Genomic DNA, 54,750 nt, shown 5'->3' with positions numbered 1-54,750 from the left:
GCAGAGGTCGGGGACCCCGACCGATCCGGTGGCGCAGACCCGGCCCAGGTCGTTGCGGACCAGGTCGACGATCATCACATTCTCGGCGTGGTCCTTCTCCAGCAGATCGGCCTCCGTGCGCCCGGTGCCCTTGATCGGTCCGGACTCGACGGTGCGGCCGTCCCTGCTCAGGAACAGCTCCGGCGACGCGGTGGCGATCTCCACCCCGTGGCCGGGAAGCCGAATCGTTCCTGCGTACGGGGCCGGGTTGCCACGCGCCAGCAGTGCGGTGAGGGCGTCCACGTCCGCCGCGGACGGGTCGGGCAGCGGCGCGGTCATCACACGGCAGAGGTTGGCCTGGTAGACCTCGCCCGTCGCGATGTACGCGCGAATGCGCCGTACGCCCTCCGTGTAGGCGGCGCGGTCGAGGGACGAGGTCCAGTCGCCGGCGGCCGGGCCGCGCCACGCGCCCCGCACGGGTGCGGGCACGGCCGCAGTACGCACGGTGGCGAAGCGGGCACAGACGAGCCTGCCCTCGAAATCGGCTGATACCGCCCAGAATCCGGACGAGTCGAGGGCTGCGGGATCACTGGTCACATCCTGCAGATCGGAGGCGACGAGGCCGCCGAAGCGGGCCATTGGAGCAAGGTCGTGCACGTCGGTGAGTCTAGGACGGTGCGCGGTGACCTGCGCCGGGGCGAGCGCACCTCAGCACGCTGCACAAACGCGTTTTTGTACTGGCCCCGGAATCCGCTAGAGTTCAACACGTCGCCGGGACGCGCAAGCGAAACGGAACCGACAAGCGGACGTAGCTCAGTTGGTAGAGCGCAACCTTGCCAAGGTTGAGGTCGCCAGTTCGAACCTGGTCGTCCGCTCGCAGAAGGTGGGGGATCTTTCCCGAACCCCCACCCCTGGTGGAGTGGCCGAGAGGCGAGGCAACGGCCTGCAAAGCCGTCTACACGGGTTCAAATCCCGTCTCCACCTCCAAGGACGATTAGCTCAGCGGGAGAGCACTTCCCTGACACGGAAGGGGTCACTGGTTCAATCCCAGTATCGTCCACCGGTCCGCAAGGATCCCCGCGCGATTAGCTCAGCGGGAGAGCGCTTCCCTGACACGGAAGAGGTCACTGGTTCAATCCCAGTATCGCGCACGCAGTACACGCAGGTTCACCCTGCGCGATTAGCTCAGCGGGAGAGCGCTTCCCTGACACGGAAGAGGTCACTGGTTCAATCCCAGTATCGCGCACCGTCCGAAGCCCCGGTCGTCTCGACGACCGGGGCTTCGCCGTTGTCCCGCAGGCCGTCCCCGCGGCCCGGACGTATTCCGTGCGGGCCGCGGGGACGGGAGTGCCGGGTCAGGACGAGAACAGCATCCGGCCGAAGCTCTTCTGCCGGTAGTGGCCCTGGTGGTGTCCACCGTGGTGCTGCGGGGCGCCCCAGGCGGGTGCCGGGGCCGCCGGGTAGGCCTGCGGGGCGGGCGGCGCCGGCGGAGCCTGCTGCGTCCACTGCGCCTCCACGCGCGTCAGGGACTCCAGCTCGCCGTAGTCCAGGAATATCCCCCGGCAGCCGCTGCACTGCTCGATCTGAATGCCGTTGCGGTTGTACGTCTGCATCTGTGCGTGGCACTTGGGACACTGCATCTGCGGGCTCACTCCTCGCCGTCGGTTAGCCGTCGCCGGAATGCGTGCCCGGCGGCGGTCGGTTCACCCTACGACGAGTGTTCGGCGGTCAACTCGGGCGGGAGAGCGGCAATTCGGGCACAGGCGTCGATCATCACCTGTTCCACCTCATCCGGAGCCCTGTGCTCCGCAGCGGACTTGGCGAGAGCCAGCGCCGCCGTCTGCACGGTCAGCGCGCGGGCCGCGACGTCCAACTCGGGCCACGGGTCGCCTTCGGCGCGTACCGCGGGGCCGCCCGCGGCCCGGTAGGCGTCCAGGAAGCGGAACCACACCTCGGGGGGCAGCAGGCCGGCCGCGTACCAGGCGGCGGGCCGTGCGAGGTCCCACGCGGGATCGCCCGGTCCGGCGTCGTCGACGTCGATGAGCAGCCACGGGCCGTGCGGCGCGGGGTGCCGGACCAGCTGCCCCAGGTGCAGGTCTCCGTGGCAGAGAAGGTGTGCACGGTGCCCGGGAGCGGGGGCCTCGTCCCGCGCCCAGGGCGGCAGCCCGCGCCAGGCCGCGAGCACGGGTGCGGTGGTCCGTTCGCCGGGCCGGGCCGCGCGCATCCGGGCCACGGCCAGCGCGGCCTTCGCCGGGCCGCGCATGGCGGGCACCGCGGCCGGCCCGGACGGTCCCCCCGGCGTGGAGCGGCCCGTCCGGATCCCCGTGCGGTGGAGACGGGCCAGGAGGACGGCTGTCGCCTCCCAGGGCGCCTCGTCCGGGTTCCCAGGGTCCACGGGCTCCCCGTACGGCCACAGGGTGACCGGGCGGCCGTGCGACTCCGCGAGGTACGGCGAGGCGTCACCGTGCCCTGCCCGGTCCTCGGGGGACCGTATGGGAAGGGGCGCGAGCAGGACACCCGCGAGAGCGGGGCCGGCGGCCAGGCCGAGGCGGGCGGAGAGCGCGGCGGTGTCCGTACCGGCGGCGTGGGCCTTGGCGACGACGGGGCCGCAGCGGACGACGGTGCCGTCCGCCCGGTCCGCGAGGACGGCCGGCTCCGGACAGACGCAGCGGGGCCCGGGACGGGCGTGGGCCGTTTCGTGGGCGAGGGCGCCCAGAGCACGTACAACTGCGGTGGTCACGGACTCCCCCGGGTGGTGCAGGACCGGCGGGCCCGGCCGGCGCCGCGCCCGCCGGAGAGCGTACGCGGATCGTGCCGGCCGGCCGGTGCGAGGGGCGCGCACGGCCCCGGACAGCGCGATGTCCGGTCAGCTCCCCAGCTGACCGGACAAACGCTGCCGTCCGCCGCACCCCCGTCCCCACGGGGTTGTTGGCCGGATGTCCCGGTCCGGACCGCTCTTCCGGACCCGGGGCGCCGCTCAGCGCCCCAGCATCACGCCCACGGACGACGCCTGTGTGACCACCGCTTCCCAGCCGCCGAAGACGACTACGAGCAGGGCCGCCAGAGGAAGAACCATGGCCGTCGCCACCAACGGGTGGCGTGTGCCGGACGACGGGCGGCTGCCGAACGAGGCATAGGCCTTGCGTCCCTGCGTACGGACCATCGTCCGCGCTGCCGTGTCCGCCATGGTTCCTCTCCTGACCTGATGTGGGGCGGCGGGCGTTTGACCTCGGGGGACGAGTGCGACGCCCGCCGCTTGACTTCAACATTAGGGATCCGGGAGGCGGGCGGCGTCATGCCCGCGTACCGAATGCCGGGCCTCCCGGAGGATGAGCCGTGGGTGGTCGGCGTACTCCCCTGGGTGGAGACGGGTCTACCGGACGTTGGGGTCATCCCGGAGGGGACGCTCGGAGGCGTCCTCTCTGGGGACCGGTTGTTCGACCAGGGCGAGGACCCTGGTCGCCATGAAGCGGGCGGTGCGCACCACGGAGCCGTTCCTCGTGACTTCACTCACTTCGACCACCCCTCGGCGGACCGCCGTCTCCACCCTGCGCCCTGCTCTGGAGGCCACCATTTCGTAGGTTCGGGTCGTGTCTCCGGCGTCCACGACTATCTCGACTCGATCGCCCTTCATTGATCCAATCCCCCTTCTGCGACGGACCTTTGAGATCTCGCACGGGCCGGGGAGCGTGGATCCGCGGCTCCCTGACCACTCCTCAAGTTTCCCACCCGGCACTGACAATCGATTCTCCGGCGAGGGCGCGGCCTCTGAGCACCCCGGGCGGCGGGTACGTAAGCTGTGCCTCGTCAGGCGGACCAGGCAGCGGGGATGGGCAGACATGGCGATGATGCGGCTCCGGCGCGAGGACCCGCGTGTCGTCGGCTCGTTCAGGCTGCACCGGCGGCTCGGGGCGGGCGGCATGGGCGTCGTCTATCTGGGCTCGGACCGGCGGGGCCAGCGGGTGGCGCTGAAGGTGATCCGCCCCGACCTGGCGGAGGATCAGGAGTTCCGCTCGCGGTTCGCCCGCGAGGTGTCCGCCGCGCGGCGCATCCGCGGCGGCTGCACGGCACGCCTGGTCGCCGCCGACCTTGAGGCGGACCGTCCGTGGTTCGCCACGCAGTACGTTCCCGGCCCCTCGCTGCACGACAAGGTGGCCGAGGAGGGCCCGTTGTCGGCTGCCGAGGTGGCCTCGATCGGCGCCGCGCTCTCCGAGGGCCTGGTGGCGGTGCACGAGGCCGGTGTCGTCCACCGGGACCTGAAGCCCTCCAACATCCTGCTGTCCCCCAAGGGCCCGCGGATCATCGACTTCGGGATCGCCTGGGCGACCGGCGCCTCCACCCTCACGCACGTGGGCACGGCGGTCGGTTCGCCCGGCTTCCTCGCGCCCGAGCAGGTGCGGGGCGCGGCGGTGACGCCCGCGACGGACGTCTTCTCGCTCGGGGCCACGCTGGCGTACGCGGCCATGGCCGACTCACCCTTCGGGCACGGCAGTTCCGAGGTGATGCTGTACCGCGTGGTGCACGAGGAGCCCCAGCTGTACGACGTGCACGACGCCCTCGCTCCGTTGGTGAGCGCCTGTCTGGCGAAGGACCCGGAGGAGCGCCCCAGCACCCTGCAACTCTCCATGCGGCTCAAGGAGATCGCGGCGCGGGAGGCACAGGGGCTGCACGAGAGCCGTCCGCCCGCCCAGCGTTCGGCACAGGAGGCGGACCGGCCGACCGGACGTCTGGACGGCCCGTACACCGAGCAGCAGACGCGTCGCGCGCCCGGGCCCGCTCCGGCGTCGCGGCCGCAGAGCCGGCCGGCGGCGTCGCCGCGGCCTGCGTCGCCCCGCACCGGGGGCTCGCGCCCCGCGCAGCAGCAGCCGCGCAATACGACGCGCTCGGGCAAGCGGCCGCAGGGCGCGGCAGGGACGAAGGGCCGGCCGGGTACCCGGCCCGGCACGCGCTCGACCTCGACCGGCCGGCGTCCCGCCAATCCGCGGCTGCTGCGCCAGCGGCTGGTGGTCTTCGTCGTGGTGACCCTGCTGGTGGCGCTGGGCATCGCGGCGGCTCAGGGCTGCCAGGGTCCGGCCCGCGGTCTCGGCGCGGGCCAGAGCCAGGGGCAGGGCGAGCAGTAGGCCGGCGAGGCCCCTCGCTAGCTCTCCGGGCGGCCGGTCGCGACCGCGTAGAAGGCGACCGCTGCGGCGGCGCCGACATTCAGCGAGTCGACTCCGTGGGCCATCGGGATGCGCACCCATTCGTCGGCGGCGACGAGGGCCTGCGTGGACAGCCCGTCCCCCTCGGCTCCGAGCATCAGGGCCACCTGGTCCATCCGGTGCGGCGCGGCCTCCTCGATGCTGCTCGCCTTTTCGTCGGGCGTCAGCGCGAGCAGCTTGAAGCCCGCTTCGCGTACGGTCTCCAGCGCCTTGGGCCAGGTGTCGAGGCGGGCGTAGGGAACGGAGAAGACGGCGCCCATCGAGACCTTGACGGAGCGCCGGTAGAGCGGATCCGCGCAGTCCGGGGAGAGCAGCACGGCGTCCATGCCGAGCGCGGCGGCGCTGCGGAAGATCGCGCCGATGTTCGTGTGGTCGTTGACGGCCTCCATGACGACCACACGGCGGGTCGTACGGAGCAGTTCGTCGGCCGTCGGCAGCGGCTTGCGCTGCATGGAGGCGAGCGCGCCGCGGTGCACGTGGTAGCCGGTGACGCGTTCGGCGAGCTCGGGGCTGACCGCGTAGACGGGCGCCGGGACCTCGTCGATGACGTCGCGCATCAGGTCGACCCACTTCGCCGAGAGCAGCATGGAACGCATCTCGTACCCGGCGTGCCTGGCGCGTCTGATCACCTTCTCCCCCTCGGCGATGAAGAGGCCCTCCGCGGGCTCTCGCCTGCGCCGGAGCTCGACGTCGGTCAGACCGATGTAGTCGCTCAGGCGGGGGTCGTCGGGGTCGTCGACGGTGATGAGATCAGCCACAGGTTGATACTGCCTTGTCCGGTGTGTGGTGCCAACGGTCTGGAGGAAGATCCGTTACCGCTGGTTACTCGGCGTTGCGCCCGGCTGCTTCCGGGCCGACCGCGACGACGTCGCCGATGACGATGACGGCGGGCGGTCGGACGTCCTCGGCCACGGCCCGCTCACCGACCGTGGCGAGCGTCGCGTCGACGCGGCGCTGGGCGGCCGTGGTCCCTTCCTGGACCAGTGCGACCGGGGTCTCGGGGGACTTGCCGTGGGCGATGAGCGTACGGGCGATGGCGCCGATCTTGTCGACGGCCATCAGGAGCACGAGGGTGCCGCGCAGCCGGGCGAGGGCCTCCCAGTCGACCAGCGAGCGCTCGTCGTCGGGGGCGACATGACCGCTGACCACGGTGAACTCGTGGGCGACACCGCGGTGGGTGACGGGGATGCCGGCCGCGCCGGGGACCGAGATCGAGCTGGAGATGCCGGGCACGACGGTGCAGGGGATGCCTTCGGCGGCGAGCGCCTGGGCCTCTTCCATGCCCCGCCCGAAGACGAACGGGTCGCCGCCCTTGAGCCGGACCACGGCCTTGCCCGCCTTGGCGTGCTCGATCAGCGCGTTGTTGATCGCCTCCTGCGCCATGTAGCGGCCGTACGGGATCTTGGCGGCGTCGATCACCTCGACGTGCGGCGGCAGTTCGTCCAGCAGGTCGCGCGGGCCGAGCCGGTCCGCGATGACGACGTCGGCCTCGGCGAGGAGACGACGGCCGCGGACGGTGATCAGGTCGGGGTCGCCGGGACCGCCGCCGACCAGGGCGACGCCCGGGGCGCGGGTGCGGTGGTGGGGGGCGGCGAGGGTGCCGTCGCGCAGGCCCTCGACGATCGCGTCGCGGACGGCGGCGGAGTGGCGCGGGTCGCGGCCTTGCGCGTCGGTGGTGAGGACGGCGACCGTCACACCCTCGCTGCGGCCGGTGGCGGGGGTCCAGGCGGTGGCGGCGTCCGCGTTGTCGCTGCGGACACACCAGGTCCGGGTGCGCTCGGCCTCGGCGGAGGCGGCGTCGTTGGCCGCCGTGTCGTCGGACGCCACGAGGGCGTACCAGGTGTCGGCCAGGTCGCCGTCCGCGTACGGGCGGCGCTCCCAGCGGATCTCGCCGGCGTCCGCCATCGCCTCGACGGACGGGGTGGCGGCGGGCGACACGAGGACGATGTCGGCGCCGGCCGCGATGAGGGCGGGCAGTCGGCGCTGCGCGACCTGGCCGCCGCCGACGACGACTGCACGGCGCCCGCTCAGGCGCAGTCCGACGGGGTAGGCAGGGTGATCGGCGTGCTCGGCCATGGCGGTGCGGGCTCCTCGTGCGATGCGGGGGCTGCGGGCCGCTGCGGCGGTGGAGCGGCTGTGACGTGCGGTGTTCACGATACGGGGTGGGGAAAGGCTCAAGCCCCTCCGGCCATTGAGGAGCGGGGGCCCGGGGGCAGCGCCCCCGGACCCCCGCTCGGCTGCGGACTACTTCTCCGTGACGCCCGCCGAGTCGAACGTGGCCACCTCGTGCATCGCGCGGGCCGCGCTCTGCACGATCGGCAGTGCCAGCAGCGCGCCCGTGCCCTCGCCGAGGCGGAGGTCCAGGTCGACCAGCGGGCGCAGCCCCAGCTTGTTGAGCGCGGCGACGTGGCCGGGCTCGGCGCTGCGGTGGCCGGCGATGCAGGCTGCCAGGGCCTCCGGGGCGATGGCGCGTGCGACCAGGGCCGCGGCGCCCGCGCTCACGCCGTCGAGGATGACCGGCGTGCGGAGCGACGCCCCGCCGAGGAGGAAGCCGGCCATCGCGGCGTGCTCCAGGCCGCCCACGGCCGCCAGCACACCGATCGGGTCGGCCGGGTCCGGCTGGTGCAGGTCGAGGGCGCGGCGCACCACGTCGACCTTGCGGGCGTGCATCTCGTCGTTGATACCGGTGCCGCGGCCGGTGACCTCGGCCGGGTCCATCCCCGTGTACACGCAGATCAGGGCGGCCGACGCCGTGGTGTTGGCGATGCCCATCTCGCCGGTGAGCAGGCCCTTGTTGCCTGCGGCCACCAGGTCGCGGGCGGTCTCGATGCCGACCTCGATCGCGGCGAGGACCTCCTCGCGGGTGAGCGCGGGGCCGGTCGTGAAGTCCGCGGTTCCGGCGCGCACCTTGCGGGGCAGCAGACCGGGCTGCGCGGGCAGTTCCATGGCCACGCCGACGTCGACGACACAGACCTCGGCACCGACCTGGGCCGCGAAGGCGTTGCAGACCGCGCCGCCGCCGAGGAAGTTGGCGACCATCTGGCCGGTGACCTCCTGGGGCCACGCCGTGACGCCCTGGGCGTGCACCCCGTGGTCACCGGCGAAGATCGCGACGGCCGCGGGCTCCGGGATCGGCGGCGGGCACATCCGGGAGAGCCCGGAGAGCTGCGCCGAGATGATCTCCAGCATGCCGAGCGCACCGGCCGGCTTGGTCATCCGCTTCTGGCGCTCCCACGCCTCGCCGAGCGCCTTGGCGTCCAGCGGCCGGATGCTGGAGATGGTCTCCTGGAGCAGGTCGTGCGGCTCCTCGCCGGGCAGGGCGCGACGGCCGTAGGTCTCCTCGTGGACGACCCAGGACAGCGGGCGGCGCTTGGACCAGCCCGCCTGCATCAGTTCGGGCTCCTCCGGGAACTCGTCGACGTAACCGACACACAGGTACGCCACGACTTCGAGGTGCTCGGGCAGGCCCAGGGCACGGACCATCTCGCGCTCGTCGAAGAAGCTGACCCAGCCGACGCCAAGGCCTTCGGCCCGCGCGGCGAGCCACAGGTTCTCGACGGCGAGCGCCGAGGAGTACGGGGCCATCTGCGGCTGGGTGTGCCGGCCGAGCGTGTGGCGGCCGCCGCGTGTGGGGTCGGCGGTGACGACGATGTTGACGGGGGTGTCGACGATCGCCTCGATCTTCAGTTCCTTGAACTGCTTCGCCCGCGCCTTGGGGAGCGACTTCGCGTACGCCTCACGCTGGCGCTGCGCCAGTTCGTGCATGGAACGGCGGGTCTCCGCGGAACGGATGACGACGAAGTCCCAGGGCTGGGAGTGCCCGACGCTGGGCGCCGTGTGGGCGGCCTCCAGGACCCGCAGGAGCACCTCGTGCGGGATGGGGTCGCTGCGGAAGCCGTTGCGGATGTCGCGGCGCTCACGCATGACGCGCAGCACGGCCTCGCGCTCGGCGTCGTCGTAGCCGGGGGCGGGAGGCGAGACGGGCCGCACCTCTTCGGCCTCCGGGGCCGGGACGTCCGTGTCCTGCGGGGCTTCGGGCTCGTCGGGCACCGCGGGAGCGGGAGCCTCGGCGGTCACCGCGGGCTCGGCGGCCGGGGCGGCCGGCTCGGGCTCGGTGGCCTGCGTCGCCGGTTCCGGCTCGGCGGCCCGAGGGCTGACGGGCTCCGGCTCGGTGGCCTCGGCCCGTACGGGCTCCGGCCGGCCGTCCGTCAGGTCCGGGGTCTCGATGACCTCGGGACCCGTCCCGGGCTCGGGCGCCGGTTCGACGGCAGGTTCCGGTGCGACGGCCTCGATGACCGGCGCGGCTTCCACCGGCGCGGCTTCCACCGTCTCGGCCGGTCCGGACTCCGCGACGACGGCGGCAGACTCTGCCACCGCCTCCGGAGCAGCCTCCACCGGCTGCTCGGCCACAGGAAGCGTGCCCACCACGGGTACGAACCGGCCCAGGGCCGATCCGTCGGGAACCGGCTCGACAGGCGGCCGCACAGCTTCCGCGGCCTCCTCCGGAAGTTCTTCCACCCGGACGTCCGCGCCGGGTACGGCCTGGGCCGGCGGCGCTTCGACGGCTACGGCATCGGCAGCCCGCTGTTCGGCGGGTGCGGCCTCGGTCTCGACGGGGGCGACGGCCTCGGCCGGTGCGACAGGTTCCGCGGGCGCGACGGCTTCTGCGGGCACGGCCTCGACCGGTACCGCTGCCGCGTGCGCGGGTTCTGCCGGCGCCCCGGGCTGAGCGGCCTCCTCGGCCGGCACCTCGACCGCCGCGGGCGCGGGCATCGGCACGAAGGGCTGCGCGAGCGGCGCGGGGGTCTCCGCCTCGGGCTGCGCCTCGGCCACAGGTTCGGCCGCAGGTTCGGCCACAGGTTCGGCCGCAGGTTCGGCCACGGGCTCTTCGGTGACCGGCTCCGGAACAACTGTCTCCGGAACGGCGGCGTCCGGGACGACCGTTTCTGCGGCCGGCGCCTGCGGGGCTGCGGGCTCCGGCTCCGCCGCGGCCTGCGGGGCGGAGGGCTGCGGCGACTGGGCCGCCCACTGGCCCGCACCCTGCGGCGGGATCTCGCCGAGCTGGGGGCCCGGGAGTGCGGCCACCTCGTCGGCGGGCAGCTCGAAGTACTCGGGTTCGGCGGTGGCCGGGCCGGCATGTCGTGCCGAGGTCTGCGCGGCTGCCTGCATCTGCGGCTGGACCTGCGGCTGCGGCGTACCCGCCGGACCGCGGTCGGCCAGGGAACGGACCACGCCGCCGCCGGACGTACCGCCGTAGGTGGGGCCGGAATCCGGGGAGGCCGGGCCGCGGTGCAGCGGGCGGCGCACCGGCGTCTGGGCCACCGGAACCTGGGCCTGCGCCGGTGCCGCGACGGGCGACGGGATACGCACGCCGCTGAGGTCGACATGGCCGGAGTCCCGGCCGCCGCTCTCATGGGTGCCCTGGCCGGACCCCTGGAGCGCGGCGGAGGCCTGCTGCATGGCGTACGCCGGGACCTGCTCCTGGAACTGGACGGGGCCCTGCGCGCCACCGTCGCCCTGGGGCGCGGTCTGCGGCTGCGGAGCCGGGGCGGTGCGGTACCCGCCCTGCTCGGGCAGCGGTGCCTGGCCCGTCTGAGGTTCGCTCCAGGCGCCCTGGGGGCTCGGCATCAGCAGGAGATCGTCGTCCTCGGACGCGTGCTCGGAGGGGTCGAGGAAGGTGTAGGCGGCCGGGGCGGGGGCGCCCGGCTGCTCCACCATGCCTGCGTTCTCCGGCAGTCCCTCGCCCGGGATCTGGCCGGTGTCACTCATGCGTACCCCTCGCCCATCGTCAGTGCTCCTTCGGCCCTTCGCCCGGGACGCCCCGACACGGCACGCCGGTGCTCGTCCCATGGAACGAGCGGGCGCGCCGCGCGGCACGAGTCGGTCGCGGACATACTGCATTCTCGCGGCCGTTCGCCGCCGCGGCAGTTCATTTCGCCACGGCTCGCTGTGGACTGCGCCACGTTGCGCGTCCCCCGGTTCTGCCGTACCACAACGGGGGCCAAAACGGTCCCCTTTTCCGGACATTGACGAACGAAGCGACGAACGTCCGGGCGCGGTGCAACAATCGGCCAGCCTACCTCGCACCGTAAGCCGACCGGGTCAGGGGGCAAGGTCCGAACGCAGTGCGGAAAGCAGAAAGACGACCGTGCGTTCGCGCTCCGCCCATGCGGCCGTGTCCAGTTCGACGGACTGGAGGAGCGAGCAGGAGACCGTGTATCCGTTCTCGGTGAGGGCCGCGCCCAGTGCCTCGGCCTCGTCCCGGGTCGACGCGTGCGTCACGATCCGCTCGGGCCTGCGGTCGGCGACGGCGGTGACGACGGGGGCTCCGCCGCCCCCGATCCGTACGACATCGGGCTCGGGCAGCCGTTCCAGCACGTGCGGAGCCCGGCCCTCGACGACCTGGAGCTGGACTCCGAAGGCCCGGGCCGCCGCGGTCGTGCGGGCGCAGGCGTCGGGGTCGCTGTCGACGGCCAGGACGGCGGCGCCGAAGCGGGCCGCCTCCACGGCCAGGGCGCCGCTGCCGGAACCGATGTCCCAGACCAGGTCGCCGGTCCGGGGGCCGAGGTGGGCGAGTTGGGCGGCGCGCAGTCCGGGGCCCTCGCCCTCGCCGCTCCCGCCGCGGGCGTCCGTTCCCCCGCCGCGGTAGGCGTCGGCGGGCAGCGCCCAGCCTCGTACGCCCTGGGGACAGGCGGGGTGCCGGCCCGCGATCCAGGTTCCTTCGGCCCGCTGTTCGGGGCCTCCCCCGACGACGATGACGACGTTGGGGTCGCGCCAGACGTGGTCGGCGGCGGCGTCCGAGGTGAGGACGGTGACCTGTTCGCGATCGGTGCCGAGTTCCTCGCAGATGACGAAGGTGCGGTGGACGCCTTCGAGCAGCAGGGCGAGTTCGGCGGGGCCCGCACCGGGCGAGGTGAGGACGGCGACCTTGTGGTGGGCGCGGCACACGTTCACCGCGCGGCGCAGCGTGCGCGGGTGGGCGACGACGATCCGGGCGTCCTCCCACGGCATGCCGGCGCGGGCAAAAGCGGTGGCGACGGAGGAGACGGCGGGCACCACTTCGACTTCGAGGCCGTGCTCGGGGGCGCGCAGGGTGCGGACGACGCCGAAGAATCCGGGATCTCCGTCGGCGAGGACGACGGCGCTGCCGCGGTGGCCGGCGATGCGGCGGGCCGCGAGGTCGACGGAGCCGAGGCGGATCCGCTCCGCGCCGTGCGGGACTTCGGGCAGGGCGAGGTGGTGGGCGGCTCCGGCGACGAGGGTGGCGGCCGAGAGCGCGGCCGTGGCCGCTCTGGTAAGTGGCGAGCCGTCCCAGCCGATCACTGTGACCCGGTCGGCCATCTGTCGTCAGTCTCCTGGAGTTGTCGCAGGTGGGGCAGGTCGCCCGGGGTGGGGGCAGGGTGAGGCTACCTGGTCCGGATGGGTACGGCGTCGGTTGCCCCGGGAATGCCGCAGCGTCTGGCCGGCCGCTCTCAGTTCCAGTCGTTGTAGGTGCCGTAGCCACCCGCGTCGGCGAGTTCTTCGGCCACCCCTTCGAGGTCCTCGGGGAGCAGGCCCCAGACGATCAGATCGGTCCTGATATCGGTCCATCCTCCGTCCTCGGTCTGTGAGCGGGCTATGCGGGCGTTGCGCAGGACTCCCTCGCTGATGCAGCCGAGTTTCTGCGCGACCTGCTGGGAGGCGGTGTTGTCGGCGGCGGTACGCAGTTCGATGCGCTCGAAGGCCTGGTCGCGGAAGACCCACTGGGCCAGGGCCAGGACCGACTCGGTGGCGTAGCCCTCACCGCGCGCCCACGGGGCGGTGATGTAGGCGGCCTCGGTGGCGCGGGTGCGCCAGTCGGTGTTGCGCAGCCGGACCGAGCCGACGAGGCGCTGGGTGAGGAACTCGGTGACGGCGAGCACGATGCCGTCGCCCTTGGTGCGCTGTGAAGGAGCGATCCTGCGGACCCAGCGTTCGGCGTCGACCTGGGTGTAGGGGTAGGGCGCCTCGGTCCAGGCGACGACGAGTTCGTCGTTCATCATCTCGATGTACGCGGGGATGTCCGCCATGTCGAACGGGCGCAGCACCAACCGGTCCGTGCTGATGGAGATGTCCGGAAAGGTGGAAGTCATGCGCAGCTCCATGCCGAAGACCGTGTAAAGGCACAGCATGCAGCATCGGGCGGACCTTGTGCATGGCCGGGTCGGCACGGCGGAGCCCCGCACACCCGGGCGGGGTGTGCGGGGCTCCGTGGGCAAGTGCCCTACCGGCGTCAGGACTTGGCTGCGGTCCCGAAGGCCGGGATGACCGAGCCCTGGTAGGTGTCCTCGATGAACTTCTTGACCTCGTCGGAGTGGAGGAGCTTCACGAGCTTCTCGACGCGGGCGTCCTTCTCGTTGCCCTTCTTCACGGCGATGATGTTGGCGTACGGGTTGCCGTCGGCCTTCTCCAGCACCAGGGCGTCCGTGGCGGGCTTGAGGTCGGCCTCGATGGCGTAGTTGCCGTTGATGACGGCGGCGTCCACGTCGTTCAGGGCGCGGGGGACGGTTGCGGCCTCCAGCTCCTTGAACTCCAGGCCCTTCTTGTCGGTGATGTCGCTCAGCTTGGCGCTGGTGCCGACGCCGTCCTTGAGGGTGATCAGGCCGTTCTCGGCGAGGAGCTGGAGCGCACGGCCCTCGTTGGTGGTGTCGTTGGGCACGGCGATGGTCTGGCCGGACTTGATGTCGCCCAGGTCCTTGACCTTCTTGGAGTAGAGGCCGAGGGGCTCCAGGTGCACGGTGCCGACGGAGACCAGGTGGGTGTCGTTCTTCTTGTTGAAGTCGTCCAGGTAGGGCTGGTGCTGGAAGAAGTTGGCGTCTACCTGGCCGGTCTCGGTGGCGGTGTTCGGCAGGACGTAGTCCGTGAACTCCTTGACCTCCAGCTTGAGGCCGGCCTTCTCTGCCAGGTTCTTCTTGACGAAGCCCAGGATGTCGGCGTGCGGCGTCGGGGACGCGGCGACGACGAGGGCCTTGGAGGTGTCCGCGTTGGCACCGGTACCGGACTTGGACGCCGGGTCGGAGTCCGTGCCGCAGGCGGTGAGGCCGAAGGCGAGGGCGGCGGTGGCGGCGGCAGCAGCGGTGATCTTGATGTTCTTACGCACGAAGAGTGCCTCTTTCAGGTGGTGATGGTGGTACGCCCGGACAAGGAGTGCGGGCTCGTGGGGAGAGAAGTCTCAGTAGGTGGTGCGGCCTCGGCGGGCCAGCAGGCGTACGGCTCCGTCGCCGATCAGCTGGATCACGGTCACGATGACGACCAGCAGCACGACGGTGATGAGCATGAACTGGTTGTCGAAGCGCTGGAATCCGTACGTGACGGCCTTGGAGCCGAGCCCTTCGCCGCCGACCGCTCCGGCCATCGCGGAGTAGCCGATGAGCACGATGACGGTGGTGGTGACGCCGGAGACGAGGGACGGCAGGGCCTGCGGGAGGAGGACCTTGCGGACGATCGTCGGAATGGAGCCGCCCATGGACTGGACCGCTTCGACGAGCCCGTGGTCGACCTCGCGGACCGCCGTCTCGACGAGCCGGGCGAAGAACGGGATGGCACCCACGGCGAGCGGCACGATCATCGCGGTCGGGCCGATGAAGGTGCCGACGACCCAGGTGGTGAAGGGGATCAGGGCGATCAGCAGGATGATGAACGGCAGCGAGCGGCCGATGTTCACGATCACGCCGATGACCTTGTTCACCGGGGTGTTCTGCAGCAGTCCGCCCTTGTCGGTGAGGACCAGCAGAACCCCGAGCGGCAGTCCGGCCAGGACGGTGACGACGGCGGACCAGAGGACCATGTAGAGGGTGTCGACGGTGCCCTGCGTCAGCAGCGGCTGCATTTCGGACCAGGTCACTTCGCCACCTCCTTGGTGAGCGGTGCGGGGATGATGACGGGTTCGGTCTCGGGGCCGTCGACGACCTCGGCCTGCAGTCCCTGCTCGCGCAGGAAGCCGATCGGGACGACGTTCTCCTCGAACCGGCCGGGCAGTTCGATGCGCATCCGTCCGATCTGCTTGCCGCCGACGGTGTCCATCGCGGCACCCAGGATCGAGATGTCGATGTTGTACGTACGCGAGAGCTGCGAGATCACCGGCCGGCCGGCCGCGTCGCCGTGGAAGGTGACGTCGACGACCGTGCGGTCGGGGCCGGAGGCACTGCCGCCGACCGGGAACAGCTCGTGGGCGAGTGCGGAGCCGGGGGTGGCGAGCAGGTCGCCGACGGTTCCTGACTCGACGATGCGCCCCTTCTGCATCAGCGCGGCGGAGTCGCAGATCGTCTTGACGACGTCCATCTCGTGCGTGATGAGCAGGACGGTGAGGCCGAGCTGCTGGTTGAGGTCGCGCAGCAGCTGGAGGATGGAGCGGGTGGTCTCGGGGTCGAGCGCCGAGGTCGCCTCGTCGGAGAGCAGCACCTTGGGGTCGCCGGCGAGTGCGCGGGCGATGCCGACGCGCTGCTTCTGGCCGCCGGAGAGCTGGCCCGGGTAGGCCTTGGCCTTGTCGGCGAGGCCGACCAGGTCGAGGAGTTCGAGCGCCTTGCGGGACCGTTCCCGGCCGGTGACTCCGAGGATCTCCAGCGGGAGCTCCACATTGCCCTGGACGGTGCGGGAGGCCAGCAGGTTGAAGTGCTGGAAGACCATGCCGATGCGGCTGCGCGCCTCGCGCAGTTCCTTGCCGGCCCGGCGGCCGCGGCCGGCGAGCGCGGTGAGGTCCTGGCCCGCGACGGTCACGGTACCGGCGGTGGGGCGCTCCAGCAGGTTGACGCAGCGGATGAGGGAGGATTTCCCGGCGCCGCTCTGCCCGATGACGCCGTACACCTCGCCCTCGCGGACGTGCAGGTCGACGCCGTCCAGGGCGGTGACCTCACGGCCGCGCGACTGGTAGACCTTCGTGAGGCCCGTAGTGGTGATCACAGGGTTTCCGTCACTGTCGAGTGCGCGGCGCGGTGTCCGCCGGGCACGGGGAAGTCGTCCGATGAGGCTGTCCGGACGTTTCGATCGGACGTGGCGAGCGGGATCCCGGCACGGCCGGGCGCGGCGGTGGCCGCGGGGCAACGTGCTGGAAGGGCGCGTTCCGCTGGGTGCGGACGGCTCCGGCTCGGTCTCGCTTCGGGGCGCGAGGCTCAGTCGTGGGCCCTCAGAAGGCGCGCATTCGACACATACAACGAGCACCGGGCGTCGTGATCGCCTCGGTCGCAAGGATGCGGCTGCTCGTCGTGGTCATGGGCCAAGTAAAACAGACGTGAGGTTCACGCCGAACCCGCTGTCCGGATAGCGGACGGCCGTGGATGGTGCGGCGCCATCGCCCGGCGGGCCCGGACCGCCTCCGCCACCAGAGCTGTGACCTGCACAGATGCCAGGGATGGGCTTGGACCGGGACCGGCCCTCTACGGCCCGGCCCGCACGGCTGTGTGGCCAAGGCCACGACCTCCACCCCGGCCGTCCGCACCTGCACGCGGGCCGGCAGGGCTCCGCGCAGGGCCCGGTGCGGCCCCGCGGGGGCCCGGCACGGCGCCGCGCGGGGCTCGGTACACCGCCGCGCGAGGGCCCGGTACATCTCTGCGCGGGGCCCGGTACACGTCTGCGCCGGGCTCGACGCCCCTCCGCCCGGGAGCGCGGCACACCTCTCCCCCTCGGTCGGCAGCGGCGTACGGGCACGGGGGCGCACGCAACGGCACCGGCGGCCCGTAATACCCTCGGCTCATGCTTGACGCCCTGACGATCGCGGTCGGCGTGGCCGCCCTCGCCCTCGCCGCCTGGTGCGGATTCGCCGCCTACCGGGACCAGCCGACCAAGGACTGGCACTTCATCGGGATGGCCGTGGTCACCCTGCTGGCGCTGTCCCAGCTGGTGGTGGGGATCGTGCAGCTGGCCCGCGGTGAGCGGCCGGAGCAGGGCATGACCATCTTCATCGCGTATCTGATCGGGGCCTTCCTCGCCGTGCCTGCGGCGGGCTTCCTGTCGCTGAGCGAGCGGACCCGGTGGGGTTCGGTGACGGTGGCGGCGGGCGCGGTCGTGCTGGCCGTTCTCGAAGTACGGCTCTACGACATCTGGGGAAACTGACCGTGACCGACACCGATCGCACCCCCGCAGCGGCAGCCGGAGAGAAGCAGCCCTTCGACCTGGGCACGGGCCCCGGGCGCGTACTGGTCTGGTTCTACGGCGTGTTCACCGTGGCGGCGGCGTCCCGGGCGGTCGTGCAGATGATCCTGGACTTCGGGAAGGCGCCGCTGTCCTACGTACTGTCGGCCGCCGCCGCGGCGGTCTACGGCTTCATCACCTACTCGCTGGTGCGCGGGGGTGAGAAGGCGCGGCGGACGGCACTGGTGTGCTGTGCCGCCGAGCTCGCCGGAGTGCTGATCGTGGGTACGTGGACGCTGGTCGAGCCTTCGGCGTTCTCGGACGCCACGGTCTGGTCGTACTTCGGCCGGGACTACCTGTTCATCCCGGTGATCCTTCCGGTCACCGGGATGATGTGGCTGCGCCGCGCCCGGACCGCGTAACTCCTGGGGAGTGTCCGCAAAGTCTCGTCCGCCCGCGGACCGGACGAGACTTTGCGGACATGACCTAGGCGCTCGTCACATAGGCGGGCGCCGATGCCTCCTTCTCCAGGAGGATCATCCGGACGCCGTCCTGACCGGTGGCGTCGCCGACGGTGGCATAGCCCGCGCGCCGGTAGAGCCGCAGATTGCCTTCGCTCCGGTGCCCGGTGTGCAGCCGGAAGCGGGTGGCCGACCGCTGGTCTGCCAGTCCGGCCTCCGCGGCGCCCAGCAGACGGGCGCCGAGACCGTGCCCCCGGAGCCGGGGGTGGACGCAGAGCCTGCCGATCTGCCCGGTACCTTCCTGGTCCGCCGATCCGCGTACCGAACCGACGACTTCCTCGCCGAGCCGCGCCACGAACACGAGGTTCGTGGCGATTTCGGCGCGTACCGAGTCGAGGGTCTGGACGAGCGGGTCGATCCGGTAGTTCCCGTACAGCTCCGCCTCGCTCTGAAAACAGAGGTACTGGAGTTTCAAGACCTGTTCGGCGTCCTGTGCCTTCGCCGCCGAGATGATCACGCTCATGCCCATCTGCGCATGCCTCTCGCTCACCTGATCCGCCGGTTGTCTACCGCTCCTTTCCCCGCAGTTCAGGAGCTACAACCTCCGCCGCCAGCATTCTGCGCAGACATCCAAGGCATCGGGAACGGATCGGACCCAAACTCCCCTGTGACATACCCAACTCCCCTGCGATTTCCCGGTAGGTGGGATCGCCAGGGGCGAGAAGTGCGCGCAGTAAGCGGGCGCAGGGGCCGGGGAGCCGGTCGACCGCGGCGTGCAGAATCCGGCGTTGGTCCGCTCCGAGGGCGGCTCGCTCCGGGCCGCCGGAGAGGTCCGCGGTCCTCTCGTCACGGTAGGGGCGCTCGCGCCGGGCGGTGCGGCGGGCCCGGCGGGCCTCCGCCCTGACGGTGTCCCGTACCCAGCGGGCGGTGTCCGCGGGCGGTCCCTGACCGGCCGGACGCTCCAGCAGCCGCAGCCAGACGGCCTGTTCGAGGTCGGCGGGGTCGACGGCCGCGCCGGTGGCGGAGGCAGCGGCTTCCGCCCTCGCCTCGGCTCTGACCAGGGGATACAGAGTGCGGACGAGGATCGCTGCGCCCTGGGCGGGCAGGGCGTGCGGAAGATCGACAAGCGTCATGCCCCCACCCGATCCGCAATCCCGTCCGCCGGCCGCCGAACCTGCCGGGACCACCCGACCGGGGCACGCCCCGGCCGGGTGCTGACGACTCGGCTCCCCGGGGGCCGCTACTCGCCGGCGAAGTCCGCCGCCGCGAGCAGAGCCGTGTCCGGGTTGTCGGAGAAGATCCCGTCGATTCCCGTGGCGAAGTACGCCGCGAAGGCCCCGAAGGCGTCCCCGTAGGCGTTGGGGTCCGTGCCCCGGCGGAAGTCGGCGGGCAGGAAGGTGTTCTCGTTGCGCATCGTGTACGGGTGCAGGATCAGGCCCTGCGCGTGCGCGTCCCGCACCAGGGTGGTGGGCGTGGTGAGCCGGCCCGAGCCGTCCTTGGGGATGATCAGGTCCAGGGTGGGGCCGATGCCCTGCGCGAAGGACGCCATCCACTTGAGGCCGGCCGGCTTCACCAGGTCGTCGGTGGTGCGCGGGTCACCGGACGCCACGAAGTCCCAGGGCTTGGAGCCGGCGCCGGACAGCAGTACGACGCGCGGAGTGGCCACGAGCTTCGACAGCCGCTGGATGCTGCCGGGTTCGAAGGACTGGAGGATGAGCGGCGACTGGGCGCGGTGCCGGCCGTAGCGGCGCAGCAGCTTGGCGAGCGGCTCCTCCAGGCCGAGGCCCAGGCCGCGGAAGTAGGTGGGGTGCTTGGTCTCGACGTACAGCCAGACGGGCTTTCCGCGCCGCCGGCCCTCACGGTCGGCCCAGCGCAGGACCTCCTCGAAGGTGGGGACCTCCCAGCGGCCGTCGTACAGCGTGTTCTTCTGGCGGTTGCCGGGGATGCGCTCCTTGGCCCGCAGCGTCTTCAGCTCGGCGAGGGTGAAGTCCTCGGTGAACCAGCCGGTCAGGGAGACGCCGTCGACCTTCTTCGTCGTCCGGCGGCTCGCGAACTCGGGGTGGGCGGCGACATCGGTCGTGGCGGTGATGTCGTTCTCGTGACGGCATACGAGATGGCCGTCCCTGGTCGGTACCAGGTCCTGCTCGATGACGTGCGCGCCCATGTCGAGGGCCAGCTGGTAGGAGCCGAGCGTGTGCTCGGGGCGGTATCCGCTGGTGCCGCGGTGTCCGATGACGGTGATGTCCGGCACCCTCGCATGTGATGTCCGGCACCTGTCGGGCGAGGACCGAGCGTAGGCAGCGGTGCGGTCCGGATGGCGCCATCCGGGCGAACATGGCGCAAACACACGTCAACACTGCGTATCCACTGAGTGAACCCGATGTGCGATCAGCGAGTACCCGCGAGTATCGTCCTCACCTGCATGGACCCTCACCATCCGTCGCCTCGGCCGGCCCGGCCACTACACCGGAGGAACCGTTGTCCCGACTCGCACTCATCAAGGCAGTGCTCGGACCGATCCTGCGTCTGATGTTCCGTCCGCGGATGGAGGGCATCGAGAACATTCCGGGCTCCGGGCCGGTGATCCTGGCGGGCAACCACCTGACGTTCATCGACTCGATGATCATGCCGATCTGCTGCGACCGTCCGGTGTTCTTCATCGGCAAGGACGAGTACGTCACGGGCAAGGGGTTCAAGGGCCGGCTGATGGCCTGGTTCTTCACGGGCGTCGGCATGATCCCGGTGGACCGGGACGGCGGCCGCGGTGGTGTCGCGGCGCTGATGACGGGCCGCCGGATCCTGGAGGAGGGCAACGCCTTCGCGATCTACCCGGAGGGCACCCGCTCCCCCGACGGCCGCCTCTACCGGGGCCGTACGGGCATCGCGCGCCTGACGCTGATGACGGGGGCTCCGGTGGTGCCCTTCGCGATGATCGGTACGGACAAGCTGCAGCCGGGCGGCTCCGGTCTGCCGCGGCCGGGCAAGGTCACGGTCCGCTTCGGTGAGCCGATGGAGTTCTCGCGTTACGAGGGCATGGACCGCGACCGCTATGTGCTGCGGGCGGTGACGGACTCCGTGATGGCCGAGGTGATGCGCCTGTCCGGCCAGGAGTACGTCGACATGTATGCGACGAAGGCCAAGGCCGCCTGAGCCGGAGCACGGAGCACAGCACACAGGAACTCGGGAAGGGCCCGTACCGCCGGTCGGTGGTACGGGCCCTTCCGCGTGCCCGCGTCAGTCGTGCACGATGCCTTCCTCCAGCTCCTGGCCACGCAGCAGGAACCAGGCGGCGACCGCCGTCGCCATCAGCACCACCGCGCCGATGGCGGAGGCGGCACCCAGCCCGTCGACGAAGGCGTCCTGGGCGGCCGCCGCGATGTCGGGCGGAGTTCCGGCGGGGGCATTGAAGCCCTGGTACACCCCGGTGACGATGGAGCCGAGCAGGGCGATGCCGAGGGCGGCTCCCAGCTCGTACGCCGTTTCGGAGACCGCGGACGCGGAGCCGGCGTGCTCCTTGGGGACGCTGGAGAGGATCACGTCGGAGGTGACCGTGAAGGCGAAGCCCGCCCCCACGCCGACGACCAGCAGGAGTGCGCCGATCAGCGGATAGGCGGTGTCCTTGTGGACGGCGGAGACCGCGGCCAGTGACAAGCCGATCCCGGCGAGGCCTCCGGTCACCACGACGCGTACGGAGTAGCGGCGGGCGGTGGTCCCTGCNGGGTTCTTCGACTCGGGGATCATCTTGATGCCGACCACGACGAGTACCGCCATGACCGGCACGTTGATCAGGAAGACCGAGCCCCACCAGAAGTGTTCCAGGAGGAATCCGCCGACGACGGGCCCGACCGCCGCACCGGCCGAGGCCATCGCTCCCCAGATGCCGATGGCGAGGCTCCGCTCGCGGGCGTCGTGGAAGAGGTTGCGGATCAGGGCGAGGGTGGACGGCATCAGGGTGGCACCCGCCACGCCCAGCAGCGCCCGCGCCAGGATCATCATCTCGGGCGTGTTCGCGTACGCGTTGAGCACCGAGACCGCGCCGAAGGCGGTGGCACCGCACAGCAGCAGCTTCTTGCGGCCGATCCGGTCACCGAGGCTGCCCATCGAGACCAGGAGCCCGGCGATGACGAAGGAGTAGACGTCGCCGATCCAGAGCAGTTGGGTGCCGGTCGGTTCGAGGTCCTCGCTGAGGAACGGGGTCGCGAGGCCCAGCACGGTGGCGTCGATGGCCACCAGCAGCACCGCGAGCACGAGCACGGACAGCGCGATCCACCGCCCGGGGCGGTACAGCTCGGGCGCGGGCTCCGGTTGCTGTTCCATGCTGCTCATTGCTCCACGCTCCGGCGTGCGCCGCCGAGCAGCAACTCGACGATCATGTACGCGAAGTCCTGTCCGGCCACCCGGCCCGCCTGAACGGCCCACGCCGCGCTGCTGATGAGCCCGTAGAGCGCTTCGGTCAGCCAGGCCGGGGTCAGGTCGATGCGGATCTCGCCGCGCTCCTGGCCGCGCCGGAAGAACGCGGCAACGCGGGCGTCCAGCCGGTCCCAGCCGTCGTTCTGTCCGTCGCCCTCGAAGAGCTGATTCTCGGTCACGAGGAAGGAGAGGAGCCCGGCGCTGGGCTCGATCGCGGCGACGAACCGGCGCAGCGCCTCCTGCGAGGTCCCCTCGTCCAGCACCGCGGTGTCGAGGGCCGCTTCGAACTCCTGGATCCCCAGCTCCTCCAACGCCCTGACCAGGGCGTCCCGTCCGGCGAAGTGCCGGTGCAGGGTGGCGCGGCCGATGCCGGCGGCTTTGGCCACCTCGTCCATGGTGGCCGTCGATTTGCGGGTCAGCAGGGCTGCGGCGCTGCGCAGCACCTGCTCACGATCAAGAGTCATGAGACGACACTAACCCACTTGAGACGTTGATGTCTCACCGGAAATGGGCTCGCGCCGCTCGCCGTGCGCGGAGGACCATGTCCGCATGAAGCCGCTGCTGCTGATCGACATCGACGGTCCGCTCAATCCGTACGCAGCGCTCTCCCGCCGCCGCACGCCGGACGGATACACCAGGCACCTCATGCGGCCGACAGGGTGGACCGAGGGCGTGGCCCTGCCCGTTCTGCTCAACCCGGAGCACGGCGGGGAGCTGCTCGCGCTGGCCGGCCGCTACGAGCTGATCTGGGCGACCACCTGGAAGGACGAGGCGAACGAGTGGATCGGGCCGCGTCTGGGGCTGCCCCGGCTGCCGTACATCGACTGGCCGGACATGCACGGCGCCGCACCTGCCGGGACGTACTGGAAGACGCAGTACGTCGTGGAGTACGCGGCCGGGCGGCCGTTCGCATGGGTCGACGACGAGATCACCGACCGGGACCGGGCGTGGGTCGCCGGGCAGGGTGCGGGCGGCGAGAGCCTGCTGCTGACGACGGATCCGCGGATCGGCCTGGAGCGGGCCGACTTCGACGCGCTGGCCGCGTGGGCGGACAGCCGGGGAACGGCCGGCTGACCGCCCCCGCCGCCCTTCCGTCAGTCGCCGAGGAGGATCAGGTCGAGCCCGGGCAGTTGCGCCGGGTCGTTGATCACGAACAGCTCGACGACCTTTCCGCGTTCGATCGTGAACCGCATGACCGAGAAGCGCCGCCCCTCCACCTCCGAGACGACGGCCGGGGCGCCGTCGAGCAGGGCGAACCGCGCCGACCGGCCGTACGGGGCGAACATGATCGCCTGGCGGGCCACGTTCGCGGCCCCGCGCACGAGCGAGGCGGCTCCGGCCGCTCCTTCGGACCGGGCCACGACATCCGGGTCGAGCACGGCGACGAGCGCGTCGAAGTCGCCGCTGCGGGCGGCGGCGAGGAACGCGTCGACGACCTCCCGCCGGCGGGCCGCGTCCGGGTCGGGAACCGGGTCGGCGCCCTGGACCCGGCGGCGGGCCCGGCTGGCGAGCTGCCGGGCGGCGGCCGGGCTGCGGTCCACGATCCGGGCGATCTCGTCGAAGGGCACCGCGAACATGTCGTGCAGCACGAAGGCCAGGCGCTCGGCCGGGTCCAGCGTCTCGAGCACGACGAGCAGCGCGAGGCCCACCGAGTCGGCCATCAGCGCCTGCTGCTCCGGGTCTGCGCCCGGCTGTGGCCCCAGGGTCCGGCCGGGCCGGTGCGCATCCGGCTCGCCGGTCTCCAGGGGTTCCTCCCGGCGGGTGCGTCGTGAGCGCAGGATGTCCAGGCAGACCCGGCCGACCACGGTGGTCAGCCAGCCGCCCAGGTTGCCGATCGCCGCACTGTCGGAGCGGCCGAGACGGATCCAGGCCTCCTGGACAGCGTCCTCCGCCTCGCTGTCGGAGCCGAGCATCCGGTAGGCCACAGCCTTGAGACGGTTCCGGTCCTCCTCGAAGCGTGCCGCCAGGAACTCGTTTCCGTCCACAGCCGTCCTCCTGCGCAGTGTGCCGTCACCCCGTCACCACGCTGACGTACGGGAGCGGTCCGATGTGACAGCAGTACGGGGAAGGCTCAGCTCCACGGGAGCGACGCACGGTGCCGCCAGTACGCCTCCGGCTCCTCGACCAGCGCGTCCAGCCCGGCCCTGCGCTCCTCGTCGAGGTCGAGGACGGCCGCGTGGAGGTTGCCGGAGAGCTGGTTGACGGTCGCCGCCCCGGAGAGCACGACACCGGCCCAGGGCTGGTGCAGCACCAGCGCCAGAGCGACCGCGTCGCTGCCCAGCCCTTCCTCGGTGGCGATCTCCCGCATCACGGCGGGGGCCTCCGTCCCCGCGAGCCGGCCGTTGGCCATGGCTTCCTTGACGATGACGGTGAGCCCGGCGGCATGTGCCTCGGCGAGCGCCGGTCCGGCCGAGGTCTCGAGGGCGTTGTAGGTGGCCTGGACCGTACGGAAGAGGGGTTCGCCGTCCACCGTGACGGCGAGGGCGGCGCGGATCGCTTCGGCCTGGGCCGGTCCGCTGGTGGAGAGGCCGACGCTGACCCCGTCCGCGGCGAGCGCGGCGAGGCGGGCGTGCAGTTCCTTGTCCGTGAGCGCCGGGCTGTCGGGGGTCACCGAGTGGATCTGGTAGAGGTCGAGCCGGTCCCCGAGCAGCTCAGCGGTCTCGGCGCGCTGGCGCAGATACGTGGCCAGGGTGTGGTCCTTGACCTCGTGCGCCTCGGCGTCGACGCTCCAGCCGGCGGTGTAGGCGTAGCCCCACTTGCTCCCGACGACGATGTCGCGGACCTCGGGCCGGGCGGTCAGCCAGTCGCCGAGGAACTCCTCGGAGCGGCCGTAGGAACGGGCGGCGTCGAAGTACCGGACGCCCTGCGCGTAGGCCGCGTCCAGCAGCTCGTGCGTCCGGGCGCGCAGGTCGTCGACGGTCCGCTCGCCGGGCAGATCGCGGTCGCGGTGGAGATTGATGTAGCCGGGCCTGCCGACCGCTGCCAGGCCGAGCCCGATGTGAGCGGTCGGGGTGGTCGCTGTGGTCAGTCGGGCGAACGGCATCGCGGGCTCCTCGTCGTCGGCAGGAATCTCCCCTACCCCCAACGTAGCCCGCGATGCTCGTGCGGCTACTTGCGGGCGGCCGCCCAGGCGTGCTGGGTCGCCAGGTCCGCCTTGAGCTCGGCCAGCTGGACGGCGACGGCCGAAGGAGCCGTACCACCGCGCCCGTTGCGGGAGGCGAGCGCACCGGCCACGTTGAGGACCGTGCGGACCTCGGGCGTGAGGTGCTCGGAGATCTTCGCGAACTGCTCGTCGGTCAGCTCGTCGAGCTCGATGCCGTGGTTCTCGCACTCCTTGACGCACTCACCGGCGACCTCGTGGGCGACCCGGAACGGCACACCCTTCTTGACCAGCCACTCGGCGATGTCGGTGGCGAGCGAGAACCCGGCCGGGGCCAGCTCCTCCATGCGCGCGCGGTTGACGGTGAGGGTGGCCATCATGCCGGTGAAGGCGGGGAGCAGGACTTCGAGCTGGTCGCAGGAGTCGAAGACCGGCTCCTTGTCCTCCTGGAGGTCGCGGTTGTACGCGAGCGGCAGGGCCTTGAGGGTGGCCATGAGGCCGGTCAGGTTGCCGATGAGCCGTCCGGACTTGCCCCGGGCCAGTTCGGCGATGTCGGGGTTCTTCTTCTGCGGCATGATCGAGGAGCCGGTGGAGAAGGCGTCGTGCAGGGTGACGAAGGAGAACTCCTTCGTGTTCCAGATGATGATCTCCTCGGCGATCCGGGAGAGGTTGACGCCGGTCATCGCGGTGATGAAGGCGAACTCGGCGACGAAGTCCCGCGAGGCCGTTCCGTCGATGGAGTTGCCCACCGAACCGTGCTCGAAGCCGAGGTCGGCCGCGACCGCCTCGGGGTCGAGTCCGAGCGAGGAACCGGCGAGGGCTCCGGAGCCGTACGGGGACACCGCGGTCCGCTCGTCCCACTGCCGCAGCCGCTCCGCGTCCCGGGACAGGGACTGCACATGCGCCAGGACGTGGTGGGCGAAGAGCACCGGCTGGGCGTGCTGGAGGTGCGTACGGCCCGGCATGGCCACGTCCGCGTGGGCCTCGGCGAGGCCGACGAGGGCGTCCTGGAGCTCGGCGATCAGACCGCCGATGATGCGGGCGTGGTCACGCAGGTACATCCGGAAGAGCGTGGCGATCTGGTCGTTGCGGGACCGCCCGGCACGCAGCTTGCCGCCGAGATCGGGGCCGAGCCGCTCCAGCAGCCCGCGCTCCAGGGCGGTGTGGACGTCCTCGTCGGCGATGGTGCCGGTGAAGGAGCCGTCCGCGACATCGGCTTCCAGCTGGTCGAGCCCGGCGGTCATCCGCTTCAGCTCGTCCTCGGTGAGCAGGCCCGCCTTGTTGAGGACGCGCGCGTGGGCGCGGGAGCCGGCGATGTCGTACGGCGCGAGCCGCCAGTCGAAGTGGACGGACGCGGACAGCCTGGCCAGCGCCTCGGCCGGACCGTCCGCGAAGCGGGCGCCCCAGAGACGTACGTCGCCGTTGCCGTTGCCGTTGCTCACTGCGTGCTCCTCGGAAGAACCAGGGGGTTGGATGTGCGACCGCTTGCCCGTGCGAGTGCGGCACCCTCGGTCACGGACGCCTGCTCACGGCGCGATCCACGGTGCAGCCACTGCCGCAATCACTCACAGGCATAACTATGCGGTCCTCTGTATGTTTTGTCAAAGCTGACGGCGGCGTCCCCGCCGCCGGACAAAGCGCGTGCGTCGGCGCGCCGCCCTCGCTACGGTCTGCATCTTCGGCACACCCAGGGGGGACCATGAACGACGCCTCGACGGCGGCACGGCAGCTGGCCGGCGGCGCGTCCTTGGACGAGGCGCTCGGACACGCCTCGGCGGAATGCTGGCCGGCCCTCGACCGCGCCATACGCGACCTGCCGCCCTGGGAACTCGGAGTGCATGTCGCACCCGCCGGCCGGTGGGTGCAGTGGCCCTGGAACGCTCCGTTGCCGATCTTGAGACGGACCCCCCGGGCCGCATCGGAGTCCGCGTCCGTCATCGCCCTGTGCCACCACGACGGCAGGATCCGCGAGGCGGCCCTCGACCTGACGTCCGGCTCCCCGGCCCTGCTGCCGCTCCTGATCGTGCGGTGCACGGACTGGGCGGCTCCGGTACGCGAACGGGCCCGGGCCCTGCTGTCGGAGCGGTCCGGCTCCGCGCTCGTGCACCACGCGGAACTGATCCTGCTGCTGGCGCGCCGCGAACAGGGCCGGTTCGCGGTGGACCTGCTCGACCGGTTGCTGCGCGACGGCCCCGCCGCGCAGATGGAGCCCCTGCTGACGAGCCCGGACCGCGCCACACGCCGCTTCGCCCACCGCATCGCCGTCGACCGCGGCCTTCTCGCGCCCGGCCGGCTCGCCCGCCTGGCCGCGGATTCCGGCGACGCGTCCCTCCAGGACCTCTGCGCGGACGCGGCCATCGCGTCGATGCGGGACGAGGACCACGACGACGTGCTCGGCGTACTGCTGAAGGCCCGGAACGGACGCGTGCGGGCGGCGGGGGTCACCGCGCTGCGGCGCACCGGGCGGCACGACGAGGCGCGGGCCCGGCTCACGGACCGTTCGGGAGTCGTACGGGCCTGCGCCCGGTACGTACTGCGGCAGGACGGGACCGACCCGCTGCCGTTGTACCGGGCGATGTGCACCGGCGAGGTCACCGAGCCGGGCGCCGCCGCCGGGCTCGGCGAATGCGGCGACCGTACGGACGCGGAGACGCTGTGGGCCCTGGTCCGCCATCCCGAGGCCGCCGTGCGCGTCCACGCGGTCACCGGACTGCGTGCCCTCGACGCCGTGACGCGCGCCGGGCTGGCACCGCTCATCGACGACCCGTCATCCGCCGTGGTCAGGGCGGCTACCCGGGCCCTGCTGCCCCACGCGAACGGCTTCTCCCGGGAGTGGCTGTCCGCGCGGGACGCGCCCGACCGGGCGCGGGCGGTGCGGGTGGCGGCGCAGCGGTTGTACCGGGCGGCGGGATACGCCCGTCCCACGGGCTGAAACTCACCGCTCCGCCCGGAATCGGCGCGGATACTCGCGGCATGGGAAAAACCTACGAACGTATCGACGGGCGGCTGCGGACCTTCATCGAGGAGCAGCCCGTGTTCTTCACCGCGACAGCGCCGCTGGACGGGGAGGGCACGGTCAACCTCTCCCCCAAGGGCCTCAGCGGCTCCTTCACCGTGCTGGACGAGCAGCGCGTCGCCTATCTGGACTTCGCCGGGAGCAACGCCGAGACGGTCGCCCATCTGCGCGAGAACGGGCGGATCACCCTGATGTGGTGTGCCTTCCAGGGGCCGCCGAACATCGTGCGGGTGCACGGCCGCGGTGAGCCTGTCTTCCGGGACGATCCCCGCTTCCCGGAACTCCTGGCACGGTTCGACGGGGTGGATCCCTCCCGGCACGGGTTGCGGGCCGTCATCGTGGTGACGGCCGAACTGATCCGGGACACCTGCGGATACGGCGTGCCGTTCATGAGCTACGACGAGGACCGGCCGCTGCACGGGCAGCGTTTCGCGCGGGAGGACGACGCCTCGCTCAGCGCCTACTTCGAGAAGAAGGAGCACGTCGCCACCAGCATCGACGGCCTGCCCGGCCTGCCGCTCCCGTTGCCGGTCATGCCGCCCGCGTCCTGAACGGCCTGGACCGTCCTGAGCCACTGGGCCGTACGGAGCAGGTCCGCGGGTGGCCGGGCGGCAGCCGGTCTACGGTCCGGGGCATGCGCAGACTCCTGGTGACCGGTTCGGTCCTGATCGCTCTCGCCGGCCTCGTCGGAGCCCGGCCCCCGGTGGCGGCGCCGCTGCCGTGGCGGCCGGCCGACACCGGCGGCGGCAGCCAGCTCATCACGGCCGAGGCAGCCGGTACCTCCTCCACCACGGGCACGGTCACCTGGTGGAGTCTGCGGGGCGGCCGCTGGCTGGTGGCCGGGTCGGCGCCCGCACGGTTCGGGGCGAACGGGCTGGCCGAGGGCGCTTCGCGCGAGCAGGGCACGGACACGACGCCCACCGGGCTGTACGACCTGCCGTACGCCTTCGGGGTCGAGGCGGCCCGGCCCGGGACGCGCTATCCGTACCGCCGTGTCGGCGACCGGTCGTGGTGGTGCCAGGACAACGCGGCGCGCGCCTACAACCGGTGGGTGGAACCGCGCCCCGCCGACTGCCGGGCGGACGAGGCCGAGCACCTGATCACGTACCCGACGCAGTACGCGCGGGCCCTCGTCATCGGTTTCAACTACGACCGGCCGGTGAGGGGGCGCGGCGCCGGGATCTTCCTCCACGTCAACGGCCGGGGAGCGACAGCCGGCTGTGTCTCCGTGCCGGCGTCCGCGATGGACCGGATCCTGGCCTGGGCCGATCCGGCCCGCCGTCCGCACATCGCGATCGGGACCCGCTCGGGCCCGACCGCGATCACGCGCTACTGAGATCCGCGGGTCCGCCCGCTGGCAGCTCCTGGGAAGCCGTGTCCACATGTGGCGAAGGGCTGAGCCTGACCCGGCCCCCGTCTCCGCCGCTCAGCCCCTGAGACGCTCAGCCCCTCGGCTCCGAGGTCTGCGCGGAGTACGGCTGTCCGTGATCCATCAAAGATCCACCCGGCCCACCGGCGAGTGGCGTGGAGTCCAGGTAGCGGATCTCGTACGCGCGCTCGACGAAGCGCCAGCCTTCCGGAGTTCGCCGGTAACGATCGTGGTAGAGCGCGTAATTGAGGTGCGAGCCGCCACCACGGATCCGGATGACCTCGGAGAGACAGGCACGGCCGGTCGCGGTGTCTCCCGAGAGGGAGACGACGCCGGGGTGGGCCGTCTGGACGAAGACGTCGAAGCCCGCCTCACGCTGCTGTCCGAGGCCCCGGATCCCGTCGCGGCCGACGGCCTCGATACCGGCGTCCGGGATGCGGACGACGCCGTCGGGCACGAAGAGCGAGGCGAGGCGATCGTGGTCATTCATCATCACCGCGTCCGTGAACTCGGCGCGGAGCGCCTCGATCTCGACACGGTCCCGAAACTCGTCCGCTTCGCGCCCCGCCACGTCACTCACGAGCCGGCCGCCGACGGCGGTGCGATCGTCGCGTGTGGCAACGAGGTCGACGACGATGCCGTCCCGGTGGTGCTCGCCGAGGGTCGTCGCGACCGCGTCCGTCACCGCGGCGACGAGCCGGGCCGCGATCTGCCGGCCGTCGGCCCGGGTGAACGCGTTCTCCCTGACGGCGAACGTCACGGCAGGCGCCGCTTCCTGGCACGGCACCCCGCCGACGGCCCAGCGGCCGGCCGCGAGTCCCACGAGCCTTATGGCCACGAGATCGCGGGCCGCCTCTCCGTAGACGGAGGTGACCGCCTGCGTGAGCCGGGCGATGAGGTCCCTCTCGTGGCCGGCGATCTGCGGCTCGAGAGCGTGGACGGTGAGGTGAGGCATGCTCGATCGTCTCCTTACTGGTGTCCTTCGGCGGGAGGCGGTTCAGGCGATGGTCGCGGTGCGGGCACTGCGCAGATGCTCGAGTGCCGCGGTCCAGCCGGCAACGCGGTCGAGCAGTTCGTCCAGCGAGCGCGCCCGGGACGCACTCGGAGCGAACACCCTGAAGTCATCGAAGTCCGTGGCCAGGTGAAGAGAGACCTGGGCCGGCACGTCGGCGAGCCCGAGCAACCCGCACAGCTGCCGCAACTGGGCAGCGGACCCCGCGCCCCCGGCGACGCCGTAGGCGACGATCCCGGCGGCCTTGTCCGCCCAGCCTGCGTGGACGAAGTCGATGGCGTTCTTGAGCGCGGCGGGCAGCTGGCCGTTGTACTCCGGCGTGACGAACACGAACCCGTCGAGCGACTCGACCGTGCGCACCCAGGCCTGTGCCCCGGGGCCTCCGGTGCCGCCCATGGCGGGTGGAACCACCTGGTCGAAGAGGGGGAGCCGGAACTCGGCGAGATCGACGAGCTCGAACTCGGCGTCGGACCTCCGCGCCGAGACTTCATGGACCCACCCGGCCACCTGCGGGCCGAGCCGTCCCGGACGGGTGCTGCCGATGACGATGCCGATCCTGGTCATGCTGCGTCCTCCTGTCACGGTTCCCTGGCTGCGTCACGGACAGGCGGCCGTCCATCGCGGCCGTCCGCTGTGCCCGCACCCACACCGACGCGGCAGCGCCCTCGATCGTCAGGGGACGGGGGCCGCGTCGCCGCCTGACACCGGCGGGGGCTGACGCGTCGTCCCTCACGGGAGGATTCGTGCGTGACGACTGGAAGGCGCTGACCCCATGGACATCACAGGCCGGAACGAGGACGCCGCGGCAGGCCCCGAGGACGAGCCGCTCATCGCGGAACGGCGCGGCCTCGCGAATCTCGCCTACCGGCTGCTCGGCTCACTGACCGAGGCGGAGGACGCCGTCCAGGAGGCGTACGCCCGTTGGTTCGCGCAGTCCGTGGAGCGCCGGGCCGCTGTCGCGAATCCCGCGGCCTGGCTGACCACCGTCGTGAGCCGCATCTGTATGGACCAGCTCCGTTCGGCCCGGGTGCGCCGGGAGCGGTACGTCGGTGAGTGGATTCCGGAGCCGGTGCCGGAGCGCGCCGAGTGGAGCGGGCTCTCCCAGGGATCGACGGCGAGGGATCCCGCCGACCACATCACGCTGGACGAGTCCGTCGAGATGGCGTTCCTGGTCGTGCTCGACTCGATGACGCCGGCCGAGCGCGTCGCCTTCATGCTGCACGACGTGTTCCGGGTGCCGTTCAACGAGGTGGCGGCGATCGTCGGCCGCACGCCGGGAGCCTGCCGCGAGCTCGCCTCGTCGGGCCGCCGGCGCGTGGCTGCCGCCCGCACCGGCGGGGCACGGGCCCGGCAGCGGTCCGCCGTCGTGGGTGAGTTCCGGCAGGCGTGGCAGGCCAAGGACATGGACGCCCTGGTACGGCTCCTGGACCCGTCGGTCGTCGCCGTCGCCGACGGTGGTGGTCGCGCGACAGCCTCGCCGACGCCTGTCCGGGGACACCTGGAGGTCGCGGAGTTCCTGGTGTATCTGGCGGGCCTCGCAGGCCGGCTGGACCTCCTGGAGCGGAGCGTCAACGGGCAGCCGGGCCTCGTGGCGGTGGACGGCGATCAGGTTCTGACCGTGTACGCGTTCGACATCGAGGAGTCCCGCATCCGGCGCATCTGGGCGATTCGAAACCCGGACAAGCTGCGGCCATGGAGCCGTTGAGGTGCCCGCCGGACTCCCGCCTGACAACTGCCGCCGCGGGGACGTCGACCGGTCGGGCCGTCGGCACGTTGTGCCGCGGTGCCCGGACCGCACGGATCCGGATTCCAGGAAGGGAAGTACCGATGTCGTTCCACTCCCACACCCTGCACCTGACCATGCGCGGCGCGGACGAGGCGTCAGCCTGGTACCAACAGGCCTTCGGAGCCGAAGAGCTCACCAGGCTCGTGGTGCCCGGCGGCCGGCTGATCCACGTCCAGGTCCGCATCGGGACGATCACCCTGATGCTGGCCGACGAGTTCCCCGAGATGGATTCCTACGGGCCGCAGCACTTCGGCGGCACCTACGGCGCCCTCTGCCTGCACGTCGGCGATGTCGATGACGCCTGGCAGCGGGCCGTCGGTGCCGGGGCCACCGTGATTCGCCCGTTGAACGACGCCTTCTGGGGCGAGCGGGAAGGCCAGTTGCTCGACCCGTTCGGCCATCGGTGGGGGCTCACGCAGCAACTCCGTGACGTTCCGCTCGCGGAGCTCCAGAAGCTCACGACCGAAGCGTTCTCCGGTCTCACCGCAGGCTGAACGCCCCAGGGCGCCCCGAGGAGTGACGCCCCGCCACGGCGTCGAGGGGCCGTCCGGCTTGCGCAGGACGGCCCCTCGACAGGGTCCTCACCGCAGCTCTAACGCTCGTTCTGTGCGAGCCGCAGCAGATGGTCGGCGAGCGCCTGCCCGCCGGCCGGATCGCGGCTGATCAGCATGAGCGTGTCGTCGCCGGCGATGGTGCCCAGGATGTCGTGCAGCTCGGCCTGGTCGATCGCCGAGGCGAGGAACTGGGCGGCGCCCGGAGGCGTACGCAGCACGACCAGGTTGGCCGAGGCCTCCGCCGAGATCAGCAGTTCGGCGGAGAGACGGCGCATCCGCTCCTCCTTGGCGGAGCCGCCCAGCGGTGCGTGCGGGGTGCGGAATCCGCCCTCGCTCGGCACCGCGTAGATCAGCTCGCCGCCGGTGTTGCGGATCTTCACCGCGCCCAGCTCGTCCAGGTCCCGGGAGAGCGTCGCCTGGGTGACGCTCAGCCCGTCGTCCGCGAGGAGCTTGGCCAGCTGGCTCTGCGAGCGCACCGGCTGCCGGTTCAGGATGTCCACGATCCGGCGGTGGCGTGCGGTGCGGGTCTGCGGCACGGACGGCCCGCCGTGCTCGGAATCCTGCGCCTCGGTCATCGTCGTCGCCTCATTCTCCGGTGCGTCCTGCCCCGGATCGTCCGTCCCCGTATGCCGCGTCGAGGGCACCGGGCAGTGCCTGGAGGAACGCGTCCACGTCCGCCTCACCGATGATCAGCGGCGGCATCAGCCGTACGACATCGGGGGCGGGCGCGTTCACCAGGAGCCCGGCTCCCTGAGCCGCCTGCTGCACCTGGGGTGCGAGGGGCTCGGTGAGCACGATACCCAGCAGCAGGCCGGAGCCCCGGACGTGGGAGACCAGCGGGTGCCCGAGGCCTTCCACGCCGTTGCGGATCCGCTCGCCGAGCCGCTTCACGTTGTCCAGCGCGCCGTCGGCGGCCAGGGTGTCCAGGACCGCGAGACCGGCGGCGCAGGCGACCGGGTTGCCGCCGAACGTCGTGCCGTGCTGACCGGGCGCGAGCAGCTCGGCGGCCTCGCCGAACGCCACCGTGGCGCCGATCGGCAGTCCGCCGCCCAGTCCCTTGGCGAGGGTGACCAGATCGGGCTCAACCCCTTGGTGCTGCTGGTGCTCGAACCAGCTGCCGCACCGGCCGATGCCGGTCTGTACCTCGTCGAGGACGAGGAGGGTGCCGGTGGTCCGGGTGATCTCCCGGGCCGCCTCCAGATAGCCCTTGGGCGGCACGACCACGCCGTTCTCGCCCTGGATCGGCTCGATGATCAGCAGCGCGGTGTCCGTGGTCACCGCGGCCCGCAGCGCCTCGACGTCCCCGTACGGGACGTGCGTGACGTCGCCGGGCAGCGGGACGAACGCCTCGCGCTTCTTCGGCTGACCGGTGAGCGCGAGGGAGCCCATGGTCCGGCCGTGGAAGGCGCCGCCGGTGGCGACCATGTGGGTACGCCCGGTCAGCCGGCCGATCTTGAACGCGGCCTCGTTGGCCTCGGCGCCCGAGTTGCAGAAGTAGACCTTGCCGGTGCGGCCGAAGAGCTGGAGCAGCCGTTCGGCGAGCGCGACGGGCGGCTCGGCGATGAAGAGGTTGGAGACGTGGCCGAGGGAGGCGATCTGGGTGGAGACCGCCTCGACGACCGCGGGGTGGGCGTGGCCCAGGGCGTTCACCGCGATGCCGCCGACGAAGTCGAGGTACCGGGTGCCGTCGGCGTCCCACACATGGGCGCCCTGACCGCGGACGAGGGACAGCTTCGGGGTGCCGTAGTTGTCCATCAGCGCGTGCTGCCACCGCTGCGAGAGCTCGGCGTTGGTCATGCTTCCCCCTGTGCGTCGGGCACGACCATCGTGCCGATTCCTTCGTCGGTGAAGATCTCCAGCAGGATCGAGTGCTGGACCCGGCCGTCGATGACGCGGGCCGTCTCCACGCCGTTGCGCACGGCGTGCAGGCAGCCCTGCATCTTGGGCACCATGCCGCTGGAGAGTTCCGGCAGGAGCTTCTCCAGCTCGGTGGCGGTGAGGCGGCTGATCACGTCGTCGCTGTTGGGCCAGTCCTCGTACAGGCCCTCGACGTCGGTGAGGACCATCAGTGTCTCGGCGTTCAGCGCGGCGGCCAGGGCGGCGGCCGCGGTGTCGGCGTTGACGTTGTAGACGTGGTTGTCCTCCGCCGAGCGGGCGATGGAGGAGATGACCGGGATGCGGCCGTCGTCCAGCAGCGCCTGGATGGCCCCGGTGTCGATCGCGGTGATCTCGCCGACCCGCCCGATGTCGACGGCCTCGCCGTCGATCACGGGGCGGTGCTGGACCGCGGTGATCGTGTGGGCGTCCTCCCCGGTCATACCCACGGCCAGCGGCCCGTGCTGGTTGAGCAGGCCGACGAGCTCGCGCTGGACCTGTCCGGCGAGCACCATCCGTACGACGTCCATCGCCTCGGGCGTGGTGACACGCAGCCCGGCCTTGAACTCGCTGACCAGGCCCTGTTTGTCGAGCTGCGCGCTGATCTGCGGGCCGCCGCCGTGCACGACGACGGGCTTGAGACCGGCGTGCCGCAGGAAGACGACGTCCTGGGCGAAGGCGGCCTTCAGCTCCTCGTCGATCATGGCGTTGCCGCCGAACTTGATGACGACGGTCTTGCCGTTGTGCCGGGTCAGCCAGGGCAGCGCCTCGATGAGGATCTGCGCCTTCGGGAGTGCGGTGTGCTTCCGCGCGGCGGTCATGAGCTGTACGCGCTGTTCTCGTGGACGTAGTCCGCGGTGAGGTCGTTGGCCCAGATGACGGCCGACTCGGTGCCCGCGGCGAGGTCGGCGGTGATCCTGACCTCGCGGTAGCGCATGTCCACGAGGTCGCGGTCCTCGCCCACGCCGCCGTTCTTGCAGACCCATACGTCGTTGATCGCGACGTTCAGCTGATCCGGCTCGAAGGCCGCCTTCGTCGTGCCGATCGCGGACAGCACCCGGCCCCAGTTGGGGTCCTCGCCGTGGATGGCGCACTTGAGGAGGTTGTTACGGGCGATGGAGCGGCCCACCTCGACGGCGTCGTCCTCGGTCGCGGCGTTCACGACCTCGATCCGGATGTCCTTGGAGGCGCCCTCCGCGTCACCGATCAGCTGCCGGGCGAGGTCGTCGCAGACGGCCCGTACGGCCTCGGCGAACTCCCTCTGCTCCGGGGTGATACCGCTCGCCCCGGAGGCGAGCAGGAGCACGGTGTCGTTGGTGGACATGCAGCCGTCCGAGTCGACCCGGTCGAAGGTGGTCCGGGTGGCGTCGCGCAGCGCGGCGTCGAGCGCGGGGGCGGCGACGTCGGCGTCGGTGGTGAGGACGACGAGCATCGTGGCGAGGCCGGGGGCGAGCATGCCCGCGCCCTTGGCCATGCCGCCGACGGTCCAGCCCTCGCCGCCGGCGACGGCCGTCTTGTGGACGGTGTCGGTGGTCTTGATGGCGATGGCGGCCTTCTCGCCGCCGTGCTCGCTCAGGGCCGCCGCGGCCTTCTCGATGCCGGGCAGCAGCTTGTCCATGGGGAGCAGCAGGCCGATGAGCCCGGTCGAGGCGACGGCGATCTCACCGGCGCTGTGGCCTTCGAGGACCTCGGCCGCCTTCTCGGCGGTGGCGTGGGTGTCCTGGAAGCCCTGCGGTCCCGTACAGGCGTTGGCTCCGCCGGAGTTGAGGACGACGGCGGAGACCTCGCCGCCCTTGAGCACCTGCTCCGACCAGAGGACGGGAGCGGCCTTGACACGGTTGGAGGTGAAGACGCCCGCGGCGGCGCGACGCGGACCGTTGTTGACCACGAGGGCCAGATCCGGGTTGCCGCTCTCCTTGATTCCCGCGGCGATGCCCGCCGCGGAGAATCCCTGTGCTGCCGTGACGCTCACGGTGCCACTCCGATCGTGGAAAGTCCGGTGTCCTCGGGGAGTCCGAGGGCGATGTTCATGCTCTGCAGGGCCCCGCCCGCGGTGCCCTTGGCGAGGTTGTCGATGGCGCTGATCACGATGATCCGGCCGGCCGCCTCGTCGTACGCGACCTGGATCTGGACGGCGTTGGAGCCGTACACGGCGGCCGTCGCGGGCCACTGCCCCTCGGGGAGCAGATCGACGAACGGCTCGTCCGCGTAGGCCTTCTCGTACGCGGCGCGCACGGACTCGGCGCTCACGCCGGGCTTCGCCTTCGCGCTGCACGTGGCGAGGATGCCGCGGGGCATCGGGGCGAGGGTCGGGGTGAAGGACACGGTGACCGGTTCACCGGCGGCGGCGCTGAGGTTCTGGATCATCTCGGGCGTGTGCCGGTGGACACCGCCGACGCCGTACGGCGACATGTTGCCCATCACCTCGGAGCCGAGCAGATGCGGCTTGGCCGCCTTGCCGGCGCCGGAGGTCCCGGAGGCGGCGACGATCACGGCCTCGGGCTCGGCGAGCTGGGCCGCGTACGCCGGGAAGAGCGCCAGCGAGACGGCGGTCGGGTAGCAGCCGGGCACCGCGATGCGCTTGCTCCCGGCCAGCGCCGCCCGTCCGCCGGGCAGCTCGGGCAGACCGTAGGGCCAGGTCCCGGCATGCGGTGAGGCGTAGAACTTCTCCCAGTCCGCGGCGTCCTTGAGGCGGAAGTCGGCCCCCATGTCGACCACGAGCACCTCGTCGCCGAGCTGCTCCGCGACGGCGGCGGACTGCCCGTGGGGCAGGGCGAGGAAGACCACGTCGTGCCCGGCGAGCACCTCGGGCGTGGTCGGCTGGAGCACCCTGCCGGCCAGCGGCCGCAGGTGCGGCTGCAGGGCGCCGAGCGGTTGGCCCGCGTTGGAGTTCGCTGTGAGGGCCCCGATCTCGACCTCGGGGTGGACCAGCAGAAGGCGGAGCAGCTCCCCGCCGGCATATCCGCTCGCCCCTGCCACCGCTGCACGTACCACCATCGAAATCCTCCTCGTCGATGGCATGACTATACGCAAGCCTGCACTTTTATGCAAAGACTTGCGATCATCCAGCGGTATACGGGCCGGGCCCGCCGGTACGCCGGGTGACGGCCCCGCCCCGGTGTGCGGCCCCGGCGGCTCGCGAACACCGGTGAAATCACCGATGCCGTCCGCGCCCCGCGCCCCGACCCTGATCCAAGCAGGCATCCGCATCCCCGCATCCCCACACCCCTGTCAGGAGTGCCCCCATGCGTCGTCGTTCACCCCGCCGCCTTCTCGGCGTTCTCGCGGCCGTCACGGTCGCGTTCACCCTGTTCGGCTCGACGTCCGCGGCCGGCGCGGCCGATCGCGCACCGGCCGCGCAGACCGCCACCGCCGCGGCCGTGACGCCGCTGTCGACCAGCACCCCGGTCGTCTTCGTCCACGGGTACACCGGCAACGCCTCCAACTGGACCACCGCCAAGAGCGTCTTCCAGCTCAACGGCTGGTCCAGCTCGAAGCTCTTCGCCTACGAGTACAACTCGTACGGCAACAACATCACCAACGCCCAGGGCCTGGCCACGTTCGTCAACAACGTGAAGTCGCAGACCGGTGCGAGCAAGGTCGCGATCGTCAACCACTCGATGGGCGGCCTGGTCAGCCAGTACTACCTGAAGGTGCTGGGCGGCCACAGCAGCGTCAGCCACCTCGCGTCCATCGCGGGCGCCAACCACGGAACGACGTTCGCCAGTGCCTGTCTGATCTACACGACCTGCCAGCAGATGTACCCGGGATCCTCCTTCATCTCCCAGATCAGCGCGGGCGACGAGACACCGGGTGACACCAAGTACGCCAGCTGGTACTCCGCGTGCGACGGCATCATCCTCCCGTACACCAGCACCAGGCTGAGCGGCGCGACGAACAACAACGTGCTCTGCCAGACCCACATCGGGTACCTGACGGACACGATCGTGCTGGGCCAGATCGCGCGCTTCGTCGCCTCCTGACCCGTCGCACCGGCCGGACACGTCCCGTCCCCGCCCCCGCCGGGCACCGGGGACGGGACACCGGCGCGTCCGGTATCAGTGGACGGCCGGGCCGAACCACCGGGACAGCCGGTCGAGCAGTTCCCCCTGGTCCGCACCGGCCCACGCCACATGGCCGTCCGGACGCAGCAGGACCGCGGGTGCGCCGAGACCGTCGCCGACGCCCTCCTCGCCGGCATCGGCGATGTGATCGACCCGGTCCGCCCAGCCCGCCGCCGAGAGCCGGCCCGTCCGGTCGACGAGCAGCCCGCGCCCGCCGTGCATCAGCGAGTAGAGGCGCCGCCCGTCCTTCAGCCCGATGTCCGGCATCCGGCGGCCGAGCAGCGCGTGGCCCTCGCCGAGGTCGTAACGGATGTCGAGCGCGGTAATCACCCCGGTCATGTACCGGTTCACCTCCTCGAAGCCCATCAGCTTCGTGTACAGCGCCCGCAGCGCGGTCGCACCCGGGTCGGTCCCCAGCAGCGTGATCTGCGCACGGGTGTTGTCCAGCACGGCGGCGCCCACCGGGTGCCGTTCGGAGTGATAGCTGTCCAGCAGGCCCTCCGGCGCCCGGCCGTGGACCTCCGCGGCCAGCTTCCAGCCGAGGTTGAAGGCGTCCTGGACGCCGAGGTTGAGTCCCTGCCCGCCGGTCGGCGGATGGATGTGCGCAGCGTCTCCGGCCAGCAGCACCCGGCCGGCGCGGTAGCGCTCGGCCTGCCGGGTGGCGTCGCCGAACCGGGACATCCAGCGCGGCGAGTGCACTCCGAAGTCGGTGCCCGCGACCGCCCGGAGCCGCTGCTGGAAGTCCGCCAGCGTCGGCGGGGACGTTCGGTCCTCGCAGACCCCGTCGGCGGGCACGACGACGCGGCACACCCCGTCCTTCTCGGGACCGACGCCGAACCGCAGCTGGGTCCTGCGGACGTCCGCGACGACGGCGGCGATCTTCTCGGGGTCCTCGGTCACCTCCATCTCCCCCAGCAGCGTCTCGACCGTGGCCGCCTCACCGGGAAATCCGATCCCGGCCAGCTTGCGCACCGTGCTGCGGCCGCCGTCGCAGCCGACGAGGTAGCGCGAGCGCAGCCGGGTGCCGTCCGCCAGCTGGACGGTCACGCCGGCTTCGTCCCCCTCTTCGGACCGGCTCAGCGCGACCACTTCGCAGCCGCGCCGGATCTCCGCACCGAGCTCGGCCGCCCGTTCCCCGAGAATCCGCTCGGTGACCGGCTGCGGCGTGGCGAGGCCGTACGGATGGGCCGTGTCCAGCCCGTCCGGCCACGCCGTGGCGATTCCGCCGAAAAGGCCGCCCACCTGGAACTTCTCGCTCACCGCCAGGAACCGTTCCAGCAGGCCGCGCTGGTCCATCACCTCGACGCTGCGCGCGTGCAGACCCTGCCCGCGGGACTCCCCCGTCGGTCCGGTGAGCTTCTCCAGTACGACGACGCGCACGTCGTGCAGCCGCAGCTCTGCGGCCAGCATCAATCCGGTCGGTCCGCCGCCGACCACGATCACATCAATCATCGGAACACCCGTTCAGGAGATCAGCAGAATCCGGCCGTGGCCGGTCATTCTGCGGCGCACCGGGGGCCTTGCCGCAAGGCCCCCGGTGCGCTATATCTTGAAACCGGCAGGGAGGCATCACGCTCCTTGCCTTCTGTTTTTTCAGAGGGCGCCGGTGACGGCGCCCTCCCTCATCTCCAGCCGGGTGCCGCCGAACCGCGCCCGCATCCGGCGGTCGTGAGTGACCAGCACCAGCGCCCCCGCGTAACCGGTCAGCGCCGCCTCCAGCTCTTCGACGAGCGCGGGCGAGAGGTGGTTGGTCGGCTCGTCCAACAGAAGCAGGTCCACCGGTTCGCTGACCAGCCGGGCGAGTTCGATGCGCCGCCGCTGGCCGTACGAGAGGCTCCCGACGCGCAACCGCAGGGCGTCCGGCTCGAACAGGCCCAGCGACAGCAGCATGTCGGCATGCTCGTCCCGGTCGCCGGGGCGGCCGTGGGCGAAGGCCGCCAGCACGCTCAGGCCCGGCGGCCACGGCGTCTCCTCCTGCCGCAGGTGTCCCACCCGCCCGGCGACGCGCACCGCGCCCGCGTCCGGCCGGAGTTCCCCGGCCAGGACCCGCAGCAGGGAGCTCTTGCCCGCGCCGTTGGGGCCGGTGACCAGCACGCGCTCGGCCGGACCGATGCGCAGCTGTGGCACCGTCAGCCGGCCCTCGACGACCACGTCCTCCAGGACCGCGGCGGGTGCCTCGCCGGGGCCGGCCGCGGTGGCGATGCGGGCCGTGAACGACAGCGGGTCCGGCGGCGGGGTCAGCGGGCTCGCGGTCAGCCGCTCGACGCGCTCCTTCGCGTTACGGATACGGCTCATCGCACCGTGGGCGCGCCCCCGTGCGCGGAACGCCCCGGAACCGAAGTTGGCCTGCGGCATCCTGCGCGGGATGGCGTCCAGACGGGCCACGTTGGACTCGGCGAGCCTGCGGCTGCGGTCGAGTTCGGCCCGCCACTCGTCGTACCGCTCCCGGCGCCGACGGCGTTCCGTGGCCTTGGCCGTGAGGTATCCGGCGTAGCCGTTGCCGTGACGGGAGACCCGGCCGCCTTCGACCTCCAGGACCGTGCTGGTGATCCGCTCCAGGAAGACGCGGTCGTGGGTGACCGCGACGACCGTTCCGCGGTGGGCCCGCAGATGGTCCTCCAGCCAGCCGACCCCCCGGTCGTCGAGATCGTTGGTCGGCTCGTCCAGCAGCAGCAGTTCCGGGCGGGACGCGAGCGTCGCGGCCAGTGCCAGCCGTGAACGCTCGCCGCCGGAGAGCGTGCCCAGCGGCCGGTCCCTGGACAGCCACGGCAGACCGAGCCCGTGCATCGCGGTGTCCACCCGGGTGTCGGCGCCGTAGCCGTCGCGTGCCTCGTACTGCTCGGTCAGGCGCGCGTACGAGGCGAGGGCCGCGCCGAGTTCCGGTCCGGCCGATGCTCCGGCCAGCGCGGACCCGGCCCGGCGCAGCTCCGCTTCGAGCGTGCGCAGTTCGCCCAGTGCCACGTCCACGGCGTCCTGGACGGTGGCGTGCGGGGTCAGCCCGATGGCCTGGGCGAGATACCCCGTACCGCCGGGCGAGACGACGGACACCTCGCCCGCGTCGGGCGTCTCACGGCCGGCGAGGAGGCGGAGCAGAGTGGACTTGCCGGCCCCGTTGTCGCCGACGACGCCGGCCTTCTCACCGGGGGCGAGGGCGAGCGAGATCCGGTGCAGCACGGTGCGCTCGCCGTAACGCTTGGTGACGCCGTGCAGAGAGAGTTGTGCGGAGTGTGATGGGTGCATGAATGAGCCCCTGTTCCCGGCCGTGCCGGCAGAACGGATTCGTGGACGAATCGGCGCCACGACGGCGGAGCGGAGCTCTACGCGGTCGTGGGCGGGGCGATCACAGCGTTCCCATGCGGACCAAGGTACGCGGGGTCCGGTGGGCCGTCATCCGGTTTTCCGGGCCGCAGGACCTTCACGGAAACGACGCGTGGGCGGCCTCCGTCCCCGGGCTGCGAGGGGACGAGGACCGCCCACACGGCGGACTTCGGGGTGGGAGGCGAACGCTCCTAGGACGCGTCCTTGCGCTCCGCGTTCCGCTCCTTGATGCGTACGGTTTCCTTACGGACCTCCGCCTGCGTGGCGCGCTCCTTCTGCAGCCACTCGGGGTTGTCCTGCTTCAGCGCGTCGATCTGCTCCGTGGTGAGGGCGTCCGTGACTCCCCCGCGGGCGAGGCCGGAGATGGAGACGCCCAGCTTGGACGCGACCACCGGCCGCGGGTGCGGGCCGTTGCGCCGCAGTTCCTGCAGCCACTCGGGCGGATCGGCCTGGAGGGCCGCCAGCTCGGCGCGCGAGACGACACCCTCCTGGAACTCGGTGGGGGTGGCCTCGAGGTACACACCCAGTTTCTTCGCCGCGGTCGCGGGCTTCATGGTCTGGGTGGTCTGGTGCGACGTCATGAGGTCAAGAGTATCGAGCGTGTGCGCCGCCTCTGACCACGACCGGTAACCTGGCGGGGTGACAGGCTCGGAAGCATCCCCTTCATTCCGGCTCGCGTACGTCCCCGGGGTGACACCCACCAAGTGGGTGCGGATCTGGAACGAGCGTCTGCCGGACATCCCCCTGACGCTCGTCGCGGTGCCCGCCGCCGAGGCGACGGCCCTGCTGCGCGCCGGCGAGGCCGACGCGGGCTTCGTACGGCTGCCGGTCGACGGCGCGGACCTCAGCGCGATCCCGCTCTACACGGAGCAGACCGTCGTCGTGATCCCCAAGGACCACGTGGCGGCGGCGGTCGACGAGGTCTCGCTCGCGGAACTGGCCGACGACATCGTGCTGCATCCGCTCGACGACACCCTCGGCTGGGAGGAGCTCCCCGGCAGGCCCGCGATCGAGCGCCCGGCCACGACGGCCGATGCCGTCGAGCTGGTGGCCGCCGGGGTGGGTGTCCTCGCCGTTCCGCAGTCGCTCGCCCGGCTGCACCACCGCAAGGACCTCACCTACCGTCCGCTGTCGGACGCCCCTGAGTCACGGATCGCCCTGTCCTGGCCCGAGGACAGGACCACCGACCTGGTGGAGGACTTCATCGGGATCGTCCGCGGACGGACCGTGAACAGCTCTCGGGGCCGGGGGACGGCGTCCGCCGAACAGCCGAAGGCGAAGGCTAAGCGCGCCGACGGGCGCAAGCCTGCGGCGGGTTCGCCGGCGGGGAAGAACGCCCGTGGCGGTTCGGGCGGAGCCAAGGGAGCGAAGGGCGCCCGCGGTGCCAAGGGGGCCGCCGGCGCGAAGCGCGGCAAGCCCCGGCGGCGGCCGTAGGCGAAGCCGCGGCGTCAGGTCGCGGCAGCACGATGTCAGACCCTGCTGGCAGCATCGGTGATCATGACGCACACCGAACGCCCGATGCCGCCCCTGAACGCCGACGAGCGCACCAACCTGGCCTCCTGGCTCGACTTCTACCGGGCCACCGTGGCGGTGAAATGCGAAGGACTCGCCGACGAGCAGGTGCGTGAGGCCTCCGCGGCACCGTCGGCGCTGACCTTGATGGGACTCGTCCAGCACCTCACGGAGGTCGAGCGGAACTGGTTCCGCCGGGTGCTCACCGGCGAGGACGTCCCGCCCGTACAGGGGGGACCGGCCGGGCCCGAGGGCCACGACGGGGGGTTCGAGCTCTCCGGAGACGAGACCTTCGCGGGAGCCTGCGCTCGCTGGCAGAAGGAGATCGCCGTGTCCCGGGCCAACTGCGCCGGGCGGTCGCTGGAGGACACGGCCCCGTTCATGGGCGGCGAGGTGAGTCTGCGGTGGATCTACACGCACATGATCGGTGAGTACGCCCGCCACAGCGGCCACGCCGACCTGCTGCGGGAGCGGATCGACGGCAGTACGGGAGTGTGACGGCGCGGGCTGCGGCGTGGCGGGCGACCCCGGCCGGGTGTCGACCACATGCCCCTGGCCACTCACCCGTGAGCGGTGTTCAAACGCGCCCGCCCGTCGGGGCCGGGCGGGCAGATGTCAGGATGGTTCCATGACGAGCAAGGTTTACTTCGACATCACCATCAACGACGAGCCCGCCGGGCGGATCGTCTTCAACCTGTACGACGACGTGGTCCCCAAGACCGCGGAGAACTTCCGCCAGCTGGCCACGGGCGAGCAGGGCTACGGCTACAAGGGCTCCTCCTTCCACCGCGTCATCCCCGAGTTCATGCTGCAGGGCGGTGACTTCACCCGCGGTGACGGCACCGGCGGCAAGAGCATCTACGGCGCGAAGTTCGACGACGAGAACTTCAAGCTGGCGCACACCAAGCCCGGCCTCCTCTCGATGGCGAACAGCGGCCCGAACTCCAACGGCTCGCAGTTCTTCATCACGACCATCGTGACCTCCTGGCTGGACGGCAAGCACGTGGTCTTCGGCGAGGTCGCCGACCAGCAGAGCATGGACCTGGTCACGAAGATCGAGGGTCTCGGTTCGCAGAGCGGCCGCACCAAGGCGAAGGTCACCATCGCCGACTCCGGGACGCTCTGACCCGGTCCGCTCGCACAACAGCTCACCGCGACGCGCCGGCCGACGAACACCGTCGGCCGGCGCGTCGCGTCGTTACGGGGGCCCTTCCGGTACGTCCCTCGGGGTCCTCGTCGCACACGCGTCCATGCACCGGGCACGAGTGTCAACCGAAGGTTGACAGTCAGGCACTGTCAACCTACCGTTGACACATGACGAATCCCGTAGGCATGACGCAGCCCGTCCGTCTGGACGACCTCATCGCAGCCATCAAGAAGGTCCACCCCGACGCCCTCGACCAGCTCCAGGACGCCGTCATCGCGGCGGACCACCTGGGTGACGTCGCCGACCACCTGATCGGGCACTTCGTGGACCAGGCCCGGCGGTCCGGCGCCTCCTGGACGGAGATCGGCAAGAGCATGGGCGTGACCCGGCAGGCCGCCCAGAAGCGGTTCGTGGCCAAGGACCCCGGCGAACTGTCCGAACTCGACCCGAGTCAGGGCTTCAGCCGCTTCACGGTGCGCGCGAAGAACGTGGTGATGGCCGCACAGAACGAGGCGCACGCCGCGGGCAACGCCGAGATCGGCACCGAGCACATCGTGCTGGGGCTGCTCAGCGAACCGGAGGCACTCGCGGGGGCCTTCATCAAGGCGCAGGGCATCGCCCTGGACACGGTGCGCCAGGCCGCCGAGCAGGCGCTCCCGGCAGCCGCGGAGGGCGAGGTGCCCGAGCTCATCCCGTACAACGCCGATGCGCGCAAGGCTCTGGAGCTCACCTTCCGGGAGGCCCTGCGCATGGGGCACAACTACATCGGTACGGAGCACATCCTGCTGGCCCTGCTGGAGCACGAGGACGGCGCGGGGCTGCTGACCGGCCTCGGGATCGACAAGGCCACCGCGGAGACGGCCATCACCGAGGCGCTCACCCTCATCGTCGACGCACAGCAGCAACAGAACTGACCGGACCGGGACTGTTCGCGGCGGGACGGTTCGCGGCGGGGCTGTTCACGGTGCGGCCGCGACCGGCTCCCGCGGCGGCTACCGGCCGTGCGGCGGAACGCGCAGGGCGTGGGACGTGTCGCGGGCCGACGGGGCCGCACCGGCCTCTACCTTCGCGAAGTGGACCCCGGGGTGAGCAACGCCCTCCTCAACGGCAGGTCCCCTTCTCCGGGAGAGCGCATGGTCCCGCCCAGCGGCAGCAGCACGTCCACACCACCGGCCCGTACCGGCAGGGGGTGGCTGCTGCGGCTGGGCGAATGGTGCGCGCGCCACTTCGTCGTCGTGATCGTGCTGTGGGTGGTCGCCCTCGGCGGGCTGCACGCCCTGCAGAGCGCCTTCGGAGGGACGTACTCCGACGACTTCAACCTGCCCGGCACCCAGTCCAACACCGGCGCCGAACTCCTGAAGGCGCACGATCCGGCAGCGGGGGGCACCGGGGCACAGGTGGTCCTGCACGATGCGCAGAAGCCCCTGACCGACGTGCAGAGCCAGGTCGACCAGGTGGTGGGCAACCTCCAGAAGCTGCCGCACGTCCTCTCCGCCCAGAACCCGCTGCCCTCGTCCTCCTCCTCGACGTCCACCGCGCTGTCCAAGGACGGCATGACGGGGTACATCACCGTGCGGTTCGACGTGAACCCGACCTCGTTGGACGATGCCTATCTCGACCAGGTCGACACGGCGGTGAAGCCGCTGCGCTCCGCCGGTGTGGAGGTCGAGTACGGCGGACCGCTGGGAGAGCTCGCCCGGCCCGAGACCACGGACCTCACCAGCGAGGCCGTCGGATTCGCCGTCGCCGTGGTGGTGCTGCTCATCGGCTTCGGCAGCATCATCGCGGCCGGCGTCCCCCTGCTCACGGCGCTGATCAGCGTGATCGTCGGGCTGAGCTGTCTGTCGCTGGTGGCCGCGGCCACCACCTTCGCGAGCGTCTCGCCCACGCTCGCCACCATGATCGGACTGGGCGTCGGCATCGACTACGCGCTCTTCCTGATCACCCGGCACCGCCAGCTCGTCATGGACGGCGCCGACCCGGTCCGGGCCGCCGGCCGCGCGGTAGCCACCAGCGGACGGGCCGTCCTGGTCTCCGGCTGCACCGTCATCGTCGCGCTGGCCGGTCTGTACGTCTCCCGGGTCAGCTTCATCGGCAAGCTGGGGGCCGCGGCCGCGGTGACCGTGATCACCGCCGTCGTCGGTGCGGTCACCCTGGTTCCGGCCCTGCTCGGCCTCATCGGCCGGCGGATCGACCGCTACCGGGTACGGCCGCCGGTCGCCGAGGGCGGTGCCGGGCCCGGCACCGAGGCGGTGGGCGGCTGGCACCGCTACGCCCAGCGGGTGGAGCGGCGGCCCTGGTGGTTCCTGCTCGCCGGGCTGGTCGTGGTGGGGGTCCTCGCGATCCCGCTGTTCTCCATCCGGCTGGGCCACATCGACGACGGGGCCGATCCGACGAGCTTCACCGACCGGCGCGCGTTCGACCTGATCTCCACGGGTTTCGGGCCGGGTGCGAACGGCCCGTTCACGCTGGTCGTCGATCAGCAGTCGGTGCCGGGCTCGGACTGCTCGGCACTGGCGAGCAGTCTCCAGAAGGCGCTCACCGACGTACCCGGCGCGGCCAGCGTCACCCCGTTGCAGCCGACGGACGACGGGGCCCTCCTCATCGGTACCGCCCTGTCCAAGGAGGCCCCGCAGGACGCCGGTACGACCACCCTCTTCAAACACCTCAAGGACGACGTCCTGCCGCAGGGCGTGTCGGGCACCGCCGCCTCCGCCTACGTGACCGGCACGACCGCCGCCCAGGAGGACTTCCTGGACATCATCGCCCGCAGACTCCCCCTGATCATCGCCGTCGTCGTCGGGCTCGCCTTCATCATCATCCTGATCGTGTTCCGGGGCGTCCTCATCGCCGTCAAGGCGGCCGTTCTCAACCTCCTGTCCATCGCCGCCTCGTACGGAGTGGTGGTGGCGGTCTTCCAGTGGGGCTGGGGCGGGCCGTCCCTGGGGGTCTCCGGAACCGTGCCCATCGAGAGCTACGTCCCGACGATGATGTTCGCCATCGTCTTCGGTCTGAGCATGGACTACGAGGTGTTCCTGATCTCGCGGGTGCACGAGGCCTGGCTGCGGACCCGGGACAGCAAGGGCGCGGTGGCACACGGGCTGGAGATCACCGCGCGGGTGATCACCTGCGCCGCGCTCATCATGGTCAGCGTCTTCGCGGCCTTCGTCATCAGCGACAACATCGTGGTCAAGATGCTGGGGCTCGGGCTGGCGGTCAGCGTGCTCGTCGACGCCACGATCGTGCGGCTGCTGCTGGTCCCCGCGGTGATGACGTTGCTGGGCCGCAGCGCCTGGTGGATGCCCCGGTGGCTGGACCGGGTGCTCCCCCGCATCGACACCGAGGGCGAGTCGGTCCCGCCGCTGCCCGCCCCGTGACGCGGCCCGTCGCGGTACGGGCCGGCCGGCGCGAGGCGTACACCGGCCCGTGAGCACGGCCCGCCCCGCCACGGGCCGTCACAGCGACGCGTACACGGCCTCGACCAGTGCCGTCTTGCGCGGGTCGTTGGCGATGTGGGGGCCCATCCGGTTCATCACGTAGCCGAGCGCGACCTTGTTCTCCGGGTCGGCGAGGCCGCAGGAGCCGCCCGCGCCGTCGTGGCCGAAGGCCCGCGGGTTGGGTCCGTAGCTGGCGTCGGGTCCGCTCAGCCACAGGCCGAGCGCGATCTCCGTCTCGTGGACGAACCCGGCGCCCAGCACCAGGTCGCGGCAGCTGCCCTGGCCCTCGCGGACGCGTTCGGCAGCCTCCTCGGACAGGATCCTCAGGCCGCCGGAGCTGCCGCGCCCCGCGAGGATCCCGTACAGCGACGCGACCGCGCGGGCCGTGCCGTGGCCGTTGGCGGCGGGGATCTCCGCCTCCCGCCACTCGGGAGTGTTCGCGGCGGCCGCTCCCGTGGGCGGATTGAGCAGCGAGGCGACGGCGACCGGCTCCATCTGGGCGAAGAGCGCTGCCTGCCGGGCCCGGTCCGCCTTGGGTACGACGAGTTCGGCGACGCGCGCCGCCTCCTTCTCCGGCAGTCCGACGGTGAAGTCGATGCCGAGCGGGCCGGTCACCTCCTGCCGGAGGAACTCCCCCGGCAGCAGGCCACTGACCCGCCGGACGACCTCGCCGACCAGGAAGCCGTACGTCAGGGCGTGGTAGCCGGACCGGGTGCCTGGCTCCCACCACGGCTCGGTCGCCGCGAGCCGGGCGGTCGTCAGCTCCCAGTCGTAGAGCTCCGCCAGGGTGTGCGGTGCGCGCAGACCAGCGAGGCCGGCGCGATGGGAGAGCAGATGCCGTACGCGCACGTCCTCCTTGCCCGCTGCGGCGAATTCCGGCCAGTACGCGGCGACCGGGGCGTCGAGGTCGAGCAGGCCGCGGTCGACGAGGATGTGCGCGCAGAGTGCGACCGGCCCCTTGGTGGTGGACCAGACGTTGACCAGGGTGTCCTGTTCCCAGGGGCGGGTGCGGGCGCCGTCCGCCCAGCCTCCCCAGAGGTCGGCGACGGGCTGCCCGTCGACCAGGACGGTGACCGCCGCGCCCAGTTCGTCACGCTCGCGGAAATTCGCCTCGAACGCGCTGCGCACCGCGGCGAAACGTTCGTCGCAGTGGCCGTGGATCTGCGGCACAGTGGCCTCCCTCGCCTGGGACATGCCTGGTCGGAGTCGGATCCCCGTCAACATACCGACTGGTCGGACCGGCGGGAAGACATGGCAGGCACCGAACTCTCTCTTCCGGGGCTGCCGCGGTCAGCGGGCCCCGGTCTCCAGGCGGAAGCTCCAGCGGCGCGGCAGACCGGTGAGGGTGACGGTGGAGAGCGGGCGGACGTCGACGTTCCAGTACGTCGACGGCGGGGCCTTCAGCGCGTAGACGAGGGCGGCCCGGACGACGGCCGGTTCGGCGACGGCGACGATGGAGCCGTCGCAGGCGGGGCGGGTGTCCAGCCAGTTGCCGATCCGGGAGATGAAGGCGAGCAGGGGTTCACCGCCGTGCGGCGCCGAGCGCGGGTCCGCCAGCCAGACGTCCACGGCGGCCGGTTCCCGCGCGGTGACGTCGGAGAGGGTGCAGCCCCGCCAGCGCCCCATGTCGCAGTCGCGCAGGGCGGGCTGGACCAGCGGTGCGAAGCCGAGCGCCTCCCCCGTGGCACGGCTGCGGGAGGTCGGTGAGCAGTAGCGCAGTTCGGCCGCACCCAGGGGCACCAGGGCGGGGGCGGCGAACTGCACCTCGTGCCAGCCGGCCTCGTCGAGCGGCCGGTCGTCGTCGAAGCGCTCGCCGAGCAGGGAGGAACTGCGCGCCGCGGCGACGAGCGTGACTCGAACACTCATGGGCGCGATCGTGGAGCCGATTGTCTCGCAGGTCAAGAGCGCCGCCCCAGCCGGTTTCGGTTCAGCGGAACTGCAGGGCCATCCATCGGTCCGGGTTGTCGAGCGGCTGGAAACCGGCCTTCTCATACACGCCGTGCGCATCGGCCGTGGCGAGCATAAACCTGTACACGCCGGTCGGGGCGAGGTGGTCGCGCGCCGCCGCGACCAGCCGTCCGCCCAGGCCGTGCCCGCGGGCCGCGGGGTCGACGTACACGTCGCAGAGCCAGGCGAAGGTGGCCAGATCGGTCACCACGCGGGCGTATCCGGCCTGTTCGCCGGAGGCGAGGTCGTAGGCGCCGAAGTTGAGCGACCCGGCGATGGCCCGGTCCTGGTGCTCCCTGGTGCGCCCCTTGGCCCAATAGGAGCCGTTGGAGAGCCAGTTGTGGATCCGGGCGGCGTCCAGGCGGGCGGGGTCGGACGAGATCTCGTAACGTTCCTGAGGCGTTTCGGTCATGGCCGGAGCCTAGCGGCCCAGGTCCTTTCGTTTGGATCAGGCCGGATCAGGGAGCGGGGTCCGGTGCGTGCGGCTGCAAGGCGGAGGAGGCAGTCACTGCGGAGCGTTGACGACCGACGGCAACGCCGCAGATGCGCGTGCCGGACCCCGCGAGCCCGGCATGACCCAAACGAAAGGACCTAGGTATCGAGCAGTCCTGCCCAGGCAGTGCACAGGCGCCGCACGCCTTCGGTGATCTCGGCGATGCCCGCGACCGCCACGAAGCTCAACCGGACCTGGGGCGAGGGGGGTTCGGCGCAGAAGTAGGGCCGGCCCGGCGCGACGGCGACGCCGGCGCGCAGGGCCGCCGCGACCATGGCGGACTCGTCGGCACCGCCACCCGAATCGGGCAGTCGCGCCCAGAGGTTTCCGCCGCCGGCGGGAATGTGGGGCAGTGCGAGGCCGGGCAGTTCGCGGCGCAGCTCGGCGACCATGGCGGTGCGGCGGATACGCAGCTCCGCCGAGACGGAGCGCAGATGGCGGCCCCAGGCGGGAGAGCCGACGAGCTCCAGGGCTGCCTCCTGGAGCGGCCGGGGCACGAAGAGGCTGTCCACGACCTGGATGGCCCGCAGCCTTTCCAGGACCGGCCCCCTGGCGGCGAGGGCACCCACCCGGAAGCTGGGCGAGGTGGCCTTGGTCAGTGAGCAGACGTGGACGACGACCCCATCGGGATCGTCGGCCGCCAGGGCCGCGGGAAGCGGCCCCGCGTCGTCGTGGACGAGATGGCGGGCGAAGTCGTCCTCGACGACGAACGCCCCCGCCTCCCGGGCGATCCGGACGACCTCGCCGCGCCGGGCCTCGGCGAGGACCGTGCCCGTCGGGTTGTGGAAGAGGGGCTGGCACACCAGGACGCGGGCGCCGGTGGCCGCGAAGGCCGCGGCCAGCAGTTCGGGCCGCACACCGTCGGCGTCCATGGGTACGGGTACGGGCCGCAGACCGGCAGCCCGTGCGGCCGCCAGCATGCCGGGGTACGTGGGCGATTCGACGAGCACGGGCGCGCCGGGCTGGGCGAGCGCCCGCAGCGCGGTGGCCAGGGCGCTCTGGCCGCCCGCGGTGATCAGGACATCGGCCGCGGTGAACGTGGGCCCGATCTCCCGGGCGAACCAGGCCCGCAGTTCGGTGAGCCCGTCGGTGGGCGGGCGGCTCCATGCTCCGGGGCGGCGGCCTGCCCGGGCGAGGGCCGCCGCCATGGCCCGCTCGGGCTGGAGCGAGCTGTGCAGATAGCCGCCGTTGAACTCGACGACGCCCGTGGGCGGAGGTGTCAGGGTGACCAGCAGCCCGGAGGCGTCGACCGTGCGGGGCACCACTTCGGGGCCGCCGTCGCCGTTGAGCGACACCTCCTGCCAGGAGGTGTCGGCGGACGGCCGTCCCCCGGTCCGGGGATGCGCCCGGAACGCACCGGATCCCGGGCGGGTGACGACAAGCCCTTCGGCGGCGAGCTGTGCGACGGCCCGCGAGACGGTGACGGGGCTGGCTCTGAACCGTTCGACGAGAGCGCGACTCGACGGCAGCTTCTCACCCGATGAGTAGCGGTTGAGCTCACTCCGAAGCACTGCGGTCAAGTCGGCTACGCTGCTACGCTCTTGCATGACAGCACAGGATAGCGCTACTACCGACCCCACGATAGCGGTCGGCACGACGGGGAACGGGCCCGCGCCCCTCACGTCCGCCGGCTCCCCCAGTCCTGTCCCGGCGGGCCCGAACGGCACGCTGCTCGCCCTGCTCGGAGTGGTCTCCTTCTCACTGACCTTCCCCTCCACCGCCTGGGGCCTGGAGAGCTTCGGCCCCTGGTCGCTGGTGGCCCTGCGCACCCTGCTGGCAGCCACGATCGCGGGCGCCGTGCTGCTGGCGGCCCGGGTGCGGATACCCGAGCGGCAGCACTGGGCCGGGCTCGTGGTGGTGGCGGGCGGAGTGGTCGTGGGGTTCCCGCTGCTGACAACGCTGGCCCTGCGGACGTCGACGACATCGCACGCGGCGGTGGTGGTCGGCCTTCTGCCGCTGACCACTGCGGTGTTCTCCTCGCTCCGCACCGGATCGCGGCCTCCCCGCGCCTTCTGGGCGGCGGCCCTCGCCGGGGCGGCGGTGGTGATCGCCTTCACCGTGACGCAGAGCGGCGGCGGCCTGTCGGCCGGGGACGCCTACCTGTTCTGCGCGCTGCTGGTCTGCGCGGCGGGGTACACCGAGGGCGGCAGGCTGGCGAAGGTGATGCCGGGCTGGCAGGTGACCGGCTGGGCACTGCTCCTCACCGTGCCGCTCGCGGCGGCGGGCGCGGCCCTCGCGTTGCCGTTCGAACCGGTGCGGTGGACCGCGCACGGGGTGATCGGACTGGTCTGGGTGTCCGTGGCCTCGACCTTCTTCGGCCTGTACGTCTGGTACCGCGGCATGGCCGAGATCGGTGTCGCCCGGGCCAGCCAGCTTCAGCTCGCCCAGCCCCTGCTGACGCTCGTCTGGTCGTTCCTGCTGCTCGGTGAGGAAGTCGCTCCGGCGGCCCCGGTGGCGGCGGTCGCCGTCCTCCTCTGCATCGCCGTCACCCAGCGCGCCGGAGCCGGCCGGTCATAGACTTGTCGACATGGAACGCCACCCGTGAGGAGGTCACTCCCGATGGAGGCACACACGGGCGACCGGCTGCTGACGCACGGCAGGACCGTGGGGCAGCACGACCGGGTCGCAGAGATCGTCGAAGTGCTCGGGGACGGGGGCACTCCCCCGTACCGCGTCCGCTTCGAGGACGGACACGAACACCTGATCGCACCCGGTCCCGACAGCGTCGTCCAGCACACCACCGGCCGGGACCCGGGAACCCGATGACAGCCGCCGGTCAGCGGGGCGGGCGCGCCCGCGACCGGTAGTGGTCGGCCACCACCCGGTCCATCGCACCGATCCGGTCCGTGACCACGCTCTTCCCCGAGAAGTAGGCGTGGCCGCGGACCTGGTCGTATCCGGCGGCGAAGTCGATGTGCCGGGACAGCTCCGCCGGGTCCTGCCAGGCGGCGGGCTGGGCGGGGTCGCCGGACTTGTACAGAGCCTCGCCGATGAAGAGATCGACGCCCGTGCCCCGGACCACGTCGTCCCACCAGGGAACCAGCGCCGCGTAGTCGGCGGGCGCGAAGCCGATATGCCAGTACAGCTGCGGGCAGACATGGTCGATCCAGCCCTTCTTGACCCAGCCGCGGGTGTCCGCGTAGAGATCGTCGTACGTCTGCACACCGGCTTCGGTCCGTGAGCCGAGCGGGTCGGCGGAGGCGTTGCGCCACACGCCGAACGGGCTGATGCCGAACCGGACGCCCGGCTTGAGCGCCTTGATCCGCTCGGACATCTCCCGTACCAGCTTGTCGGTGTTGGAGCGCCGCCAGGCGGCGCGGTCGGGGAAGCCCGCTCCGTGCTTCGCGTACGCGGCACCGTCGGCGAAGGTCTGGCCCGCCACCGGGTACGGATAGAAGTAGTCGTCCCAGTGGACGGCGTCGATGTCGTAGCGGCGGACCGCGTCGAGCATCGCGTCCTGGACGAACGCACGGACCTCGGGCAGTCCCGGGTTGTAGTAGAGCTTGCCGCCGTACGGCAGGACCCACTCGGGGTGCAGCCGCGCCGGGTGGCCGGCCGAGAGCCGGGACGGGTCGGTGTGGTTGGCGACCCGGTACGGGTTGAACCAGGCGTGCAGCTCCAGGCCGCGGTCGTGCGCCTCCTGGACGGCCGTGCCCAGGGGGTCCCAGCCGGGGTCCTTGCCCTGGACGCCGGTGAGGTACTGGGCCCACGGTTCGTACGGTGAGGGCCAGAGCGCGTCGGCGCTGGGACGGACCTGGAGGATCACCGCGTTCAGGCGCCGGGCGACCGCCTCGTCGAGGTACGCGATCAGCCCGGCCCGCTGCTCGGCGGCGGGCAGACCCGGCTTCGACGGCCAGTCGATGTTCTCGACCGTGGCCACCCACATGCCCCGCAGCTCGCGCCGGACCACATCACGGGGCCCGCCGGGCCTGCCCTGAACGCCTGTGCCCCGCGGGGCACAGGCGGCGTCACCGGCCACCGCGACCGG

Annotated in this window: 54 protein-coding genes and 5 tRNA genes (1 of these 59 only partly in view); 23 read left to right on the top strand and 36 right to left on the bottom strand. The window is 71.8% G+C overall.

Features of this window, described 5'->3' with window-relative positions; translation table 11 throughout:
- Positions 1-618: the 5' portion of a chorismate-binding protein gene (locus JGS39_RS06380; RefSeq protein WP_219567753.1), read on the bottom strand. Its footprint begins 420 nt before the window's first position; the window shows 618 of its 1,038 coding nt (coding positions 1-618); its start codon is at positions 616-618; its stop codon lies beyond the left edge, outside the window.
- 163 nt (positions 619-781) lie between these two features.
- On the opposite strand from JGS39_RS06380, the gene JGS39_RS06375 reads away from it, so the two are divergent.
- The 5 genes from JGS39_RS06375 (at position 782) to JGS39_RS06355 (ending at position 1,225) form a co-directional block, all read left to right on the top strand.
- Positions 782-854, top strand: a tRNA-Gly gene (locus JGS39_RS06375).
- Positions 855-892: 38 nt separating this feature from the next.
- Positions 893-966 (top strand) — tRNA-Cys (locus JGS39_RS06370).
- 1 nt (position 967) lies between these two features.
- Positions 968-1,039, top strand: a tRNA-Val gene (locus JGS39_RS06365).
- A 19-nt stretch (positions 1,040-1,058) separates the two neighbouring features.
- Positions 1,059-1,130 (top strand) — tRNA-Val (locus JGS39_RS06360).
- Positions 1,131-1,153: 23 nt separating this feature from the next.
- Positions 1,154-1,225, top strand: a tRNA-Val gene (locus tag JGS39_RS06355).
- A 109-nt stretch (positions 1,226-1,334) separates the two neighbouring features.
- Here the strand turns inward: JGS39_RS06355 and JGS39_RS06350 are convergent.
- From JGS39_RS06350 to JGS39_RS06335, 4 genes are all read right to left on the bottom strand, one after another.
- Positions 1,335-1,619 (bottom strand): TFIIB-type zinc ribbon-containing protein, encoded by a 285-nt coding sequence (locus tag JGS39_RS06350; RefSeq protein WP_148016266.1) that lies wholly within the window; start codon positions 1,617-1,619, stop codon positions 1,335-1,337.
- A 68-nt stretch (positions 1,620-1,687) separates the two neighbouring features.
- Positions 1,688-2,719 (bottom strand): aminoglycoside phosphotransferase family protein, encoded by a 1,032-nt coding sequence (locus tag JGS39_RS06345; RefSeq protein ID WP_219567734.1) that lies wholly within the window; start codon positions 2,717-2,719, stop codon positions 1,688-1,690.
- 237 nt (positions 2,720-2,956) lie between these two features.
- Positions 2,957-3,166 carry a hypothetical protein gene (locus JGS39_RS06340; RefSeq protein WP_219567733.1) on the bottom strand — a complete coding sequence of 70 codons (210 nt, stop codon included), beginning with the start codon at positions 3,164-3,166 and terminating at the stop codon, positions 2,957-2,959.
- A gap of 186 nt (positions 3,167-3,352) precedes the next feature.
- Positions 3,353-3,613: a DUF8836 family protein gene (locus tag JGS39_RS06335; RefSeq protein WP_148016263.1), complete on the bottom strand. Its 261-nt coding sequence runs from the start codon at positions 3,611-3,613 to the stop codon at positions 3,353-3,355.
- 205 nt (positions 3,614-3,818) lie between these two features.
- Between JGS39_RS06335 and JGS39_RS06330 the strand changes: the two genes are divergently transcribed.
- A complete protein-coding gene (locus JGS39_RS06330) occupies positions 3,819-5,099 on the top strand; it encodes a serine/threonine-protein kinase (RefSeq protein ID WP_219567732.1) in 1,281 nt (426 codons plus the stop codon).
- A gap of 17 nt (positions 5,100-5,116) precedes the next feature.
- Here the strand turns inward: JGS39_RS06330 and JGS39_RS06325 are convergent, their stop codons facing one another.
- From JGS39_RS06325 to JGS39_RS06290, 8 genes are all read right to left on the bottom strand, one after another.
- The gene (locus JGS39_RS06325; RefSeq protein WP_219567731.1) at positions 5,117-5,935 is read right to left on the bottom strand and encodes a TrmH family RNA methyltransferase; all 819 of its coding nucleotides are present in this window, start codon (positions 5,933-5,935) and stop codon (positions 5,117-5,119) included.
- 64 nt (positions 5,936-5,999) lie between these two features.
- A complete protein-coding gene (cobA, locus tag JGS39_RS06320; protein WP_219567752.1) occupies positions 6,000-7,253 on the bottom strand; it encodes a uroporphyrinogen-III C-methyltransferase in 1,254 nt (417 codons plus the stop codon).
- Positions 7,254-7,421: 168 nt separating this feature from the next.
- Positions 7,422-10,946, bottom strand: a complete 3,525-nt coding sequence (cobT, locus tag JGS39_RS06315; RefSeq protein WP_219567730.1) for a nicotinate-nucleotide--dimethylbenzimidazole phosphoribosyltransferase — start codon at positions 10,944-10,946, stop codon at positions 7,422-7,424.
- Between the two features lie 333 nt (positions 10,947-11,279).
- The gene (gene cbiE, locus JGS39_RS06310) at positions 11,280-12,518 is read right to left on the bottom strand and encodes a precorrin-6y C5,15-methyltransferase (decarboxylating) subunit CbiE (RefSeq protein WP_219567729.1); all 1,239 of its coding nucleotides are present in this window, start codon (positions 12,516-12,518) and stop codon (positions 11,280-11,282) included.
- Between the two features lie 131 nt (positions 12,519-12,649).
- Positions 12,650-13,327, bottom strand: a complete 678-nt coding sequence (locus JGS39_RS06305) for a GNAT family N-acetyltransferase (RefSeq protein WP_219567728.1) — start codon at positions 13,325-13,327, stop codon at positions 12,650-12,652.
- A 101-nt stretch (positions 13,328-13,428) separates the two neighbouring features.
- Complete coding sequence (locus JGS39_RS06300) at positions 13,429-14,295, bottom strand: MetQ/NlpA family ABC transporter substrate-binding protein (RefSeq protein ID WP_219567727.1); 867 nt, start codon at positions 14,293-14,295, stop codon at positions 13,429-13,431.
- Between the two features lie 72 nt (positions 14,296-14,367).
- Entirely contained in the window at positions 14,368-15,039 is a 672-nt protein-coding gene (locus JGS39_RS06295) for a methionine ABC transporter permease (RefSeq protein ID WP_219567726.1), read from the bottom strand.
- Positions 15,036-16,094, bottom strand: coding sequence for a methionine ABC transporter ATP-binding protein (locus JGS39_RS06290; RefSeq protein ID WP_219567725.1), 1,059 nt, complete (start codon positions 16,092-16,094; stop codon positions 15,036-15,038). Before JGS39_RS06290 ends, JGS39_RS06295 begins: the two co-directional genes overlap by 4 nt.
- Before the next feature lie 789 nt (positions 16,095-16,883).
- On the opposite strand from JGS39_RS06290, the gene JGS39_RS06285 reads away from it, so the two are divergent.
- Together JGS39_RS06285 and JGS39_RS06280 are read left to right on the top strand one after the other, a co-directional pair.
- Entirely contained in the window at positions 16,884-17,243 is a 360-nt protein-coding gene (locus tag JGS39_RS06285; protein ID WP_148016225.1) for a hypothetical protein, read from the top strand.
- Between the two features lie 2 nt (positions 17,244-17,245).
- On the top strand, positions 17,246-17,683 hold the full coding sequence (locus JGS39_RS06280) for a hypothetical protein (protein WP_219567724.1): 438 nt from the start codon (positions 17,246-17,248) through the stop codon (positions 17,681-17,683).
- 64 nt (positions 17,684-17,747) lie between these two features.
- Here the strand turns inward: JGS39_RS06280 and JGS39_RS06275 are convergent, their stop codons facing one another.
- From JGS39_RS06275 to JGS39_RS06265, 3 genes are all read right to left on the bottom strand, one after another.
- Positions 17,748-18,251, bottom strand: coding sequence for a GNAT family N-acetyltransferase (locus tag JGS39_RS06275; protein ID WP_219567751.1), 504 nt, complete (start codon positions 18,249-18,251; stop codon positions 17,748-17,750).
- Positions 18,252-18,288: 37 nt separating this feature from the next.
- Positions 18,289-18,855, bottom strand: coding sequence for a sigma-70 family RNA polymerase sigma factor (locus tag JGS39_RS06270; RefSeq protein WP_219567723.1), 567 nt, complete (start codon positions 18,853-18,855; stop codon positions 18,289-18,291).
- A 107-nt stretch (positions 18,856-18,962) separates the two neighbouring features.
- Positions 18,963-20,069 carry a glycerophosphodiester phosphodiesterase gene (locus JGS39_RS06265; RefSeq protein ID WP_219567722.1) on the bottom strand — a complete coding sequence of 369 codons (1,107 nt, stop codon included), beginning with the start codon at positions 20,067-20,069 and terminating at the stop codon, positions 18,963-18,965.
- A gap of 131 nt (positions 20,070-20,200) precedes the next feature.
- Between JGS39_RS06265 and JGS39_RS06260 the strand changes: the two genes are divergently transcribed.
- Positions 20,201-20,872 carry a lysophospholipid acyltransferase family protein gene (locus JGS39_RS06260; RefSeq protein ID WP_148016221.1) on the top strand — a complete coding sequence of 224 codons (672 nt, stop codon included), beginning with the start codon at positions 20,201-20,203 and terminating at the stop codon, positions 20,870-20,872.
- Positions 20,873-20,956: 84 nt separating this feature from the next.
- Here the strand turns inward: JGS39_RS06260 and JGS39_RS06255 are convergent, their stop codons facing one another.
- Positions 20,957-22,048, bottom strand: coding sequence for an MFS transporter (locus JGS39_RS06255; protein WP_219567721.1), 1,092 nt, complete (start codon positions 22,046-22,048; stop codon positions 20,957-20,959).
- A complete protein-coding gene (locus tag JGS39_RS06250; protein ID WP_219567720.1) occupies positions 22,045-22,596 on the bottom strand; it encodes a TetR/AcrR family transcriptional regulator in 552 nt (183 codons plus the stop codon). Before JGS39_RS06250 ends, JGS39_RS06255 begins: the two co-directional genes overlap by 4 nt.
- An 85-nt stretch (positions 22,597-22,681) precedes the next feature.
- Here JGS39_RS06250 and JGS39_RS06245 point away from each other — a divergent pair, with 85 nt between their 5' ends.
- Positions 22,682-23,206 carry an HAD domain-containing protein gene (locus JGS39_RS06245; protein ID WP_219567719.1) on the top strand — a complete coding sequence of 175 codons (525 nt, stop codon included), beginning with the start codon at positions 22,682-22,684 and terminating at the stop codon, positions 23,204-23,206.
- A 20-nt stretch (positions 23,207-23,226) separates the two neighbouring features.
- Here the strand turns inward: JGS39_RS06245 and JGS39_RS06240 are convergent, their stop codons facing one another.
- The 3 genes from JGS39_RS06240 to argH all read right to left on the bottom strand — a co-directional run bounded on the left by JGS39_RS06240 (position 23,227) and on the right by argH (position 26,674).
- Entirely contained in the window at positions 23,227-24,117 is an 891-nt protein-coding gene (locus JGS39_RS06240; protein ID WP_219567718.1) for a sigma-70 family RNA polymerase sigma factor, read from the bottom strand.
- An 86-nt stretch (positions 24,118-24,203) separates the two neighbouring features.
- Entirely contained in the window at positions 24,204-25,175 is a 972-nt protein-coding gene (locus tag JGS39_RS06235; protein ID WP_219567717.1) for an aldo/keto reductase, read from the bottom strand.
- Between the two features lie 65 nt (positions 25,176-25,240).
- The gene (gene argH, locus JGS39_RS06230; protein WP_219567716.1) at positions 25,241-26,674 is read right to left on the bottom strand and encodes an argininosuccinate lyase; all 1,434 of its coding nucleotides are present in this window, start codon (positions 26,672-26,674) and stop codon (positions 25,241-25,243) included.
- Between the two features lie 257 nt (positions 26,675-26,931).
- Here argH and JGS39_RS06225 point away from each other — a divergent pair, with 257 nt between their 5' ends.
- The 3 genes from JGS39_RS06225 to JGS39_RS06215 all read left to right on the top strand — a co-directional run bounded on the left by JGS39_RS06225 (position 26,932) and on the right by JGS39_RS06215 (position 29,584).
- Positions 26,932-28,164: a hypothetical protein gene (locus tag JGS39_RS06225; protein WP_219567715.1), complete on the top strand. Its 1,233-nt coding sequence runs from the start codon at positions 26,932-26,934 to the stop codon at positions 28,162-28,164.
- Between the two features lie 41 nt (positions 28,165-28,205).
- A complete protein-coding gene (locus JGS39_RS06220) occupies positions 28,206-28,799 on the top strand; it encodes a pyridoxamine 5'-phosphate oxidase family protein (RefSeq protein WP_219567714.1) in 594 nt (197 codons plus the stop codon).
- An 83-nt stretch (positions 28,800-28,882) separates the two neighbouring features.
- Positions 28,883-29,584 (top strand): L,D-transpeptidase family protein, encoded by a 702-nt coding sequence (locus JGS39_RS06215; RefSeq protein WP_219567713.1) that lies wholly within the window; start codon positions 28,883-28,885, stop codon positions 29,582-29,584.
- A 106-nt stretch (positions 29,585-29,690) separates the two neighbouring features.
- Here the strand turns inward: JGS39_RS06215 and JGS39_RS40640 are convergent, their stop codons facing one another.
- Positions 29,691-30,572, bottom strand: a complete 882-nt coding sequence (locus JGS39_RS40640) for a nuclear transport factor 2 family protein (RefSeq protein WP_236063056.1) — start codon at positions 30,570-30,572, stop codon at positions 29,691-29,693.
- Between the two features lie 42 nt (positions 30,573-30,614).
- Entirely contained in the window at positions 30,615-31,193 is a 579-nt protein-coding gene (locus JGS39_RS06205; RefSeq protein ID WP_219567712.1) for an NADPH-dependent FMN reductase, read from the bottom strand.
- Between the two features lie 208 nt (positions 31,194-31,401).
- Here JGS39_RS06205 and sigJ point away from each other — a divergent pair, with 208 nt between their 5' ends.
- Both sigJ and JGS39_RS06195 read left to right on the top strand, forming a co-directional pair.
- Positions 31,402-32,334 (top strand): RNA polymerase sigma factor SigJ, encoded by a 933-nt coding sequence (gene sigJ, locus JGS39_RS06200; protein ID WP_219567711.1) that lies wholly within the window; start codon positions 31,402-31,404, stop codon positions 32,332-32,334.
- Between the two features lie 122 nt (positions 32,335-32,456).
- Positions 32,457-32,909 carry a VOC family protein gene (locus JGS39_RS06195; protein ID WP_219567710.1) on the top strand — a complete coding sequence of 151 codons (453 nt, stop codon included), beginning with the start codon at positions 32,457-32,459 and terminating at the stop codon, positions 32,907-32,909.
- Positions 32,910-33,007: 98 nt separating this feature from the next.
- Here the strand turns inward: JGS39_RS06195 and JGS39_RS06190 are convergent, their stop codons facing one another.
- From JGS39_RS06190 to argC, 5 genes are read right to left on the bottom strand one after another with little or no spacing between them, the layout of a single operon-like run.
- Positions 33,008-33,544 (bottom strand): arginine repressor, encoded by a 537-nt coding sequence (locus JGS39_RS06190; RefSeq protein ID WP_136327514.1) that lies wholly within the window; start codon positions 33,542-33,544, stop codon positions 33,008-33,010.
- 10 nt (positions 33,545-33,554) lie between these two features.
- On the bottom strand, positions 33,555-34,766 hold the full coding sequence (locus JGS39_RS06185; RefSeq protein WP_219567709.1) for an acetylornithine transaminase: 1,212 nt from the start codon (positions 34,764-34,766) through the stop codon (positions 33,555-33,557).
- Positions 34,763-35,665, bottom strand: a complete 903-nt coding sequence (argB, locus tag JGS39_RS06180) for an acetylglutamate kinase (RefSeq protein ID WP_219567708.1) — start codon at positions 35,663-35,665, stop codon at positions 34,763-34,765. Before argB ends, JGS39_RS06185 begins: the two co-directional genes overlap by 4 nt.
- Complete coding sequence (gene argJ / locus JGS39_RS06175) at positions 35,662-36,816, bottom strand: bifunctional glutamate N-acetyltransferase/amino-acid acetyltransferase ArgJ (protein ID WP_219567707.1); 1,155 nt, start codon at positions 36,814-36,816, stop codon at positions 35,662-35,664. Before argJ ends, argB begins: the two co-directional genes overlap by 4 nt.
- On the bottom strand, positions 36,813-37,841 hold the full coding sequence (gene argC / locus JGS39_RS06170; RefSeq protein ID WP_219567706.1) for an N-acetyl-gamma-glutamyl-phosphate reductase: 1,029 nt from the start codon (positions 37,839-37,841) through the stop codon (positions 36,813-36,815). Before argC ends, argJ begins: the two co-directional genes overlap by 4 nt.
- A gap of 248 nt (positions 37,842-38,089) precedes the next feature.
- Between argC and JGS39_RS06165 the strand changes: the two genes are divergently transcribed.
- Complete coding sequence (locus JGS39_RS06165) at positions 38,090-38,827, top strand: esterase/lipase family protein (RefSeq protein ID WP_219567705.1); 738 nt, start codon at positions 38,090-38,092, stop codon at positions 38,825-38,827.
- A gap of 75 nt (positions 38,828-38,902) precedes the next feature.
- On the opposite strand, the gene rox is transcribed toward JGS39_RS06165, so the two are convergent.
- The 3 genes from rox to JGS39_RS06150 form a co-directional block, all read right to left on the bottom strand.
- Positions 38,903-40,360 carry a rifampin monooxygenase gene (gene rox / locus JGS39_RS06160; RefSeq protein WP_219567704.1) on the bottom strand — a complete coding sequence of 486 codons (1,458 nt, stop codon included), beginning with the start codon at positions 40,358-40,360 and terminating at the stop codon, positions 38,903-38,905.
- Positions 40,361-40,501: 141 nt separating this feature from the next.
- Complete coding sequence (locus tag JGS39_RS06155; RefSeq protein ID WP_219567703.1) at positions 40,502-42,148, bottom strand: TlrC/CarA/OleB/SrmB family ABC-F type ribosomal protection protein; 1,647 nt, start codon at positions 42,146-42,148, stop codon at positions 40,502-40,504.
- Positions 42,149-42,417: 269 nt separating this feature from the next.
- The gene (locus JGS39_RS06150; protein ID WP_219567702.1) at positions 42,418-42,807 is read right to left on the bottom strand and encodes a DUF5997 family protein; all 390 of its coding nucleotides are present in this window, start codon (positions 42,805-42,807) and stop codon (positions 42,418-42,420) included.
- Between the two features lie 58 nt (positions 42,808-42,865).
- On the opposite strand from JGS39_RS06150, the gene JGS39_RS06145 reads away from it, so the two are divergent.
- From JGS39_RS06145 to JGS39_RS06125, 5 genes are all read left to right on the top strand, one after another.
- Entirely contained in the window at positions 42,866-43,660 is a 795-nt protein-coding gene (locus JGS39_RS06145; protein ID WP_219567701.1) for a LysR family substrate-binding domain-containing protein, read from the top strand.
- Positions 43,661-43,723: 63 nt separating this feature from the next.
- Positions 43,724-44,236, top strand: coding sequence for a DinB family protein (locus JGS39_RS06140; RefSeq protein ID WP_219567700.1), 513 nt, complete (start codon positions 43,724-43,726; stop codon positions 44,234-44,236).
- A gap of 130 nt (positions 44,237-44,366) precedes the next feature.
- Complete coding sequence (locus JGS39_RS06135) at positions 44,367-44,864, top strand: peptidylprolyl isomerase (protein WP_219567699.1); 498 nt, start codon at positions 44,367-44,369, stop codon at positions 44,862-44,864.
- Between the two features lie 188 nt (positions 44,865-45,052).
- Entirely contained in the window at positions 45,053-45,799 is a 747-nt protein-coding gene (locus JGS39_RS06130) for a Clp protease N-terminal domain-containing protein (protein ID WP_219567698.1), read from the top strand.
- A 219-nt stretch (positions 45,800-46,018) separates the two neighbouring features.
- The gene (locus tag JGS39_RS06125) at positions 46,019-48,262 is read left to right on the top strand and encodes an MMPL family transporter (protein ID WP_219567697.1); all 2,244 of its coding nucleotides are present in this window, start codon (positions 46,019-46,021) and stop codon (positions 48,260-48,262) included.
- 78 nt (positions 48,263-48,340) lie between these two features.
- Here JGS39_RS06125 and JGS39_RS06120 read toward each other — a convergent pair whose 3' ends face one another.
- From JGS39_RS06120 to JGS39_RS06105, 4 genes are all read right to left on the bottom strand, one after another.
- Complete coding sequence (locus tag JGS39_RS06120) at positions 48,341-49,516, bottom strand: serine hydrolase domain-containing protein (protein WP_219567696.1); 1,176 nt, start codon at positions 49,514-49,516, stop codon at positions 48,341-48,343.
- Positions 49,517-49,612: 96 nt separating this feature from the next.
- Positions 49,613-50,188 carry a histidine phosphatase family protein gene (locus tag JGS39_RS06115; RefSeq protein WP_219567695.1) on the bottom strand — a complete coding sequence of 192 codons (576 nt, stop codon included), beginning with the start codon at positions 50,186-50,188 and terminating at the stop codon, positions 49,613-49,615.
- 61 nt (positions 50,189-50,249) lie between these two features.
- Positions 50,250-50,681, bottom strand: coding sequence for a GNAT family N-acetyltransferase (locus tag JGS39_RS06110; RefSeq protein WP_219567694.1), 432 nt, complete (start codon positions 50,679-50,681; stop codon positions 50,250-50,252).
- Between the two features lie 179 nt (positions 50,682-50,860).
- Positions 50,861-52,309, bottom strand: coding sequence for an aminotransferase-like domain-containing protein (locus JGS39_RS06105; RefSeq protein WP_219567693.1), 1,449 nt, complete (start codon positions 52,307-52,309; stop codon positions 50,861-50,863).
- Between JGS39_RS06105 and JGS39_RS06100 the strand changes: the two genes are divergently transcribed.
- Both JGS39_RS06100 and JGS39_RS06095 read left to right on the top strand, forming a co-directional pair.
- Positions 52,308-53,279 (top strand): DMT family transporter, encoded by a 972-nt coding sequence (locus JGS39_RS06100; protein ID WP_219567692.1) that lies wholly within the window; start codon positions 52,308-52,310, stop codon positions 53,277-53,279. The genes JGS39_RS06105 and JGS39_RS06100 overlap by 2 nt on opposite strands.
- Before the next feature lie 42 nt (positions 53,280-53,321).
- Entirely contained in the window at positions 53,322-53,528 is a 207-nt protein-coding gene (locus JGS39_RS06095; protein ID WP_219567691.1) for a DUF1918 domain-containing protein, read from the top strand.
- A 10-nt stretch (positions 53,529-53,538) separates the two neighbouring features.
- On the opposite strand, the gene JGS39_RS06090 is transcribed toward JGS39_RS06095, so the two are convergent.
- Positions 53,539-54,741: a glycoside hydrolase family 10-like protein gene (locus JGS39_RS06090; protein ID WP_308120210.1), complete on the bottom strand. Its 1,203-nt coding sequence runs from the start codon at positions 54,739-54,741 to the stop codon at positions 53,539-53,541.
- Positions 54,742-54,750: the final 9 nt, after the last annotated feature.

This window comes from Streptomyces poriferorum, assembly GCF_019399235.1.
Taxonomy (GTDB): domain Bacteria; phylum Actinomycetota; class Actinomycetes; order Streptomycetales; family Streptomycetaceae; genus Streptomyces; species Streptomyces poriferorum.
The sequence above is the reverse complement of the archived record's forward strand: the minus strand, read 5'-3'. Positions and strand labels throughout refer to the sequence as shown.

Excerpts from the sequence above, each read along its gene's own strand:
- argC (WP_219567706.1), bottom strand. The coding sequence starts at position 37,841 with ATGGTGGTACGTGCAGCGGTGGCAGGGGCGAGCGGATATGCCGGCGGG.
- JGS39_RS06165 (WP_219567705.1), top strand. The coding sequence starts at position 38,090 with ATGCGTCGTCGTTCACCCCGCCGCCTTCTCGGCGTTCTCGCGGCCGTC.
- JGS39_RS06330 (WP_219567732.1), top strand. The coding sequence starts at position 3,819 with ATGGCGATGATGCGGCTCCGGCGCGAGGACCCGCGTGTCGTCGGCTCG.
- JGS39_RS06110 (WP_219567694.1), bottom strand. The coding sequence starts at position 50,681 with ATGACCGAAACGCCTCAGGAACGTTACGAGATCTCGTCCGACCCCGCC.
- JGS39_RS06155 (WP_219567703.1), bottom strand. The coding sequence starts at position 42,148 with ATGCACCCATCACACTCCGCACAACTCTCTCTGCACGGCGTCACCAAG.
- JGS39_RS06100 (WP_219567692.1), top strand. The coding sequence starts at position 52,308 with ATGACAGCACAGGATAGCGCTACTACCGACCCCACGATAGCGGTCGGC.
- JGS39_RS06225 (WP_219567715.1), top strand. The coding sequence starts at position 26,932 with ATGAACGACGCCTCGACGGCGGCACGGCAGCTGGCCGGCGGCGCGTCC.
- JGS39_RS06140 (WP_219567700.1), top strand. The coding sequence starts at position 43,724 with ATGACGCACACCGAACGCCCGATGCCGCCCCTGAACGCCGACGAGCGC.
- JGS39_RS06350 (WP_148016266.1), bottom strand. The coding sequence starts at position 1,619 with ATGCAGTGTCCCAAGTGCCACGCACAGATGCAGACGTACAACCGCAAC.
- rox (WP_219567704.1), bottom strand. The coding sequence starts at position 40,360 with ATGATTGATGTGATCGTGGTCGGCGGCGGACCGACCGGATTGATGCTG.
- cbiE (WP_219567729.1), bottom strand. The coding sequence starts at position 12,518 with ATGGCCGACCGGGTCACAGTGATCGGCTGGGACGGCTCGCCACTTACC.
- JGS39_RS06115 (WP_219567695.1), bottom strand. The coding sequence starts at position 50,188 with ATGAGTGTTCGAGTCACGCTCGTCGCCGCGGCGCGCAGTTCCTCCCTG.
- sigJ (WP_219567711.1), top strand. The coding sequence starts at position 31,402 with ATGGACATCACAGGCCGGAACGAGGACGCCGCGGCAGGCCCCGAGGAC.
- JGS39_RS06205 (WP_219567712.1), bottom strand. The coding sequence starts at position 31,193 with ATGACCAGGATCGGCATCGTCATCGGCAGCACCCGTCCGGGACGGCTC.
- JGS39_RS06275 (WP_219567751.1), bottom strand. The coding sequence starts at position 18,251 with ATGGGCATGAGCGTGATCATCTCGGCGGCGAAGGCACAGGACGCCGAA.
- JGS39_RS06130 (WP_219567698.1), top strand. The coding sequence starts at position 45,053 with ATGACGAATCCCGTAGGCATGACGCAGCCCGTCCGTCTGGACGACCTC.
- cobT (WP_219567730.1), bottom strand. The coding sequence starts at position 10,946 with ATGAGTGACACCGGCCAGATCCCGGGCGAGGGACTGCCGGAGAACGCA.
- JGS39_RS06105 (WP_219567693.1), bottom strand. The coding sequence starts at position 52,309 with ATGCAAGAGCGTAGCAGCGTAGCCGACTTGACCGCAGTGCTTCGGAGT.
- JGS39_RS06235 (WP_219567717.1), bottom strand. The coding sequence starts at position 25,175 with ATGCCGTTCGCCCGACTGACCACAGCGACCACCCCGACCGCTCACATC.
- JGS39_RS06095 (WP_219567691.1), top strand. The coding sequence starts at position 53,322 with ATGGAGGCACACACGGGCGACCGGCTGCTGACGCACGGCAGGACCGTG.
- argB (WP_219567708.1), bottom strand. The coding sequence starts at position 35,665 with ATGACCGCCGCGCGGAAGCACACCGCACTCCCGAAGGCGCAGATCCTC.
- JGS39_RS06135 (WP_219567699.1), top strand. The coding sequence starts at position 44,367 with ATGACGAGCAAGGTTTACTTCGACATCACCATCAACGACGAGCCCGCC.
- JGS39_RS06185 (WP_219567709.1), bottom strand. The coding sequence starts at position 34,766 with ATGACCAACGCCGAGCTCTCGCAGCGGTGGCAGCACGCGCTGATGGAC.
- JGS39_RS06195 (WP_219567710.1), top strand. The coding sequence starts at position 32,457 with ATGTCGTTCCACTCCCACACCCTGCACCTGACCATGCGCGGCGCGGAC.
- JGS39_RS06120 (WP_219567696.1), bottom strand. The coding sequence starts at position 49,516 with ATGTCCCAGGCGAGGGAGGCCACTGTGCCGCAGATCCACGGCCACTGC.
- JGS39_RS06340 (WP_219567733.1), bottom strand. The coding sequence starts at position 3,166 with ATGGCGGACACGGCAGCGCGGACGATGGTCCGTACGCAGGGACGCAAG.
- JGS39_RS40640 (WP_236063056.1), bottom strand. The coding sequence starts at position 30,572 with ATGCCTCACCTCACCGTCCACGCTCTCGAGCCGCAGATCGCCGGCCAC.
- JGS39_RS06250 (WP_219567720.1), bottom strand. The coding sequence starts at position 22,596 with ATGACTCTTGATCGTGAGCAGGTGCTGCGCAGCGCCGCAGCCCTGCTG.
- cobA (WP_219567752.1), bottom strand. The coding sequence starts at position 7,253 with ATGGCCGAGCACGCCGATCACCCTGCCTACCCCGTCGGACTGCGCCTG.
- JGS39_RS06335 (WP_148016263.1), bottom strand. The coding sequence starts at position 3,613 with ATGAAGGGCGATCGAGTCGAGATAGTCGTGGACGCCGGAGACACGACC.
- JGS39_RS06270 (WP_219567723.1), bottom strand. The coding sequence starts at position 18,855 with ATGACGCTTGTCGATCTTCCGCACGCCCTGCCCGCCCAGGGCGCAGCG.
- JGS39_RS06215 (WP_219567713.1), top strand. The coding sequence starts at position 28,883 with ATGCGCAGACTCCTGGTGACCGGTTCGGTCCTGATCGCTCTCGCCGGC.
- JGS39_RS06220 (WP_219567714.1), top strand. The coding sequence starts at position 28,206 with ATGGGAAAAACCTACGAACGTATCGACGGGCGGCTGCGGACCTTCATC.
- JGS39_RS06190 (WP_136327514.1), bottom strand. The coding sequence starts at position 33,544 with ATGACCGAGGCGCAGGATTCCGAGCACGGCGGGCCGTCCGTGCCGCAG.
- JGS39_RS06245 (WP_219567719.1), top strand. The coding sequence starts at position 22,682 with ATGAAGCCGCTGCTGCTGATCGACATCGACGGTCCGCTCAATCCGTAC.
- JGS39_RS06125 (WP_219567697.1), top strand. The coding sequence starts at position 46,019 with ATGGTCCCGCCCAGCGGCAGCAGCACGTCCACACCACCGGCCCGTACC.
- JGS39_RS06305 (WP_219567728.1), bottom strand. The coding sequence starts at position 13,327 with ATGCTGTGCCTTTACACGGTCTTCGGCATGGAGCTGCGCATGACTTCC.
- JGS39_RS06150 (WP_219567702.1), bottom strand. The coding sequence starts at position 42,807 with ATGACGTCGCACCAGACCACCCAGACCATGAAGCCCGCGACCGCGGCG.
- JGS39_RS06285 (WP_148016225.1), top strand. The coding sequence starts at position 16,884 with ATGCTTGACGCCCTGACGATCGCGGTCGGCGTGGCCGCCCTCGCCCTC.